Origin of the sequence: Paenibacillus sp. UNC451MF (assembly GCF_000686845.1) — a bacterium.
Classification (GTDB): Bacteria; Bacillota; Bacilli; order Paenibacillales; family NBRC-103111; genus Paenibacillus_S.
In genome coordinates, this window is sequence record NZ_JMLS01000013.1 from 1 (window position 1) to 57,671 (window position 57,671).

Here is a 57,671-nt window from a genome sequence, read left to right on the forward strand (position 1 = left end):
GCTTCGAAAAATCCCGTTTGGTGATGATGGCGGAAGGGAACCACGCGTACCCATACCGAACACGAACGTTAAGCCTTCCAGCGTCGATGGTACTTGGACCGCAGGGTCCTGGGAGAGTAGAACGTCGCCAAGCAAAAAGCAGTTGATCTTTTAATCAGATCAGCTGCTTTTTTTGTGCAATCACAACATCGTACATAACAGATATACATCAAGGCCGTTTCAGCAGGGAAATCTGCGGAAACGGCCTCTTGTTTTATCTTTTTATCAGTCGATAAATGTGACCTTCCAAAGCATTGAAAATAATACACTCATGATCTGTCTTATCGACATTGACATCCATATTATTGCCGGAAGCGAGTTCAACAACTGCTACCCTTTCCCCCGGCCATGGATTCATAATCCGGCACGATGCTGAACGGCGGGCTTCGACTTCAACTACCGTCACACCGGATGTGGTACGTGCAGCAGATATCCAAAAACCGCCACGAGCTTGGAACCTTCGGAATGAAACCTCTGCCCAATCGGGTACGGCCGGGAACAAATGAATGCGTCCGCTCCGGCTGTTGATGACCCGTTCAGGGTCCTCATTTATCGCTCTGCACAGGTCTTCGTAGGTTTCGATTATCCTTGAATGTGTACCATCAACGGATGGGAACGTGTTTTTGGACTCTCCGAGCAAAACATAAACCGGACGATTGTGACCAGCAGGTACTAGGCGAGCGGTGCGAAGCATGATCTCCTTTTCCTCCTGGCTGCTGTCCAGATGGATTTCATCCGCTAGCGTGGTAGGATAAACGCCGATATACCAAGGATGACAGCCTCTTAACCAACGCGGCTTGATACCAGGAACACCGGCATAAATGAGCCCTTCTTCCGTCTCAAATGTCGGATATGATGGGAGATTCTTGGCGGCATGCAGCCACTCCAATTTCAAATCCTGGTCTGTGTTCAAGTAATCTGCAAGCTCGGCTGCCCTGCTGAAGGTCCAACGGAACATGGAGATAGCGCTGATCGTATCTCGGCTGTATTCGAACCTCGGTTGGATTCCCCAGCTTTCCGCTTCGACTGTAGGGACGATGTGGAAGAGGCCGTCATCTTGCAGCTCGATATAGGATGCATAGAAAATAGCCAAATCGCGTAATGCCGGATAAAGCAGTCTGAGCAGCAAAGCTTCATCTGCAGCGTAATCCCACATATCCCAAAGCACTTTGAGCACTTGAGCTCCAGTATCTAAGCACAATTCAAGTGTTGAATTCGTATGAACATAACGATCCGGCTTGATAGGGGGCAAGTATCCATGTACTAGGATCATGCCCGGGAGGCCGTATACTTCGGAAGCATTCTTTCGCGCAGCCGGGAGCCAGTGCTCCACGAGCTGCCACCACATATCCAGAGAGTCTTCTCGGGAACGAACGACCGTAGAAGTGTAGAACAACTCATTATAGCAGGGCAGGCTATGCCATGGCTGGATGTCCGTTTCAATACCTGCGTAGGAAGCGCTGGCTTCGAACTTTCGCGCATCGGTTTGGCATCCACCACTATGCTTGCAAGCCCAGCTGTTGAATAAATGGGTTATTTCTTTTTCGTAATACGAATCTCCCGGATAAAGAACTCTTCCGCTTTCTCTCTTGTCATACAACGCCCCGTACCAATCTGTGTTTTCTTCAAGCAGGGCTTCAAAACCGTCAGCTTCGGCTTTCAACAGCTGCTGCCTTGCTTCTCCCATAATGTCTGCAGCATCATTGGAGGTGATGACAACGGTGTAGATCGTAGCCTGCCCGGAACCATTCGCCAGTAAGGTCGCCGTAGCGGCGGCCCCAGAAGCTTGACGAATGTGCTCGTAGTCTTTGTCATGAAACTTCCAGCTCTCATCGGAATAAGGGAGAGTTCCTAAGCCAAAGCTGTTCTCAACAGAATCCAGGTCTGCCTCGCTGTCGCTAACCAATCCCATTAGCACATATTCGAAGCCATTGGGGAATGTTTTCTCAGCCGGCAGCATTTGTTTAATCCAAAAAAATCTTCCTTCACTGCCGCTCGTAGGAGGCTCAATCGGCCCGTTCCACTTGGCCTCATCTTCATAGTTATAATACTCGATAGGTTGATCGCTATCTCTCGGCCGATACACAGGCTGACGCTCATGCATCGGCTTAAATTCAGTCCCTTCGGCATTCATATACATACGGTGAGCCTGATCCCTATGGCGGTATAAACGGAAGGAAAGAGGTTGAGATAATCCCGTAAACTTAGTCCGCATCGCTATGACGCTTCGCTTCATAGAGAGAAGAACATCCAGCTGGAGCGACGCATCCCCATGAGCGATGGTACTGCGGGTTAAGCCGTTACTGCATACCTGTATGGTTTCAGGCTGATCACTGCCTATGAGTTCGTAACATCGGATCAGGATTTGGCCGACGGGCTTTTGGCATGGAAACGGATAGGCACGAAATGCAGCATAAGGTTCTCTACGTCCGCCCCTAAGGTCAAGAGACCCATAACTGGGTCTCGTATTTCCTGTAGGTTGAATATCTAGAAGGCCTTCGTTTGCTTCGGAAAAGGCACCATCACGAATTTCCTGTATCGTCAAGATGGAAGGTTCAGCAATTCTCCGATCGAAAATATCCGATTTAATCATGCTTAAAGTAATTTGCTCCGGCGGGCCCCATAAAGCGGCCTTGATAGATGGATGATTCAAGTAAAGCTTCGAATCCATAGACCAGGCTGCTTGAGGCTGAGGACAGGTGGGGTGCAATCTTCTGCTGATTTGCACTTGCTTAGCCATTTCCTTAAGGGGAAGATGGCCTTGCCAAGGCAGTTGATTCATCCTATTTGTTACCTCCTTGGGCTTTTGCGTCAGTCAAAGCTTTGTTGATGGCTTCTTCTGCTTCCCGCAGCGCCGTGTTGATATCCATATTATTTTTAAGCATTTTATCAAATGTATTGCCTGGGACCCCGGCTACATCAGCGAACGTCAAGCTTGCATCACGGATGGGGGCAGGAGAAGCATAGCGATTATAGAAGACAGCCTGCAAATTTTTTCCTTTTAACGATTCGATATCTTGACCGAACACACCTTGGATCTTTTTATCTGCGAGAGGCGTGAGCAGCGCTTTTTTGGATAGTTGTGTTTGGACTTCATCCGATAACAGGTAAGCGATTACATCAAAAGCTTCGTCTTTATGCTTGGATTGCTTAGTCACATACATCGAGTAGAAGTTAGGCTGGAAACCGACCTTCGGGGCATCCTTGAACACAGGAGCTGCTGTAATATCCCAGTTGGTGGTTGGGTTTTTCTGAGACCATGTGATAAGCTTTTCTGTAACGTTCAAGTCCATAGCTTCAGTGCCGCCGGCAAACTCACCAGGTATCGTGATTTCATTGTTAGGAATATCATAGATTCTTTTGAAGTTAGCAAACAGATCCTTCCAAGCATCGGTATTGACCGCGGCTTTGTCTTCCTTCTCGTTCATAAAGCCTAGCGATCTTTGATTATACTTGAACACTAACGGGCTATTGTAGCGAAGACCCACGTAATTCACGCCATTATCTACGCGCGATACTTTGCGGGCAATATCATACACCTCATCCCAGGTGACGCCATCCTTAGGATAGGGAACGCCGAATTTATCGAAGATATCTTTGTTGTAGCCCAAGATCAAATTGCTTCCCATAAAAGGAAGACCGTAAAGCTTGCCGTCGCCCCAATTCTTCATCACTTGAACAACCGTCGGATCCAGTCGATTCAAATCGAAATTATGCTTTTTGATCAGCTCAGTCAGATCGTAATTGAGATCATTCGAAATAATTCTCGGCTTCACGTTAGTACTGCTCTCTAGAATGATATCCGGGATTGTGCCTGCAGCTATCAAATCCGGATAGTCCTGTCCTTTTCCTTTATGAATGTGCTCTACTTTAATATGGGGGAATTTCGCTGTAATAAAATCCCCGACCTCTTTAGAGAAATTCTCTTCATTAGCGTAGTTGCCGTTTTGAGCTGTATAAAATAATAAAGTAAACGGCGTGTTGCTTTTGGCGACTTCGGTTTTACCGGCATCACCAGTACTGCCTGCTGCGGAGTTTTCTTTCGTACTGCAACCAGACATCATGACGGATGTAACGAGCAACAAGGATGTAACCGCTTTTTTGTTTACCAAGATAAACCCTCCCCATGCTTATTTATGGATTTGAATTCATCTTATAGTAAACCGAATATCAGAATGTTATAGAAAAGTATCAAAATTCTATCACAGATGTGTTAGCGCTTACATAGGGCTGCTATTACTTTTCTCTTAACTGATGAATAAGCTTCTTAAACCCTTCTGCATATTGATGCGGGGTCATACCGAATTTTTTCTTAAAAGAATAGATAAGATACGAGGGAGAATGAAAGCCTGCTTCGATACTGATCTGCTTGATGGATAAGTCTTGTGAATGAAGCAGCGCTCGTGCTTCTTCCAATCTTTTTTCCATTGTATATTCGGTAATCGTTTTGCCGATTTGCTCTTTGAAAAGCTTGGACAAGTAATTAGGGGACAGATGCAAGTCCCGAGCGATGTCTTCCATTTTGAAGTGCGTTTTGTAATGATCGTTAATCCATCTCAAAATGTTGTTAATATGCTGCGTTGAACCTTGAGTGAACGGTTCGTTAGATAGCTCTTCCGCCGTATATAGCTTTCTTTGAAAATAGGAAAAGAAGTGATATGAAAACAAAAGCACTGCTTCCTTATGCATGATTTCCGGACTGGTGGATAGGATTTCATTCAATTCATCGAATCCACGATCAAGATGTGCCGCCTGCTCTTGAGTCAAGTAAAACAGCTGCCGACTCATTTTATTATCCATGATTTGGGTTAGGAACGAGGAAAGGTAAGGGAACAAGGAAGCGTACTGCTCGATGAACGACACCCTCATTTTGAGTACACTGCGGGTATAGTCCGGAGGCGTATCCATGCGCATGTAGTGTATCTGAAATGGTTTGATCAAAATCAATGTATGGGGGCGCACCTGAAATACACAGTCGTTAATGATGAATTTTCCTCTACCCTCGTGAATATACAATATCTCCAACCCGTCATGTGCATGAAAATGTTCGACAACTGCAGTATACGTATGTCTGTGGTTGAAAAGGTATAAGTTATCTATCCACCTTCTAAATTTCACGATTTGCATCCGCTGCACCTCCTTTTCTCAAGGGATCCCTGTTAAGTAAAAAAATAGGTCTTATTTATTTCCATAAATGTAGGCAAAAAACCTTTTGGTATGAGTAGTTTTTTGTAGTATTTTGTCAAAATATTTTTTGAAATAAAATTTCAGAAATATATTTACTTTAAGAAATTTTATTTTATAATAATATTGTAAATGTTCTTTTACAAATGGAAAAGAAACAAGCACAAAGGAGAAACCTGTATGTTAAACGGCGGACTGATAGGAATAAAGGAAGCGCTGCAAACATTAAAGCCGACAGAGCAGAAGGTCGCTCAATACATAGTGGATCACCCTGAGACGGTCGTCAATGCATCCGTGCAAAAAGTAGCGGAGCTGGCGGGAGTTAGTGAAGCCACTATTGTAAGGCTAGCCAGATCGCTTCATCTAAAAGGATTCCAAGAGCTAAAGCTCCGTATTGCAGCGGATCTCGCTAAGTCCGTTCATTCGGAAACTCATTCTTATCAAGAAATTCAAATAGACGGGTCGGTGCAGGATCTAATCCAGTCCATCTCGCATAATAACACTTTGTCCATTCAAGATACGCTGACAGTGCTTTCGTCCAAAGATGTAGAGAGGGCGATAGACTGCTTGAGCAGCGCAAGAAGAGTTTACTTTTTTGGAGTGGGAGCATCCGCAGTCATTGCCCAAGACTTTAAACAAAAGCTTTCCCGGATTAACCGATGGTGCGAGGCGGCCCCGGACTTTGATTCTCAAGCGACGTTGGCAGCGAATATGACCAAGGAGGATGTGGCCTTTGGGATTTCATATTCCGGTCAGACGGAAAATATTATTCAATCATTAAAAATTGCAAAAGAGTCTGGTGCGACCATCATTTCATTAACCAAGTTCGGAAGCAATCCAGTAGCGGAAATGGCAGACATTCGATTATTTACGAGCTCGTTGGAGCAAAGCATACGAAGCGGTGCCATGGCATCCAGGATTGCTCAATTGAACGTCATTGATATTCTTTATGTGGGCATAGCGAGCCGAACCTATGAGGAAAGCATTCAGTCACTGGAAAAAACGCGTAAAGCGGTTAGCGGGTCGAAGCGCAATGGATAACATTATACAACTAATTGAAGGTTGGGTGGCAGACGGGAAAATTCCCGGAGCGGTCGTTAATATTTCACTGCACGGCCAAACTATTTTGCAGCAGGCATTCGGAGGCTACAGCCTCTCGAGCTCCTCTGATAGGAAAGCGCTATCAAACGATTCGCTCTTTGATATCGCGTCGCTAACTAAAGTTACGGCAACACTGCCGGCTGTCATGCTGCTGGTATCCCGTGGACAGATGGAGCTCGAGGATCATGTGCAACGCTACTTTCCAGAGTTTCGCCATCCGCAGATTTCTATTAAGCATTTACTGCAGCACTCATCCGGTCTTCCTCCGGATCTGACGAAGGCGGATCGAAATGAGCCTCGGGATGTGATGCGGGAAGTATATGAACAGGATTTGATTTATGAGCCGGGGACCCAAGTGCAGTATAGTGATCTCGGATTTATTCTTCTAGGTGCTGCCGTTGAACGAGTAACGGGGGAAAGGCTGAATGACTTCGTCCAACGCGAAATTCATCGTCCGCTCGGGATGTTCAATACCATGTATTTGCCTGAGGCAGTTGAGAGGTATCGTATTGCTCCGACAGAGGAGTATAACGGGGCATTCATCCATGGAGAAGTGCATGACGAGAAGAGCTACCAGCTTGGCGGGGTGTCAGGAAGTGCAGGCCTGTTTGCGACTGCAGCCGACTTGGCGCTATATGGGAGAAGCTGGCTTCTAACGAACCCTAGTGTACTGCCGGCTAAGTGGCGCAGTGAGTGCACAGTCGAACCATTTCTGGGACGTGGACTCGGATGGGAAGTATGGCACGGACAGCCGTCTGCTCCAAGCTGCAGCAGTCATTGGCCTCATGGAACCTTTGGGCATACCGGGTTTACTGGAACGAGTCTTTGGATAGACCCGCAAAGTGAGCTTGTCGTCGTGTTCCTGACGAATGCGGTCCATTACGGAAGAGCAACCCCGATAAGGCAGCTGCGACCGCTTTTACACGAAAGTATTTATTCCTCGATTCATGGGGTTAAATAAAAAAAGAAGAACATTAAAGGGAGGAATAATCACAATGAAACATGTTTCTCTAGTTCTTGCAGCAGTATTAGCGGCGTCACTGGCCGGTTGCAGCTCTTCGAACACGCCGGCAGCCACAACAGCACCAAAGGATAACAAGGGGGATGCAACACCACAACCGCAAGCACAGAAAGTAAAGCTGACCATGGGCAGCTGGAGGACGGAAGATAAGGAAGCTTACGAGAAAATTATTAAAGAATACCAGAAGAAAAACCCGAACGTAGAGATCCAGTTCTCACCGACCAAAAGCACGGAGTACAATACGGTACTGAACACAGCGCTGCAAACCGGCAGCGGCCCGGATATTATTCAGCTTCGTCCTTATGCGGCGGGTATTGCTCTGGCCGATGCGGGATACTTGGAGCCGCTTGATTCAATTAAAGGCCTAAGTGTGATGTCGAAAGATACGCTGGCGGCAGCGACCGGCAAGGATGGCAAGGTATACGGCGTTCCGACGGTATTCAGCTCGACGCAAATTTTTTATAACAAAAAGATCTTTAAAAAGTTCAATATTGAAGAACCGAAAACATGGGAAGATTTGATCAAGGCGGCGGATACGCTGAAGCAAAACAAGGTGACTCCGTTTGCGTTCGGTTCCAAGGAAGGATGGATCCTTTCTTTGACGCATGGAGCGCTCGGTCCCGGCTTTTATGGCGGAACTGATTTTGTAAAGAAAATAACATCAGGCCAAACGAACTTTAAGGATAAAGCGTTCGTCGATTCGATCCAGATGATGCAGGGATTAACCAAGTATTTCCCAGATAATTATGTGGGGATTTCGATGGATGACATGCGCAATCTGTTCGTTACGGAGCAAGCCGCTATGATGGTCATGGGAGACTGGGAACTGGCTGTCATGAAGAAAATGAACCCTGCCCTGGAAATGGATGTTTTCCCTGTTCCGGCTCCTGCTGGAGGTAAAGCAACGGTAACTACATGGGTAGACGGGTCATTCTCCGTTAATAAAACTTCAAAGAACAAAGCGGAAGCGATGAAGTTCATTGAGTTTATGACAACGAAAGAATTCGGTCAGCTCGTAGCAAGTGAGTTGATGAAGCCAAGTACGATTCCTGGCGCGGAAGCGACGGATCCGACGGTAACGAAAATTTCGAAATTTGCAAACAGCATTTCTACTCCTTATATGTTTGTCGTACACTTCAGCTCAGGTACTCCGACCACCAAAGTAACGCTGGAAACGTCCTTACAGGGCTTGTACTTAAACAAACAAACACCTCAGCAGGTTGTTGACGAAGTGCAAAAAAGCGCGGACACCTGGTTTAAGCCGGCAGCAAAATAACTGAAAATACAGATGGAAAAGGCGGCGAGGCGCAATGAATGGAACCAATGTTCAACTGCAAGCACCAGAGCATAAGCCTAAATCATTCGACTGGAGAAAAGGATTTATTCATCTGTTTCCAATTCCGGCCCTCGCCGTCTTTACACTGTTCATCGTGTATCCGATTTTGGCTGCGTTCAGTTACAGCTTGTTCGATTGGCAGGGGTTAAAGAAGGGTGCTTTTCTCGGGATCGGAAATTTCGTAACGCTGTTTACCAAGGAACCGTTCAACACGTATTTCTGGAATTCGCTTGGGCATAACACTTACTACTTCGTGCTTGAGATGATTGTACAGAACGGCATAGCGTTTGTATTAGCTTACATCATCTTCTCCAAGGTGAAGGGTGCGGAGTTGTTCAAAATAGCGTACTTTTTGCCAAGGCTATTGTCCGTTATCGTCGTAGGTTTTTTGTGGAAGCTGCTGCTGAATCCGAATTTTGGTGCAGTTAACGTGTTTCTGAAACAAATTGGTCTTGAGTCGTGGGCGAGACCGTGGCTCGGGGAGCCTGTGACCGCTCTGACGGCAATCATATTGGCGAACTGCTGGTTCGGGATCGGATTCTCAGTATTGATTTTGCTGGCAGGACTGCACTCCATCTCGCAGGAGGTGCTTGAAGCCGCAAGATTGGATGGCGTAAAGGGCTTTAGGCTGATCCGTTCTATTATACTGCCCATGATGATGCAGTCGGTCGTTATAATTACAGTATTCACATTTGTGCAGGCTTTTGAAGCATTTGAGCTGGTGTATGCGATGCAAGGGTCGCAGGGAGAACCGGTTCATTCGACGGATACATTGGCCGTGTTCTTTTACCGTACGGCATTTGGCTCCTCCAGCGGTGACAGTACTGCCGTCGGCCTGGGTTCGGCCCTGGCGGTTACGTTATTCTTTATTATTGCATCGTTATCGGCGCTCTTTATGGCAGTCATGAAAAAAAGGGATATCGAGTAGGGGGGCTTTCGTTGAAACATTCAATAGGAGTGCGCATAGTCCAGTACGTTATAGCTTTCCTGTGTGCGGTAATAAGTCTCTACCCGATATGCCTCATGCTGCTGTCCTCGCTGAAGACGAATATTGAGATTTTCAAAAATCCGCTCGCTTTGCCCGATGTGTGGAGCTTAGCGGCATACCGGAAGCTGCTGGATCAGGTCCATTATTTCGACTACTTCTGGAACAGTGCTGCGGTCAGCATCATATCTGTCGCATTAATTCTAGTATTTGGTGCATTAGCATCGTTCTATATCGCACGGTTTCCGTTTAAATGGAATGGCGCACTGTTCTTCTACTTTTTGTTAGGCATGATGATACCAATCAAGCTGGGGATTGTGCCTTTGTTTATGCTGATGAAAAATTTGCAGCTGCTGAATACGCAAATGTCGCTGATTCTTGTGTATACGGCGATTGGACTCCCTTTATCGGTGCTTATCTTGACGGGCTTTTTCCGGACACTGCCTAAGGAGCTGGAGGAAGCGGGGAGAATCGACGGCTGCTCCAATATGAATATTTTACTGCGAATTATTGTACCTCTCATGAGGCCTGCACTGGGCACTGTGATGATCATGAATTTTATTACGGTATGGAACGATTTTTTCTTTCCATTGATTTTTATTCAGGAGGAAGCTAAGAAAACGATTCCTGTCGGAATGCTTACCTTGTTCAGCGAGTACTCTACTGATTGGAGCGTGCTGTTCGCGGGGCTGACGCTTTCTTCGCTACCTATGATTGTATTGTTCGCTGTGGCATCCAAACAGTTTATGGAGGGAATGACTGCAGGTGCTGTCAAATAGCATTGCAGCAATAACAAGCTGTGGCCGTGTTCCGGTAAGGGATCGCATGTCATGCTTCGGTGAAAGGGGGATTACGGCCTAGTGAATGTGGAGGAACAAGCTGCTGGTGAGTTAAGGAACCGAAGATATATCGGTATTGATGGTGGTGGAACGAAGACCGCTTGCATGATCGGTGACGGCTGCGGCCGTATATTGGCTATTTGCTATGGAGAATCGAGCAGCATCAAATCGCGTCCTTGGGATGAAGTGAAGCGTGTACTCACTGAGCTTATCAAGCAGGCGCTGGAACTCTCCCACAGTGAAGAAGCTCAGCTGGCAGGAGTATTTCTAGGATTGGCAGGGGCTGACCGTCCTGAGGAGAGGAAACGTATACACGCATTCATGCGTGAGCTGTTGGCAGACCATGTGACGGTTACAATTCATAACGATGCAATTACTGCATTGGCTGCAGGCACTTGGGGGGAAGCGGGCATAGTTCTAATCTCAGGTACTGGTTCCATTGCATATGGTTACTTACCTGTAACGGATACGTACGTTCGCGTAGGCGGATGGGGGTATTTGCTAGGTGATGAGGGCAGCGGTTATGACATCGGCAGACAGGCATTGATCGCGGTAATGAAGGAGCACGATGGTCGAGGGGCGAAGACACGCTTGACGGAGCAGCTATTAGAATATTGGTCTCTTCAGGACCCTAATCAGATCATCAGCTATGTGTATGGACAATCCAATGTGCGAACAGTGATAGCTGAAGCGGCCAAATTGACATTGATGACAGCAAAGCAAGGGGATGAGATAGCGAAAAGGATAGTACAGGCAGGTATCCATGATCTTGCCGAGCTTGTCATAACGGTAAAAAATAGTCTGGCCGCATTGCAGCCGGATGCGGATGTATCTCAATTGCCGCTTGTCCTGAGCGGCGGGTTGTTCTTGGACAATTGGTTTATGGAGCAACTGGCAGCCGACGAAGCTATCGCAGCTAGTGGATTGAGCTTAAGACGGTTGAACATTCCTCCGGCAGCCGGCTGTTATATACTCGCGTTGAAGCAGGCGGGAATTAGCATTACCGATACGATAAAGCAGCAGATTGCGGAGTGGGAGACAGGGAGGGAAGCGTAAGTTGGATAACAGCACAGCACAACCCGTAACCGAACAGCGGAATGCAAAATCAGGCCAGTTGGATCAACTAAGCATTCCAGAAATCATCCGATTAATGAATGAAGAAGACCAGACGGTTGCATTTTCCGTTCAGCAGTCGCTTCCACAGATCACCCTGGCTGTTGAAGCGATTGTGGAAGTGATGAAGCAGGGAGGCCGACTGTTCTATGTCGGGGCTGGAACAAGCGGAAGACTCGGAGTATTGGATGCATCCGAGTGTCCGCCGACATTTGGTGTCAATAGGGCGCTTGTAACAGGGCTGATAGCCGGTGGAGAAACTGCCATTACAACGGCGATTGAAAATGCCGAGGATGACGAGGAAGCTGGAGCCAAAGAAATTGAAGCGCAGATAACGGCTAGCGATGCTGTGGTTGGCATTGCGGCTAGCGGGAATACACCTTATGTCATTGGAGCTATCAGACGTGCCCGCGAGCTAGGGGCTTTGACCGCAGGCGTATCCTGCAATGCAGGTACAAAACTAAGCCAAGAAGCACAATATGCCATTGAAGTTCCGGTTGGACCGGAGGTCGTGACCGGCTCAACTCGCCTGAAGGCAGGAACGGCAACGAAGATGGTGTTGAACATGATAACGACGACTGCGATGATCCAGCTTGGCAAAGTCTACGGCAACCTAATGGTCAATGTGCAGGCGACGAATGAAAAGCTGCGCGACCGGGTGGTGCGGATCGTGCGCGAAGCTACTGGAGTGGAGCATGAATTGGCTGCGGCATTTGCGCAGCAAGCAGAAGGGGATGCTCGGGTAGCGATCCTAATGATCCGCTTCGGCGTGGGGAAAGAGAAAGCGCTGGAGGCGCTGTCGCAGAGTGGGCATCATTTTGGGGATTCGGTAACATGGTTGGAGAATAAAAAGAGCTTGGCCTAGACGCCAGGCTCCGAGTCGAGAAACCAATGAAGCTTCAGATGTGTACGTGGTACTCCAGTGGGGTATCCCCTTCCGGCCACTATTGTTATCGGGAAATTTTCAATTTATTCGCTCTATAGCGGTGATTTCCCGATAACAAAGGTGACGCTTTCGCTCCTCCAGGGGCTACCCCACCTCCCGTCATCAGCCATCTTCAGAATAATTGGGTTTCTCGACAGACTCAGCTTGGCCTAGAGCCAGGCTCTTTTTTAATGGATATAGTAAAGGGCGGTACACAATCGGCTCAACCGTTATCTTTTTCTGAGGTATCGACCACAGAACAGCTCCCCGGATGGCCGTCGTTTTGCATCATTTCCTCTAAATGTTCTCTCATCTCTTCATCTCCAGCCATATCAGCTACAAGCTTCGCTGGAGGCTGCCGAAATTCAACATGCCCCTTCGGTTTAGTGTCTGCCACTAAAATCACTCCTTCATTTTTTGCTGGAGAGAATTACTACGGATCTCCTGGGCAATAAATAAGCTGCCTCATCAATAAGAGCAGCCATAAGTTCACCTATAAAATTCCCAACTGGATTAGGTTTATGCATGTGTATCCAGCTAGGGAATCTTTCTTTTAAGAAAATGGAAAACGCCAAGCAATTGCGACTGCAGCTGCTTGGCGTTAGTGTATTTAAAATGATTCCTGTGCATTTGATCGGGGATGGAGTTTAGCGGATAACGCGTCCTTGAACCCAAACGCGTTCCAGCTCCAGCTGCTTGTTCAGCAGCAGCACATCAGCCTGTTTGCCCGGCTCCAGCGCGCCGGTCTCGGCATCGATACCCAGTCTGCGGGCAGGAGTACCGCTCGCCATGCGGCTTGCATGCTCCACACTGATGCCGACTTCGTTTACGGTATAACGGAAGGCTTCGATCATGGTCAGCGTGCTGCCTGCCAGGCTGTCGCCTTCTTTAAGCCGTGCTACGCCGCCGTTCACGATAACGTCGAGACCGCCAAGCTTGTACTCACCGTTGCCGAGTCCGGCAGCGGACATGGCATCGGTGATGAGCAGCAGGTTATCGGGGCCTTTCATCTGAGCCAGCAACCGAATGCAGGCAGGATGAACGTGATGTCCGTCAGCGATAACTTCCGCCATAATCGCTGGATTGGTCAGCACCGCGCCAACCGTGCCGGGTTCGCGATGATGCAGACGGGTCATCGCGTTGAACGTATGCACGGCGTGACTCAAGCCATGTTCGGCCGCAAGCTGCACTTGATCGAACGATGCATCCGTATGTCCCAATGCGGCTACGATACCTTGACGGGTCAAAGCTTCGATGTAGTCGATCGCGCCTTCGGATTCGGGCGCAAGCGTCTGCATCTTGATCAGACCAGGGAAACGCTGCGTCCAGTCCTCCAGCCAGGCTGGCTGTGGAGGGACGATAAACTGAGGATTCTGCGCTCCTGGCCATTTGGCACTGATGTATGGCCCTTCCAGGTGAACGCCTAGCAGCTGCGCGTAGGGCATTCCGGCTTCGCGATAGCTTTGAACCCGCGACAGTACTTGATCGATATCTGCCTTGGAGGCAGTTACCGTTGTTGCCAGCATTACGCTGGTACCGTTGTGTGCATGGAAGCGAGTAATCTCATCCAGCCCTTCTGCATCTGCATCCATGAAGTCATGGCCATAGCCGCCATGAACATGAACATCGATGAAGCCTGGCAGCATCCAGCCGCCCTGACCGTCAATAACTTCACAGTCACGTGCCAGCGTGCGGGCATGCTCGACGCTTCCGGTTTCTTTGCCAATGGCAGCGATATGTCCGTCGGAGAGGAGAATCCAGCCGTTTTTTATAGTTGTATCTGGGGTTACGATCCTTACGTTATAGATATAAGTATTTTTGCCTTCACTCATTTGAATAGCCTCCCAGCTTCGGAATCTAACAATACGACTAAGTGAGGATGTGTTTGCAGCAGCGATGCAGGGCAATCTGTTGTAATGGGTCCTGTTAAGGCACGATGGACGATCTCCGCTTTGTCGGCTCCTTTAACGACAAGCAAGATCATTTTCGCCTTCAGGATCGTTCCGACGCCCATCGTTAAAGCGTGAGTGGGCACTTGATCCATCGAATCGAAAAATCTCGCATTCGCCTTCCGGGTTTCTTCACGCAGCTCGACGACATGAGTTCCGCTAATCAAAGCGTGATCCGGCTCATTGAAGCCGATATGCCCGTTATGTCCGAGACCAAGCAGCTGCAGGTCAATTTGCTTGGCTTGCTCCAGCAGCTTGTCATAACGCTTGCACTCCGCCACAGGGTCTGCTGCGTTGCCATCAGGAATGTGCGCTTGGCTGCGCGGCAGGTCAATATAATTGAACAGATGAGTGTTCATGTAGTTCCGGTAGCTCTCCGCATGATCCTCCGGAAGTCCCACATATTCATCAAGGTTAAATGAAGTCGCGTCCTGAAAGCGAACCAGTCCGCGCTGATAGCTCTTTACGATTTCTTCATAGATGCCGACCGGCGTACCGCCTGTCGCAAGACCAAGCACAGCTCGGGGATTCGTTTGCACCAAGCCGGTAATGATGCCCGCCCCGGATTCGTGCAGCTTTTCATGAGAGTCGAAGGTTAGTAGATTCACAAGTATCTGCTCCTTAGGATTAACGGTATTTTTTAACCATTTGAAATGATGTTTCGAGGCGGGGAACCAAATCATCGAACCTGTCGCTGATTAGACTAACGAATAGAATATCGATAACGTGCAGCTGAGCGATCCTGGAAGCCATATCGCCGCGACGCATGCCTTCCTCCAGGGTGGAGGTAAACAAAGAGATCGAAGCTAGCGATGTCAGCGTATTCGTACCGAATTTGGTTAGAGAAATAGTAGTCGCGCCGTTCTCCGACGCACATTTCAGCGCAGCGATCGTCTCCTCCGTCTCCCCTGAATAGGAGATTCCAATCGCAACGTCCTCATTCGTAAGGTTGGAGGCCGAGGTAATCTGCATATGTGGATCCGAGAATGCAAAAGCCCGCTTGCCGATGCGAACCAGCTTTTGATAAAAATCCTGCGCAACGAGCCCTGATGTAGCAACCCCGTACAGATCGATTTGGCGAGCCGATTGCAGCGCGTCGATCGCTTTTTGCAGCTGCTTCATATCCAGCATCCGCGTTGTATCGGTGATGGAGCTTACGTGATTGGCTTCCATGGCGGCGACAATGCTCTGGAGTGGATTGCCTGCGATAATATCCTGATACGTTTGAATGGAAGGCTGCTGGGCCAGCTCGGCTGCAAGCTTCACTTTGAATTCCGTATATCCGGAGAAATGGAACAGTTTGCAGAAGCGGGAAATGGTAGCTGTGCTCCCTCCCGATTGCTGTGAAAGCTCGGTGATGCCCATTTGGACTATATTTTGCGGATGGGAGAGAACATAGGCAGCGATTTCCTTTTCCTTCGGGTTCATCGTTTCCATTTGTTCATGAATGGCGCTCAAGATTCCAGGCATACATATTCCTCTTTACAAGAAAATAATTTTCATGAAAATTAATTGTATAAGAAAAACTTTTACATCCCTAATATAACGAATTTTCCATCCAATAGCAATACGCGGTTTATCCCGTATTCACAAGGTTTAAGATAGCGGTTCCAAAATTGAGAAAACAATTCCATTCTTTATAAGAATTCCATCCGTGACGGGTGTAGAATGAAGCTTGCCAAACCTGCACAAATGCAGGCTGTAATGAACTTCTAAACTGAGGTGAGGAAATGAGTGCAAAACAAGTATCCATTTTACTGGTAGGGATCGGCGGTTATGGTAATACCCATGTTAACGAGCTGCTTCATGCTTATAGTGATGGCGACATACATCCGGTTATTGCGGGGGTTGTTGATGTCCATCCGGAAAAGAGCAACCATTATCAGGCGCTTCAGGATTTGAAAGTTCCTTTTTATACTACGATGGACCACTTTTATGCTGATAACAAGGCGGATCTGGCCGTCATAAGCACACCGATACAATTTCATTGCGAGCAGACGTGTCTTGCATTGGCTAACGGAAGTAATGTTTTGTGCGAAAAGCCTATCGCTGCGACGGTGCAAGAGGTGCGGCGGATGATGGATGCTCGCGACCGTTCAGGGAAGTTTGTTGCTATTGGCTTCGACTGGTCGTTCACACCGCAAATTCAGCAGCTGAAGCAAGACGTAATGTCAGGCGTGTTTGGTAGGCCGAAACGACTCAAAACGATTGTGCTGTGGAGACGCACCGACAGCTACTTTTCAAGCGGCTGGAAAGGGCGCAAAAAGAGCGATCAGGGCGAATGGATCTTGGACAGCGTTGCGCATAATGCAACATCGCATTACTTACACAATATGTTTTATATCCTCGGCTCGAAAACGGATGAAAGCTTGCGTCTGCAAAGCGTGGAGGCTGAGCTGTACAGAGCTAACCCCATCGAAAATTTCGATACCTGCGCCGTTCGTGTTCAGGGAGAAGGTGGGGTAGAGGCTCTGTTCTACGCTACGCATGCGGTTAGTCATAATTTCGGACCGTCCTTCTGCTATGAATTTGAAAAAGCCACAATTACCTATACATCCGGTCAGAACAGTAATCGTATCGATGCTGTGTTTGCAGATGGAACGGTTAAAGGCTATGATGCCCTCAAGTCCAGCAAGCTGAGGACATGCATAAAGGCTGTTGCTTCGGGTGATTCGAGTATTCCTTGCGGCTTGGAGGCTGCCTATGCTGAAGTATTATGTGCGAACGGGATGCTCGATTCTATGCCGGCCATCCGAACCTTCCCTGCTTCAATGATACTTAGGGATGAAGAGGTCAAATTCACTTGGGTAGAGGGTCTGAGAGAAGCGCTGCTGGATAGCTATCACAGGTGGGCGCTGCCATCCGAGGCTGGCTTTGATTGGGCTGCGAAAGGCAGTCAGACGGAGCTAGGTAATTATCGTGCTTATGTGGGATGAGTATTGATTTAGAGGATCATGTATAGAAAAGGGAATGGTTGTGGGGTGGAAAAGCGATAGTGTCCGCCTTTGAAGTCGTGTTCCAACCGCTGAATCAAGGAGCACGACTTCAGCAGCGGTCGGAATCCCACGACCAATTCCCTCGCCTAGCACAACGTACATCAGATTTGAAACTACCCCGGCCCAAGGCCGGGTTTTTCTTTTTCCCATGAGCTATCATTTTTCCAATAGACCTCAACATACGGTACAATATAAGAAGGATCAGCACTTGGTTGATAGCATGGGAGGGGATCATGTTGTACCGCAGAGATTACCTTATGAGGATGATTGAGCAATTTACAGTTTCAATGGGACAAGTCATGTTTCAAAGGAAAAACCGTCGTTTTGCAGAAGCCATGGAGCTGCTGACACAAGCGATGAAACAATTGTTAGGACTCAACTCCAAAATGGTTCGTGCTTTATCTGTGAAAGATGTTATTGCGCTGCTGTCGACAAGCGGATATTTTGATGTGGGGAAAGGGCTTCTCCTGAGTGATATGCTCGTTGCGGAGGGGGACGTGCTGAACGAGGCAGGAGAAGAGGATGAGGGCACGGGCTGCTTGTTAAAAGCGTTAGAGCTTCTGCTGAACATTAGACGCATGGAGGAAGCCGAGCATTTAATAACGGATGTAGACGAGCGTATTGACGCTGTGCTGCCCAAAGTACAAAGCATTCGGATGAATCCTTTTATGATGGAGGTACTTACGGAGTATTATGATGCCGCAGGGCAGTTATCCAAGGCGGAAGATATGCTGTTTTTCATGCTGGATGATGATCCGGGAAATACTACCGCAGTAGAGCAAGGAATCACTATGCTTGAGCGATGGCTGAATTTGTCCCCGGAAGATATGGCGAAGGGCAATTTAAGTGTTGAAGAAATTCGCGAAAGTTACGGCTTACTGTTAAAAATGAAGCAATCTACGAACTAACCGGTGCTAATGTACGGGAAATGGCATTTGAAATGCGAACTTTATCGGAAGTTATTTCACATAATGTTCGCCTTTTTTTGTTGACATCAGCCTTTCATCACTGGTAAACTAAAGGTGTTATCAGATCATGAATTTTAGCTGAAAATGTCACAGTTTCTCGTATAATGTCGGGGATATGGCCCGGAAGTATCTACCCAAAAACCATAAATTTTTGGACTACGAGTAAGCGTAATAAATGAAGGTCGGCGCCGAGGCGCTAGGCCTTAGCTTGCGCTTGAGGAATACTCGTCGTCCTGCCGATAGTTTGCATATGCATGCTGTCTGCCGGACGTTTTGTGTTTAAAGGGATTAAGTAGATTGCATTACAAGAAAAAGCGCATATCACGGAGGTTAGAAATGTCTGCTCTTGTTGGAGTGATAATGGGAAGCAAATCGGATTGGGAGACCATGAAGAATGCATGCGACATGTTGGAGGAGCTAGGGGTTTCTTATGAGAAGCAAGTCGTTTCGGCGCATCGTACCCCGGATTTGATGTTCGAGTATGCGGCATCTGCCGCAGAGCGCGGGTTAAAGGTTATTATCGCAGGAGCGGGTGGAGCCGCTCATTTGCCCGGCATGGTCGCCGCAAAAACGGAACTGCCGGTTATTGGTGTGCCTGTGAAAACTTCCACATTGAACGGAATGGACTCGCTGCTCTCCATCGTACAGATGCCTGGCGGAATTCCGGTAGCAACCGTGGCGATTGGTCATGCAGGTGCAACCAACGCGGGCTTGCTGGCTGCGCAAATTCTTGGAGCCTTTGATCCGGAGCTGCAGCAAAAAGTTCGTGAGCGTCGTGAGCGGATTCGCCAGTCGGTGATAGAAAGCAGTGTGCTGGAATGAGCCAAGCTGCTAACAGCCGCACCGATGCGTTGGTTATTCGTCCCGGAGGAACGATCGGCGTGCTGGGCGGAGGCCAACTAGGCCGAATGCTCGCATTGTCCGGACGGGCGATGGGATATCGTTTCGTTACGCTGGATCCGACTCCTGATGCTCCTTGCGGGCAAGTAGCCGATCAGCAAATCGTGGCGTCGTACGACGATGTAGAGGCAGCTAAAACGCTCGCAGTGCAGTCCGACGTTATCACCTACGAGTTCGAGAATGTGGATGCCGATGTGACTGAGCTCTTAATGGCTCAATCGTATGTGCCTCAAGGAAGCCGGCTGCTCTATACTACGCAGCACCGGTTGCGCGAGAAACGCGCTATCGAAGCGGCAGGCGTGCAGGTAGCGCCGTATGCGGAAATCACTAGCGCAGAGCAGCTTCGCACATCGGTCGAACGATTTGGTACGCCATGCGTGCTGAAGACAGCGACCGGAGGATATGACGGCAAAGGCCAATGGGTCATTCGATCCCTGGATGAAGTGGAGGAAGCTTACGCCGCACTAAGCCAAGCCAAAACAGAGCTAGTGCTGGAACAGTTTATCCATTTCGAAAAAGAAATATCCGTTATAGCGGCGAGAAGCCCCCGCGGCGAAGTAAAGGCTTTCCCTGCTGCGGAAAACATTCATATTAATAATATTTTGCATCTATCCATTGTGCCAGCCAGAACGAGTGAAAGCATTCAACAGGAAGCGGAGCGTCTGGCAATGCGCATTGCTGAATCCATGGATGTCATCGGTTTGATAGCCGTTGAAATGTTCCTGACCAAGGACGGACAGCTGTTCGTGAATGAGCTGGCTCCCCGCCCCCACAATTCGGGACATTACACCATGGAAGCTTGCGCAACGTCGCAATTCGAGCAGCATGTACGGGCGATTTGCAATTTGCCGCTCGGTTCGACGGAGCTATTGACACCAGTTGTAATGGGTAATGTACTTGGGCAGCATGTAGAGCCGCTTCTGGACTGGATCGTTCAGCCGGAATCAGAGCAGCTGGCCGGAGTTACTGCCAAGGTACATTTGTACGGCAAGCAAGAAGCCAAACATAATCGCAAGATGGGACATGTGAATGTACTGGCTGAATCGGTCGACGAGGCACTGCAGTGGATAGAGGCTTCAAACATATGGAAAACTAACAACTAACGAATAGATTAGCTGATAGAAGCGGAGTGGAATAGTTTGATCGATCGTTACACAAGACCGGAAATGGCTAGGATTTGGACGGAAGAAAATAAATTTAATGCATGGCTTGAGGTGGAGCTGCTCTCCTGCGAGGCTTGGGCAGAGCTTGGGGTCATACCTAAGGAAGATGTGAAAGAGCTTCGCAAAAACGCGGCTTTTGATATCGACCGTATTTATGAAATCGAGCAGGAAACCCGTCATGATGTGATCGCATTTACCCGTGCGGTTTCTGAAAAAGTAGGACCTGAGCGCAAGTGGGTTCACTACGGCTTGACTTCCACGGATGTAGTGGATACGGCATTAGGCTATCTTCTAAGACAAGCGAATGAAATTTTGGAAAAAGACATCATTAACTTTATTGAAATTTTGAGAAACAAAGCGATTGAGTATAAAGATACGCCGATGATGGGACGTACGCACGGCGTACATGCAGAGCCAACGACCTTCGGCTTGAAAATGGCTCTTTGGTACGAAGAAATGAAACGGAACCTGGAGCGCTTTCGCTTTGCGGCCGATGGCGTGCAGTACGGAAAAATCTCCGGTGCGGTCGGCACTTACGCTAACATCGATCCGTTCGTAGAAGCCTACGTATGCGATAAGCTCGGTACGAGCCCGGCTCCGATTTCGACACAAACGCTGCAGCGTGACCGTCATGCGGAATACATGGCTACACTGGCACTGATCGCCACATCGCTCGATAAGTTTGCAACGGAAATCCGTGCGCTGCAAAAAAGCGAATTCCGCGAGGTGGAAGAGCCTTTCGCTAAAGGGCAAAAGGGTTCCTCCGCAATGCCGCATAAACGTAATCCGATCGGTTGCGAGAGCATCTCCGGTTTGTCCCGCGTTATTCGTGGACATATGATTTCGGCTTACGAGAATGTAACACTGTGGCATGAACGCGATATTTCGCATTCTTCGGTAGAGCGGATTATTTTGCCGGATGCGACACAACTGCTGAACTACATGCTGAACCGTTTCGGCAACATTGTGAAAAACTTGACGGTGTTCCCTGAGAACATGAAGCGCAACATGCAAAGCACTTACGGCGTTCCGTTCTCCGGTCGCGTCATGACGAAGCTGATCGACAAAGGCTTCAGCCGCGAGCAAGCTTACGATACGGTACAGCCTAGAGCGATGCAAGCTTGGGAAGAACAGCGTTCATTCCGTGAGATTATCGAGAATACGCCTGCCATTCGCGAGCAGCTGAGCCTCGAGGATATCGAAGATTGCTTCAATCCTAGCTGGCATTTGAAGCATGTGGACACGATTTTCAAACGTTTAGGTTTAAATTAATATACTCTGGGGAGGACCAAGCTATCATGGTCTCAACAAAAGCAATTTCGAGTGCCGAGGAATATGTCAAAGCGCCTTTGCTCTATAAAGGTAAGGTTCGTGAGCTGTACGATTTGGGAGAGCATTTTTTGATCGCAGTAACCGATCGCATCTCCGCATTTGACTGGGTGCTTTCTCCGGCTGTTCCTGATAAGGGCAACGTACTGAACAGCTTGAGCAAGTTCTGGTTCGAGCAAACGAAGAACATCATGCCGAATCATGTAGTGCACGGCGATGTCGAGAAGCTGGGCGATATCGTGACAGACCGTGAAATTATGAAGGATCGCTTCATGGTCACCAAGAAAGCGGAACGTATCGATATTGAATGCGTCGTACGCGGCTACATCACTGGTGGCGGATGGCGTCAATATGAAAAAACAGGCGAGATTAACGGTCATAAGCTGCCGGCTGGCCTGCGTAAAAACGAACGTTTTCCAAAGCCTATCTTCACTCCTGCGGCTAAGAACGATGTCGGCCACGATGAGGACATCTCCATCGAACGGATGAAGGAGCTTGTCGGAGCGGAGCTGACAGAACAGCTGGAAGCAAAAAGTATTATGCTGTACGAATTTGCTCGTCAGTTCTGTGAAGAGCGCGGCATTATTTTGGCGGATACGAAATTTGAGTTTGGCCTTATAGACGGGGAAATCATTCTGATTGACGAAATTTTCACCCCGGATTCCTCACGTTTCTGGGCGAAAGAAAACTTCGCCTATGACATCGAAATCGATAGCATGGATAAAGAACCGGTACGGACCTATCTTTCCACTACCGATTGGGATAAAAACAGCGAGCCGGCTCCACTGCCTGCCGATGTAGTCGAGGAGACTTCACGCCGCTACAGAGCTATTTACGACCGATTGGTGAAGTAGTTTGTGGCCGTTACATTTTGCAGTGTTGAATATGAACCACACGAAGTGTTTATGGTTTAAATAGTTAGCAAGGCGAAGCTGAGTACATGCTTTCATCCGGTACTTATTCATTCTCGGAAAAGCTTGAGTTATTACAATAATCACTCCAGAGGAGGATTCACTCTAATGTTAAAAGCAACGGTTTATGTAACGATCAAACAAAGCGTACTCGATCCGCAAGGGGTTGCAGTACAAGGAGCTTTGCACTCGATGGGATTTGACGAAGTAGGTAAAGTGCGTGTAGGTAAATACTTGGAGCTGGAGCTTGGCACAAGCGACCGCGCAGTAGCTGAGGAACGTATTAAAGCGATGTGTGAAAAGCTGCTTGCTAACACGGTTATCGAAGACTATCGTTACGAATTGGTTTAATCAAGGACAGTAATTTTCCGGATAGGATTTACTAATAGACAGACATCGACCTAAAGTGAAGGAGGAGCACATGATGAATTTCGCTGTACTGGTGTTTCCTGGCTCCAATTGTGACATCGACTGCTACAAAGCGGTAGAAGAAACGATTGGCCAGCCTGTTAGCTACGTTTGGCATACCGAAACGGATTTATCTCAATATGACTGTATTATCGTTCCAGGAGGCTTCTCTTACGGGGATTACTTGCGCTGCGGCGCTATTGCACGATTTGCTCCTGTAATGAACGCATTGGTTCAGGCTGCTGAGCAAGGCAAATATATAATCGGCATTTGCAACGGGTTCCAAATTTTGCTCGAATCCGGTTTGCTTCCAGGTGCGATGCTGCGTAATCAATCGTTGAAATTCCGCTGTCACGCGGCTATGCTGCAGGTGGAAAACACAACGACTCCATTTACATCAGAGTACAAACAAGGCGAACTCATCAATATTCCTATCGCTCACGGCGAAGGCAATTACTATTGCGACGATGCGACGCTGGCTGATCTTAAAGCAAACAATCAAATCGTGTTCCGTTATGAAGCAGGTACGAATCCTAATGGTTCCGTGGATGATATCGCAGGTATTTGTAACAAAAACGGCAACGTGCTTGGCATGATGCCGCATCCGGAGCGCGCTGTGCATGAGCTTCTCGGTTCAGCTGACGGCAAACGGATGTTCACATCGATCTTGAGCACTTGGAGGGAAAAACATGGCGCAGCAACTATCGGCTAAGGAGCCAACTGCACAACAAGTCGCAGAGCAAAAAATTTACAAGCAGATGGGCGTTACCGATGCCGAGTTTGATAAAATCTGCGGGTTCTTGGGTCGTCAACCGAACTATGTAGAAATCGGCGTATTCAGCGTTATGTGGTCCGAGCACTGCTCTTATAAAAATTCCAAGCCCGTACTTCGCAAGTTCCCGGTTACTGGTCCTCGCGTATTGATGGGTCCGGGCGAAGGCGCGGGTATCGTAGATATCGGTGACAATCAAGCCGTTGTATTTAAAATTGAAAGCCATAACCATCCATCCGCTATTGAGCCTTTTCAAGGCGCAGCGACAGGTGTAGGCGGCATTATCCGCGACATTTTCTCTATGGGTGCGCGTCCGGTTGCCTTACTGAACAGCTTGCGCTTTGGCCGTCTTGAAAATGAGCGCGTCAAATATTTGTTCGAGCATGTTGTTTCCGGGATTGCAGGCTACGGTAACTGTATTGGTATTCCGACAGTCGGCGGCGAAGTTATGTTCGACGAAAGCTATGAAGGCAATCCGCTTGTCAACGCTATGTGCGTAGGGATCATCGACCATGATATGATTCAAAAAGGCGTTGCTAAAGGCGTAGGCAACCCAGTGTTCTACGTAGGTCCTGCAACGGGACGCGACGGTATCCACGGAGCAACATTTGCTTCCGAGGAATTAACTGCTGAATCCGAAGCGAAACGCCCGGCTGTACAAGTAGGCGATCCGTTCATGGAGAAGCTGGTTCTTGAAGCTTGTCTGGATTTGATCAACTCCGGTATCGTTCTTGGTATTCAAGACATGGGCGCCGCAGGCTTAACCTGCTCCAGCGCGGAGATGGCAAGTAAAGCAGGCAACGGTATGGAGCTGTACCTGGATGAAGTGCCTCAACGTGAAGATGGCATGACGCCATATGAAATGATGCTGTCCGAGTCCCAAGAGCGCATGCTGTTCGTAGTAGAGCCTAAGCATGAAGCTCAAGCCAAAGCAATCTTCGAGCGTTGGGGTCTGCACTGCGCGAAAGTTGGTAAAGTGTCCAATGACGGCCGCTTGAAGCTGTTCCACAAAGGTGAACTCGTAGGCGATATGCCGGTAACGGCGCTTGTTGATGAGTGCCCTGTTTATAACAAGCCTTCTCAAGTACCTGCTTATTATATTGAAAATGGTTCAATCGATACGAACGGCTATGCAGAAGTGACCGATTTGAACGATGCATTGTCTAAAGTACTTGCTTCCCCAACGGTTGCAAGCAAAGAGTGGGTTTACAATCAATACGATTACATGGTTCGTACCAGCACAGCGGTTCGTCCGGGTTCGGACGCAGCAGTAGTTACGATTCAAGGCTCCCGCAAAGCGCTATCGATGTCCACGGACTGCAACAGCCGTTATGTATATCTCGATCCTGAAGTGGGTGGGATGATCGCGGTTGCCGAAGGCGCTCGCAATAACGTATGCTCCGGTGCTGAGCCGTTGGCTATTACGGACAACCTGAACTTCGGAAGCCCTGAGAAGCCGGAAATTTTCTGGCAGCTGGAAAAAGCGGCTGACGGTATGGCGGAAGCTTGCCGCAAGCTCGAAACTCCAGTTATCGGCGGTAACGTAAGCTTATACAATGAAAATGCAAAAGGCGCGATCTACCCAACGCCGGTTGTCGGCATGGTCGGTCTTGTTCACGATACAGATCACATTACTACGCAAGCCTTCAAAAAAGAAGGCGACATCATCATCCTGCTCGGCGACACGAAAGCCGAATTGGGCGGTAGTGAGTTCCAATACGTGATTCACGGCGTAACGGAAGGACGCCCTCCGCAGCTTGATCTGGATGTTGAGAAAAAGCTTTTGAACACCGTATTGGGTGCTATTCAAAAAGGGCTTGTCGCTTCTGCGCATGACTTGTCCGATGGCGGTCTGGCTGTTGCATTGGCTGAAAGCTGCATTAGCGGACGTCTTGGTGCAAAAGTGAATTTCTCCACGGAATTGCGTAACGATATCGCGTTGTTCAGCGAAAGCCAATCCCGTATCTTGTTAAGCGCGTCGCCAGAGCAAGCTGAAGCCTTAAAACAGTGGATTGCCGAGCAAGGCGTTCCATATCAAGAGTTAGGCCAAGTTCAAGGACAAGAACTGCAAATCCAAGTGAATGCTAAACCAGTCATCCAATCACCGGTCGCACAACTAGAAAAGGTTTGGAAGGATGCGATTCCATGTCTGATGAAGTAATGCAGCCGCAGCAGCTATGGACAGGACGTTTCTATAATGATGGAATCAACAGCCATGACGGGCTGTTTGACAAGCTTCGCGAAGAATGTGGCGTATTCGGAGTGTATGGTCACTCCGAAGCCGCTAACCTCTCCTACTACGGTCTGCATGCTTTGCAGCACCGTGGTCAGGAAAGTGCCGGTATTTGCGTGGCTAATGGAACCGATTTTCATTACCATCGTGGTATGGGCTTGGTTAAGGAAGTTTTTAATAACGATAACCTAAGCACGATGATTGGTTCATCAGCTATTGCTCACGTTCGTTATTCGACGGCAGGTGAGAGCAAGCTGGCTAACGCTCAGCCATTAGTGTTCAAATACCGTGGAGGCGATCTTGCGATTGCTACCAACGGTAACCTGCACAATGCTGGGGATATTAAAGCGGAGCTCGAAAGCCAAGGCTCCATCTTCCAAACAACAAGCGATACAGAAGTTATCGCTCACTTGATCGCCCGTTCCAAGCATGATGATATTGTGCTGGCCGTGAAAGAAGCTCTTCTTCGAGTAGAGGGAGCCTATGCCTTCTTGTTCCAAACGAAGGATAAAGTCATTGCGGCTCGTGATCCGCACGGATTGCGCCCTTTTGTAATGGGACGTCTTGGCACAGCCTATTTGTTCGCTTCGGAAACCTGTGCATTTGATGCCGTTGGCGGAACGTATTATCGTGATGTTGAGCCAGGCGAGCTGCTCGTTCTGGACGGGAAAAACGGACTGATCGAGGACCGTTTCTCTCCGATTAAGCAGCGCGCTATCTGTGCGATGGAGTATATTTACTTCGCGCGTCCGGACAGCGACATCGATGCGATCAATATCCACTCCGCGCGTAAGCGGATGGGTCGCCAGCTTGCGCTGGAATCGTTCGTTGACGCCGATATCGTAACCGGTGTACCGGACTCCAGTATTTCAGCGGCGATCGGCTATGCCGAGCAAACCGGTATCCCTTATGAGCTTGGGCTCATCAAGAACCGGTACACCGGCCGGACGTTCATCCAGCCGAGCCAAGAGCTGCGTGAGCAGGGCGTGAAGATGAAGCTGAGCGCGGTGCGCAGCATTGTGGCCGGCAAGCGCGTCGTCATGATCGATGACTCTATCGTTCGCGGCACGACTTCCCTTCGCATTGTTAACTTGCTTCGTGAAGCAGGAGCGACCGAAGTGCATGTTCGTATCAGCTCTCCTCCTTTCAAAAACCCTTGCTTCTACGGCATCGATACGCCAGACCGCAAGGAATTGATCGCCGCTCAGAAGTCGATCGAAGAAATTCGCCAAGCTATCAACGCGGATTCGCTTCATTTCTTAAGCAAAGACGGCTTGCTGGCTTCTATCGGCCGTCCTAATGTCGAGCTGAACCGTGGTCATTGCACAGCCTGTTTTGACAACAGCTATCCAACTCGGATTACCGAGGAGTCTTCTATCGGCTGCGGGTGCGATTAATCTTTGTTAATCGACGATTAGGATTTAATCGTCGTAAAGGCGAGCTTGCGATGCCTTATTCTTTAAGGGTTTAAAGGTTTAGTGTTTAGGGTTTATGGGTTTAAGGTTTTAAGGATTAAGGTTTAAGGTAAGGCGGAGGAGGATAATGACGACTCCGCCATTATATAGTAAATAAACGCAGCCGAGTTTGGGATTGCGTTGGAAGCGAGCGCGGCTAGCGCCGAGGCGAAGGTCCATGTCTGCCGGTGAAGCAGCTTTTGAATGAGTGTTCAATTAGTATGGTGATCAAATAGCGAAGAGAGCGGAATCGTTCTGGAGAAGCGCAGCGTTCCCCTTTGTCCCCGAATTTCAACCGTTAAACACGGTATCTTATCAAGAAATTAGGGGACAACAGGGATTGGAGGAATGATCCGCTCGCGTAAGCTATTTGTTGTCACCTGACCTTCACACTCATTCAACAGCGACCGGAGGCAGCACATGGACAGCAGCCGAGGCACTCTGCTGAGGCCATCAAATGGGTTCTGCTTCCACTCAAACCAAACCTCGGCCCAATAGGGAGTGAAACCAAGTGTCGGATGCATATAAAAAGGCCGGTGTGGATATCGCGGCAGGCAACGAAGCGGTAGAACGAATGAAGAAACACGTGAAAACGACGTTCCGTCCAGAAGTTTTGACGGATTTGGGCGGTTTCGGCGCGTTGTTCGGCTTAAATAAAGATAAATACGAAGAACCGGTGCTTGTTTCCGGCACAGACGGCGTTGGTACTAAGCTGAAAATTGCTTTTGCCATGGATAAGCATGACACGATCGGAATCGATGCTGTTGCTATGTGCGTGAACGACATTGTGGTTCAAGGCGCAGAGCCGCTCTTTTTCCTGGACTACTTGGCATGTGATAAGGTCATTCCTGAGAAAATCGAAGCGATCGTTAAAGGGATCAGCGACGGCTGCGTGCAGTCCGGCTGCGCCTTGATCGGCGGAGAAACGGCAGAAATGCCGGGTATGTACTCCGAAGGGGAGTACGATATCGCAGGCTTTACCGTAGGGATCGTAGACAAAAAGAAAATTATCGATGGCTCCACCATCCGACCTGGTGATGTTGTGCTAGGCTTGGCCTCCAGCGGTGTTCACAGCAACGGCTTCTCCTTGGTGCGCAAGCTTTTGCTTGAAGAAAAAGGCTACAGCCTGCATGATCATATCGATGCACTGGGCGGTAAGCTGGGCGATGTCGTGCTTGAGCCTACAAAAATTTACGTTAAATCCGTATTGGCGGCGCTGGAAAAAGTGCAGCTTAAAGGCTTGGCTCACATTACAGGCGGCGGTTTCATCGAGAATATTCCACGTATGCTTCCAGCTGACGTAAATGTGGAGATCGATTATGGCTCATGGCCAATTTTGCCGATCTTCCAATTGATGCAGCAGGATGGCGGTATCAGCAACAACGATATGTTCCGCACCTTCAACATGGGTATCGGTATGGTGATTGTCGTGTCCGAAGCGCAAGCGGCGGAAGCGGCTGCTATTTTTGAACAGCACGGAGAAAAAGTATATACGCTCGGCAGAGTGACCGCAGGGGAACGCGTCGTAACGTTTACCGGAGCGGAAGTATGATTAAACCCATTCGCATAGCCGTATTCGCGTCCGGAAGCGGGTCGAATTTTCAGGCGATCGCGGATGCGGTTAGTGCAGGCAAGCTCGATGTTCGCATCGAGCTATTGGTTTGCGACCGGCCGCAGGCCCAGGTCGTTCAGCGTGCGCAGGAAGCCGGAGTGCCGGTGCATACGTTCCGGCCGAAGGAATACCTGTCTCGCGAAGCATATGAGCAGGAAATTATGGAGCTTCTGAGGAGCAAGCAAGTTGACCTTGTCGTGCTGGCCGGTTACATGCGTATTTTGACCCATGTGCTGGTCGATGCTTATTGGGGCCGCATGATAAACATTCATCCGTCGCTTTTGCCATCATTTCCCGGACTCAATGCCGTTCGACAGGCGCTTGAGCATGGAGTGAAGATTACTGGTATCACAGTGCATTTGGTAGATGGAGGCCTCGATAGCGGACCTATCCTAGCTCAGCGTGCACTCGACATTCGACCGAACGATACTGAGGAAACGCTCAGCGATCGGATTCATCCGATGGAGCATGAGCTGCTTCCACAGGTTATTCAACATATAGCTACAGGACATATTGATTTAGAACATATCACGAACCTTAAACCGAAGGATGGGATTAAATCATGAGCCAGACGACAAGCGGGACGAACGTGCTGGAATTGCGATACGGAATGAATCCGCATCAAAAACAAGCAAAACTGTACAGCAACGGAGAACTTCCGATCAAAGTTTTGAACGGAGATCCGGGCTTTATTAACCTGTTGGACGCTTTGAATAGCTTTCAGCTTGCACGTGAGCTGCGCCAAGCAACCGGCCTTCCGGCGGCTGCTTCCTTTAAGCATGTAAGTCCTGCAGGAGCGGCAGTTGCATCGCCTTTGACGGATGATTTGAAAAAAGCTTATTTCGTAGATGGCTTGGAGCTTTCCCCATTGGCAACGGCTTATGCACGTGCTCGCGGTGCCGATAGAATGTCTTCCTTCGGGGATGCGGCTGCACTTAGTGACATTGTGGATGCCTCTACAGCCCAATTGTTAAAGCGTGAAGTTTCTGACTTGGTCGTTGCCCCTGGTTATACGGATGAAGCTCTTGAGATCCTCAAAGCGAAGAAAAACGGCGGCTATTTGATTCTGCAAATTGATCCTAACTATGTACCAGATCCGGTGGAAACTCGTACTTTGTTCGGTTTGACGATGCAGCAAGAGCGTAATAACGGCGTTATTGACGCTTCGGCTTTGGATAAAATCGTGACTGAAAACAAAGACCTTCCTGACAATGCCAAAAGAGATCTTCTGATCGCATTAGTCACTTTGAAATATACGCAATCCAACTCCATCTGCTACACGCTGGACGGTCAAACGATCGGTATCGGTGCCGGGCAGCAATCCCGTATTCACTGTACCCGTCTTGCTGGAGACAAAGCTGACCGTTGGTTCCTTCGTCAGCACCCGCAAGCATTAACCATGAAATTCCGTCAAGGCCTCTCCCGTGCAGAGCAAAATAACGCCATCGACTTGTGGCTTGAAGAAGAGCTGACTCCTGTGGAGCAGGCAGCTTGGGAAGCTTGCTTCGATGAGGTTCCGGCTCGCTTGACTCGTGACGAGAAACGCGAATGGCTGAGCAAGCTACAAGGCGTATCCTATGGTTCTGATGCTTTCCTGCCTTTCCGCGACAATCTCGACCGCGCAAGCCGCAGCGGTGTGAAATACGTAGTTCAAGCCGGAAGCTCCATGCGTGATGAAGAAGTGGTGAAAGCCGCTAACGACTATGGCATGGTAATGTGCTATTCCGGCGTACGCCTGTTCCACCACTAAAATCGACGCAGTTCAGGGGAGGATTTTATCGTGACAACGACTAGAGCCGCTCAAGCGGATCAATATATTAATTCTTTAAGCAGCAACGCATACCCAGGACGCGGTATCGTTATCGGCGCAACGCCGGACGGTACCCGTCTGGTTCAGGTGTACTGGATTATGGGACGCAGCGAGAACAGCCGTAACCGTGTATTTATTCAAGAGGATAATGGATTTGTTCGTACGGAAGCTAAAGATCCTGCCAAATTAACCGATCCTTCGCTCATCATTTATTATCCGGTGAGACATGTGAACGGAGCTCACATCGTTACTAATGGTGACCAAACCGATACGATCTATGACGCACTGCAATCCGGCGGTTCCTTCGAATCCGCACTAGCAACTCGTACGTACGAGCCGGATGCTCCGAACTTCACGCCTCGTATCAGCGGTCTGATTGACTTGAAGGACGGACAATTTTCTTACAAGCTGTCTATCTTAAAATCCAACGGCAATGTGGAAGATCAAACGCTGCGCCACACCTATACGTACGAAAAAGCGATTCCTGGCTATGGGCATTGCATTCATACGTATCAAGGGGACGGCAATCCTCTTCCATCGTTCCAAGGAGAGCCTGCACTTGTTCCTCTTACGAATGATGTTCGTGAAATCGCTGACCTGTACTGGAAAGCGCTGAACGACGAGAACAAGATCTCCCTGCTTGTCAAAACGATCGATATCGCAAGCGGCCAGACTGAGCTGCTCGTAGTGAACAAGGATTAAGGGGGAGCGAAAACCGTGCGTGTATTAGTAGTTGGCGGCGGAGGCCGTGAGCATGCCATTTGCTGGGCGTTGAAGAAAAGCCCTAAGGTGCAGGAGCTGTACTGCGCACCAGGTAACGGGGGTATTGCAGGAGTAGCGGAATGCGTTCCACTTCAAGTGAACCAATTCGAGGAAATCGGCGAATTCGCTATCGATAATGCGATTGATCTCGTTGTAATTGGACCGGATGATCCTTTGTCTGAGGGCATTGTCGATCATTTGGAAGCCAAAAAAATTCCGGTTTTCGGCCCGCGTCAAAACGCAGCCATTCTGGAATCGAGCAAAGTGTTTTCTAAGGATCTATTCAAAAAATATAACATTCCGACAGCTGCCTATGAATCATTCGATGATTATGAAGCTGCTCTGAGCTATTTGCGCAAGCAAACCATTCCTACGGTTATTAAAGCGGACGGCTTAGCTGCCGGTAAAGGAGTTATTGTAGCGCAATCGATGGAAGAAGCAGAAAAAGCGCTTCACGACATCATGGTCACCAAAATTTTTGGCGATTCCGGTAATCAGGTTGTTATTGAGGAGTTCCTGACAGGACAGGAGATGTCCATTCTTTCATTCGTTGATGGTCATGTCGTACGCCCAATGGTGCCTGCACAAGATCATAAAGCTGTCTACGATAATGATAAAGGTCCGAATACGGGAGGCATGGGCACTTATACGCCGCTGCCGCATATTCCTCAATCGGTTATCGATGAAGCCATCGAAACGATTATTAAACCTACGGCGGCTGCGATGGTCAGCGAAGGACGCCCGTTCCGCGGCGTGCTGTTTGCCGGCCTTATGATCACCCCGCAGGGGCCTAAGACTATCGAGTTTAACGCACGTTTTGGCGATCCGGAGACTCAGGTTGTGCTGCCACGCTTGAAAACGGATTTGCTTGATATTTTCGTTGCTGCGGTGAACGGTCATTTGGAACAAATGGATATCCAATGGTCTGATGAGGCTGCTGTATGTGTTATTCTTGCTTCTGAGGGCTATCCAGGGTCTTACCCTAAAGGACTTCCTATCGAGGGCTTGGAAAACGTTCAGGATTCCTTCGTATTCCATGCAGGAACTGCATTGAAGGACGGACAGATCGTAACAAACGGTGGACGTGTGCTTGGAGTTACGGCGCTGGGCAAGGATATTGCCGAAGCACGTGCCAAAGCTTATGCGGATGCCGATCGTATCCGGTTCCAAGGCAAGCATTACCGTACCGATATTGCCAAGAAGGCGCTGGTTTAATTCACAAGCAACTTATGGAAACAATGTCTGAGAAGTATTTCGCAGACATTGTTTTTTTTATTGTGCCGTAATCAAGAAAAGAGCTTTCCTGACCCTAGGAAATTTTTCATTGCCATGTTCCATTAGTAATGTGTATAATTTTACCAATTTACTAACTCATAGCAAGGGAGATTGTGAAATGGTAAGCATAACGCAAACAATGGCTTACGAAACAATTGCTCATTTGAACCGACATGTTCATGATGTGCATGTTGAGCTGTATCCACTGCATTTTAAGCCTTATCAATATGAAGCCGTTCGGGATTTTTTCCAAAGCGTCATTGATAAACCCCAATTCATCTTTCTTCTATTGGAGGATGAGGGGCAGCCAATCGGCTACGCCTGGATAGAACTGAAGCAATATAAGGAAAGTGCGTTCATGAAATCTTATCGATCCGTGTTCATACATCAAATAAGTATTTCGAACGGTCATCGCAATAAAGGTTACGGCTCTATCATGATGGAGTATATTGAACATTTGGCTCAAAAGAATGAGATCGGCATTATGGAGTTAGATTACTGGGCTAATAATGTGTTTGCAGCAAAATTTTATGAAAAGAATGGGTTCACTGTATATCGTCAGTTCGTTTATAAAAATGTGGCTACTTCCTACCACTCCCCTTGATAATAATTTTGTCCCAATTTTTGTATACGATGAACACGGCGGTGATAATTCCGATAAGGAGAACAGCAGACAAAGCGTAATGGTGGAATAAATAAGAGAACACGTCCATAGCCATACCCTCCCGATGTTTTTTTCTTAAGATCCCCTAACTTGCCAGGAAGATTCCATTTTTAAAAAGTTCACGGCTCATTCATCATCTTTTACCCTAAAAACTGTTATACTAAAAGGATGGATCAAGGATTACAGGAAGCTGGGAGTGATGGCAATGATCGTAATTAAAACGAAAGAAGAAATAGAGTTCATGCATGAAGCAGGCAAAATACTCGCTGCTTGCCATAGGGAAATAGCCAAGATGATCAAGCCTGGTGTTTCCGGCATGGACATCGACCGGTTTGTGGAGAAGTTTCTGGCGGAGCACGGCGCTACTCCGGAGCAAAAAGGATACAGCGGATACCCGTTTGCTACCTGCGCTTCGGTCAACGATATTATTTGCCACGGATTTCCTAATGAAAATCCGTTCCAGGAAGGCGACATCGTCACGATCGATATGGTCGTGAATCTGAATGGTTGGCTGGCGGATTCGGCTTGGTCTTATCGGGTTGGGAATGTTTCTCCAGAAGCGGACAAGCTGTTAAAGGTGACGGAAGCTGCGCTGTATAAAGGAATTGAACAGGCGATTGACGGCAATCGTATCGGCGATATTTCCCACGCCATTCAGGTATACGCCGAATCCGAAGGCCTGTCAGTAGTTCGCCAGTTTGTAGGTCATGCTATCGGTCAAAAAATGCACGAGGAGCCTCAGGTGCCTCACTACGGACCTGCAGGTAAAGGGCCAAGATTGAAGGAAGGCATGGTTATTACCATTGAGCCTATGCTAAATATCGGCGGCTATAAAGCAAAGATCGATGCTGACGGATGGACAGCCAGAACGGTAGATGGCAGCTTATCGGCTCAATATGAGCATACGATTGCTATCACCGCTGAAGGACCGATTATTCTTACAAAGCAATAAGAAGCGTAACGGTCGACAAACTGAAAACAGCTCCGAAATCGCCATAAAGCGGCTTCGGAGCTGTTTTTGTGTGGAAACTAGGATATGGGTTATAAATGATGATTATTTGGATGCCGGAACGGCGTTTAAGTATTCTTCTAAAGTAATGCCTTTGGCTCCTATTTCTTTAGCCATCTGCGTTCCTACGTAGCGAATATGCCAAGGCTCGTATTGATAGCCGGTGATAGACTCTTTACCCTTCAAATAACGAATAATGAAGCCATATTCAGAAGAATGCTTAGCAAGCCATTCGGCTTCTTTCGTACCTCCGAAGCAATCCTGGGCCGCACATTTGCCGTCGCTTCCGGAGACGTCGATGGCCAGTCCCGTTTCGTGCTCGCTGTGACCTGGGACCGCGCTGTATGTTTTTGCTTTCTCTTCGCCGTCTGTTTTTACATAGTTGTTAAATATCGTTTTTTGTGTAGCATGAGATCGGTAGGCCGATACACCGGCCAGATAGATACCATCTTTTTTGGCGCCTGCAAAAAGCTTCTCAAGAGCAGCAGCAGCTTCTTTGCGCATTTTACGTTTTTCTATTTTATCCTTGAACGTAAACGGCACATCTGGATATACGAGATCGGTCGGCTCGTATTTATCCGGTAAGGCAAACTGCTTGTTCACCAGCACAGATATGCTTTCCGGTGCGGTAACCACTTGATTGGCGGCGCCTTTTCCTGTATCGGTTGGTTTGCCGGTAGTACTGCCCGTGCTGGGTGTTGAGGTTGGAGAAGGAGAAGGCGTGCCTGGTGTGCTAGGCGTACCTGTAGCGGTGCTGTTGGAGTTCCCATTAGGGGTCGCTGTAGAAACGTTATTTTGCGCTTGAGCAGCGTTTTCTGTGGGTTTGGCGGATGATTCGTTCTTGGAGCCCTCACAGCCTGTGAATAAAGCGAGGGATGAAGCGAGAAGTAAAGCGGTAAGAGATGCTTTGTTCATGATTCCAATTCCTCCGTTGGGTTTAACTAAGTGCGTTTTGCTTATATGATTCATTTAGCCCGTTAATTATAACTGTTTCATCATAGTATAGACAGATGTTTAGTAAAAAAAGTTACAAGTTTTTTGAAGAAAATGGACGAACTATTGACTTGCTCTCCTATTTGTTTAAATCTATTAGGAAGGAATTCGCACAGGAAGGAAGATTCAAATGACGATCCACTATGGAGTCCTGAAATGTAAAGTCATCGGGAGAAGGCAGGGGACTCGGGAAAATCCCCATTACCAGCTGCATGTGGAAGCGGGAGGAACCCATTACCGGATTGCTATCAATGTGAAGTCTCAGCTATCTCCTTCGGAGCTGCTTTACTATACGGATGAGCATTTTGAGCATGAGGTAACGGGGGATCTGCCGGGGCTGCCGGTTGGGTTTACCCATTTGGAGAGCAAGCCCGGCGGCATGGCTCTGGATTATATTCGAGGGAACTTGTTTGACCGTCGGAATATGGTTCCTCTGGCTTTTGAAGTCCCAGGACATGATAATGATTTGAACGGCAAGCTGGAAATGTACATGAAACGGGCGATGGAGTGCAGCGACGCAGTGCTTTACGCCTATGGTGATGTGTGGGGGCCGGAGCCTAAGCAGCCTGATAGCGTCTTCGGATTTATTCCGGGGAACGGTCTTCACGATATCCATATGAATCAAGGAAACGCAGGGTTGCGAATCAAGGATAACGGGGTCTATCAGGATGGGGGGCTGCTGCTGCATTTTCCGCCAAGTAATCGATGGATTGCTATATTTCTTGCTTTCCAGTCTCAATCCTGGCATACCGAGGATACGACAGGTAATCCTATACATCTGGACCACAAAGCAATTTCAGGAGCGGCTGGTTACGTGCAAGGCAAGGGACTGCTGCATACTGAGCATTCGATATATATTGTGGGAGCTGTGGTTAAGCCTGCGTTACCGACTGACTACGAAACCGTTACTCTATTGAATGTAACGGATCGTTCTCTGGATTTGACCAGATGGTCGATAGCGAATAAATTTAAGCGAAAATATCCTCTGACCGGCAAAATAGAGCCAGGACAGTATTTGACTGTAGCGCTGACATTGCCAGGGTATTCCGACTTCTTGCGGCAGCGTGGGGATATCATTACTCTGCTGGATGCCAGAGGCTTGAAGGTCCACGGGGTGTCGTATACAAGAAGCCAAGTCCGCAGCGGATGGACGATCCGGTTTTGATAGGAACCCATAAAGTTGTATAAAAATGGAAACTTTTTTAGGCGTCAAAGCATCTAACCAAATGAGGTGAAGACTGCAATGAAAAGGCTTTGTCTATTTGTTTGTCTAATGATGCTTGCTGCATGTTCCAGTGTGAACAAGGGCGATAAGGTTTTGGAGCCTTCTTCGGTCAAGACGGAGCTAACCAACCCACAGCATCTGGATCAATGGAAGCTAGCCCTGCTGCCAACGAATCACTCTCCGGAAATGCCCTGGCAGTATGCTATAGAAGTGCAGTATACCGGGGAGAAGCCGGTAAACAACGTCGTTGTAGTGTATCGGGTGGATACGAAGGAGAAGATGTCGAGCAGCACGATTAGACCCGATGCCAAAATGGTAGTCTCCAAGCTTGAGCCTAACGAAAAGATTACGATTCAGGATCTGAGCCTTCCGCTAAATACACCCATTCAAGTGGGAGTCACTTGGTTGAATGTCAATACGATCATTAACAGTTCCGGCACTTTTACTATTACGGAATTAAAAGATAGCAAGTGACCATAAACAAACATCGCCCTCATCTTCGGATGGGGGTATTTGTGTTATAGCTGGGGTATGGGTACACAACCGACATCCAACATGACAATTGTCATATGAAAAGAGTGACATTCATGAATACCGAGCAGTCTTCATTCCAAGTAAACTAAGTACATACCAAATACGACGAGGTGAGTGAAGTGAAGCCAGTCATTCAATTGGATCACGTAACCAAGCAATATAAAGAGAAGTTAGCGGTTGACGATCTCTCATTGACTATAGAAGAAGGCAGTGTTGTAGCGCTGTTGGGGCCGAACGGAGCAGGAAAAACGACCACGGTATCGATGACGCTTGGTCTACAGCAGCCTACCGCGGGTACGATCCGGTTGCTTGGCGGCAGCCCGGAAGACCGCAAAGTAAAAGATCGTTTAGGAGCAATGCTACAGGATGTGCATGCGATCGATGGACTTAAGGTTGGAGAAACAATCGAACTATTTCGCCACTATTATTCAAAGCCGCTGCCGCTAAATCATTTGCTGAAGGTGTCCGGCTTGGAAGAGGAAAGGCATAAAATGGCCACCGCGCTATCCGGTGGTCAGAAGCGAAGATTGAACTTTGCCTTGGCTTTGGCGGGAGATCCTTCGATTTTGTTTCTGGATGAGCCGACGGTGGGCATGGATGTGACCTCCCGGCAGCTATTTTGGGAAACGGTCCGCGCTATGGCGCAGCAAGGACGAACAGTGATTTTAACAACGCATTATCTTGAAGAGGCCGATGCTATCGCTGATCGAATCGTCGTCATTGACAAAGGCAAGCTGAGGGCGGATGGTACGCCGGCGGAGATTAAAGCTTCAACTAACGGCAGGACGCTATCTTTTACGGCTGGACCTCGGATAACCCAGGAAATAATCTGGACTCTGCCTGGTGTCACAGACGCGGTCTGGAACGGCCGAAGAGTCAAGTTGACGAGCGGGGATACAGATCAACTGATTTATGCCATAATCCAAAACGGCTTGGACGTCAAAGATATCGAGATTCAGAGCGGCGGGCTGGAAGCAGCGTTCCAGACTTTAGTTCAGCATGAAAGCAGCCATTCCTAAAAAAAGGGAGATGATAAAGATGAATGCAGCTTTAGCCCAATGTAAGGCGGAGCTTTTACGCACGTTAAGAAATAGAAAGTTTGTCGTTATGGCGTTGTTGATGCCGGTGATCTTCTACTTTATTTTTACGAGCACGATAGATGCAAACACGGAAATAGACGGAATCCAATGGAAGGCTTATTATTTGATGTCCATGACCGTATTCGGAGTCATTGGGGGCAGCCTTAATACGATCAGCATCCGGTTTGCCCAAGAACGGAAGCAAGGCTGGGTGCAGCTACTCAAAATAACGCCTTTGCCATCAGGAACATACGTATTTTCCAAAATAGCAGCGCAATCCATTCTGAATCTCGGTGTGATCGTGCTGATGTTTATCATCGGAAGTGTATTTAAAGGAGTTCAGTTGACCTCCATTCAGTGGATTTTGTGCGGACTTTGGATTTGGATCGGTGTGCTTCCTTTTCTAGCCCTTGGGACGCTTATTGGTACCATCCGCAGCGTGGAAATCGTACAGGTGGTCTCTCAGGTGTTATTTATGGGTATGTCGGCTCTTGGGGGCTTGTGGATGCCAATCCAAGCTATGCCTTCAGTTATGCAGCAGATCGCTCTATGGCTGCCTTCCTACCGGTACGGCCAAGGGGCATGGAACATTATTTCCGGAAGCTCTGTGGATTGGATCGGTATCATAGTGCTTGCTGCTTATGTTGTTGTCTTTATGATACTATCTACGTATATGATTAAAAGACAGGAAGCGGTATAGACAATGTTCAAAAGAGAAGGACGACCCTTGAACCGGGGCATGGGCATATTTCAAATGATTTGGCTCATTTACTTAGCCTCTCCGATTTATAACATTTTGCAATTGCCGGTTCACGAAATGTGGATCGGCCTTGCTGTATTGCTCGTGTTTGTTATTGCCACTGTATGCTGCTATCTCAGTGAAAGCAAGAGGCTGCTGCTTATCTTATTGATGATGGCGATCATAGTCTTTTTTTGCTTGAGATATGACCTCGGCTTTTGGTTCATGGGTTTTTATGCGGCTCCGGTTATAGGGCTTTTAAGGTCCAAGGTACAGTTTATAGCGGCATTAGGCATTATGGCTGTCCTATTTGTATTTGTTTTAGGGTTTCATTTGGAACAGTTCTCCGGTAATGAGCTGGCTGTTATACTGCCCTCCTCTGCACTCATGTTCGGGCTTCCATTCATTCTGCGGGCAGGGATGAGGTCGAGGGAATTGAGAGCCAGGCTGAATTCGGCTAACGAGGAAATAGAGAGGCTTGTCAAAAATGAAGAGAGACAGCGTATTTCCAGAGACCTTCACGATACGCTTGGACATACATTGTCGTTAATTACGTTGAAAAGCGAGCTGGCGGAAAAATTAATTCTCAGAAGTCCCGAACGGGCCGTGGCGGAAGTAAAGGATATTCAAATGACGGCTCGCGCTGCGCTGAAGCAGGTTAGGGAGCTTGTTTCGGGGATCAATACGGTATCGGTAAAAGATGAGATTCGTCATACGGAGCAGCTGTTAACCGCTGCGATGATTGAGCTGGAGACTGAGGGGGATTTTGGAGCTGTGCAGGCTTCACCGATCACACAAAATATTCTCGGAATGTGCTTGCGTGAAGCGATCAACAATGTGGTCAAGCATAGCAAGGCAACTAAGTGCAAGGTAGAGCTGATAGAAAATACCAGTCAAATATCGATTACGGTAAGCGACAACGGAGTCGGGGCTCAGTGCCCGTCACCGGGAACAGTATCTTCAGGGCGAGGTTTGCTCGGAATGAAAGAGCGGCTGGATTTGATCGATGGCAAGCTGGAATTTCAATCATCAAGTGAGAGCGGCACTCAGGTAACAATGACGGTGAATAAAATTGTAAAAAATCAACAAGCGGGAGGGGAAGCGTGATGAAGGTTATTATTGCAGAAGACCAGGTGATGCTGCGCGGCGCTTTGAGCGCATTGCTGGATTTGGAGGACGATGTTGACGTCATCGGTCAAGCGGGGGATGGCGAGGAAGCGCTGAAGCTCATAATGCAGCTGGAGCCGGACCTGTGCATTATGGATATTGAAATGCCCAAAATGACAGGCTTGGATGTAGCAGAGCGACTAAAGGAGCTCGGGCACCCGTGCCGGGTCGTGATTTTGACGACGTTCTCCCGTTCAGGTTATTTTCAAAGAGCGATGAAAGCTGGGGTACACGGTTTTCTGCTAAAGGATTCCCCGATAGATGAGCTGGGTGCAGCACTTCGCAAGGTTCATCAAGGCGGCAGGGCGATTAGCCCGGAGCTGTCGCTAACGTTCTGGGAAGCGGAAAATCCGCTGACGGAGCGGGAGCAGGAAGTACTAAAGCGAGTTGCTCAAGGCTTATCAGCTAACGATATTGCCAAGGAGCTTTTCTTGTCCAGCGGTACGGTGCGCAACTATGTTTCGGACATATTACAAAAGCTCGAGGCCAAAAACCGCATAGATGCGATTAGCATCGCGGAGAAAAACGGTTGGCTGAAATAAGTATGGTCACATAGTAAAGTCAGCGGGGAATGTTAGGAAAATACAGGGAAACATTTTATGAAAACCATAGATAGAGTGAGCATGAAGCAGTTATCTGGAGATCGTGCATTAAGTAAGCGTTAACATCATAGCCATTGCTGTAATTTCATCTCACAAGTCTCTCAAGTGTTCTTTACAGTTGAGAGTAACAGGCGTAATATACAATTCATGATTTGAAAAAACAAAGTTTCCAAATTCTGATCGCTTAATTTCCTTTAATGGAAAGCGGGGGAACCAATTCAGCGATATTCGTTCGGTGTGAGAGCCGGCCGCATATTGCTTGGGGTGAATCCAGAAGGTGCAAAGCTAGCTTGCACCTGCAGGTAGGGCGACTCTCACCGCCCGAATCCGACAGCTAACCTCGTCAGCGTGGAACAGACTACAACTTCCTACAAGAGAAGTTAAAGGTCTATGGAGAGAGGATGATGAAGCTTGTGATCGCTACTAACGACCACAGGGCTTAAGCCTCTGTGGTCTTCTTGCGTCTTCTTATGAAAAAAATGTTGTTTTTCCATGAAAAAATTTCAATATGACCTTGCAATGTATCGCTGAGTCCTTAGTGCAATAAGGAACGGGGGAACCAACGAGCCTATCGGCTCATGGGGTGAATCCTGAAGCTATGCTTTGGGTAGGGCGACTCTCACGCCCGAATCCGACAGCTAACCTCGTAAGCGTATCGAGAGAGGCAACGATGATCGTGTGCTCGCACAGCTGTTTGCTGTGCTGTAAGAAGCCGCGAGAAGAGTTCTCCTCTTTTCGCAGGCTTCTTTTTTTATGTCCCAACACTGATTATCGCTGCCTCCTCATGGGGAGAATTAGGAGGGAACGAGAAGATGAACGCCGCTCAAGAATTTATTCTTGTATCGGCGCCCAACAAAACCGGCGAAGGTTTTGTCCGGCTGCTGCTATCCAAAGGCATTCCATTCGCAGCTATTACGAATAGCCGGGCGGAGCAGGAGCGTCTAGAGAGATTGGGCGTGAAGCATATTATTTGGATCGACACGTCGGAATGTGAATCGTGGATATTGCCCGAGGTTCCGATAGGTAAAGTATTTTTATTCGAGAGCTCGCTCAACCTGTGCTGTCGTTTCATTCAAATATGCAGGACATGGACGTCCAAAGATATTTGCGTCGTAACGCACAATACGAATCCGCGGCTAGTCTACAAGGGCCTGGGAGCGGACCATGTCATTCATACTTCAAGTCATGAAGTATCTTTCTTAATCAATTGATGCGGACGGAGGCATTCCTATGCAGGATCTATACATGATAGGGCTATTGGTAGTGATCTACCTGCTATTTTACGGATTTTTGTCCTGGTGCGGCAGGGTCGTCAATGAAACGGGAGGCGAAAGATCATGATGGTTATCGTAATCTTTACCGTGCTTCTCTTCATTTATTTGGCTTATGCCTTGATTCACCCTGAAAAATTTTAAGCTTTGCAGTGCAAAGCTCAGCAGGTGCTTACGAAGTTAGCCTTGCTAACGCAAAGCTTAGCGGATGATGCTTACGAAGTTAGCTTTGCTAACGCAAAGCTCTTAGGAGGAAACAACCATGGGAATTTTGCAAATCGCCGTCGTGATTGTCATTTTAGTCCTGCTGGTCAAACCGTTGGGGACTTACTTATATCACGTCTTTTCCAACGAAGGCAATCGTACGGGTAAATGGTTTGCTCCAGTCGAAAAAGCGATCTATGCAGTAACAGGTCTCAAGACTCGTCAAGGCATGACCTGGAAAACGTATGCTTTAAGCTTTATTTTAACGAATATCGTCTTTGTGGCGATCGGATATATCATTCTTCGGATACAAAAGTTTTTACCGTTCAATCCGAACGGCATCGACAACATGGAGGAAACACTGTCGTTCAATACGATCATCAGCTTTATGACCAATACCAACCTGCAGCACTACAGCGGGGAGTCTGGCTTATCGTATTTCTCGCAAATGGCTGTCATTATGATGATGATGTTTACCTCTGCAGCGACAGGGCTTTGTGTAGCGATTGCTTTTATACGCGGAGTCACGAGCAAGGGCGAGACGATCGGCAACTTTTTCGAAGACTTTGTTAAAGCGCACATTCGGGTGTTTTTCCCACTCGCTATTATTGTCACGATGGCTCTAATAGCGCTTCATGTGCCGCAAACACTGCAGCCGACCTTAACGGTGAACACGCTGGAGGGAAGCGAACAGCAGATCGCTATCGGTCCTGTAGCATCATTGGAATCGATCAAGCATCTGGGGACGAACGGAGGCGGCTTCTTCGGGGTCAATTCGGCGCATCCTTTTGAAAACCCGAATGCCATTACGAATGTGATCGAAATTTTATCGATGTGGTCGTTGGCTGCTGCGCTGCCTTACACATATGGCAGGTTTGCACGAAACCGGAAGCAAGGCTGGGTTATTTTCTCAGCCATGATGATCCTGTTCCTTCTGTTCTTAACCTTGGTTTACACTTCGGAGTCTGCAGGTAACCCACTGATGAACAAGCTGGGTATCGATGCTTCGCAAGGTAGTATGGAAGGTAAAGAAGTTCGTTTCGGTATTGCGCAATCGACACTGTTTACGACGGTTACGACGGCGGCGACGACCGGTTCCGTTGATAATATGCATGATACGCTGACGCCGCTTGGCGGGATCACACCGCTTGCTCTAATGATGCTGAACTGCGTATTCGGCGGTAAGGGCGTCGGATTGGTCAACATGCTGATGTATGCCATCCTTGCGGTGTTCCTGGCCGGTTTAATGGTTGGACGCACACCGGAATTTCTCGGCAGAAAGATCGAACCACGCGAAATGAAGCTGATTGCGATTGCGATTCTGGCGCACCCGTTCATCATTCTTGTGCCAACGGCAGTAGCATTGGCTACAGAGCTTGGAAAGGTCGCTATCACGAATCCGGGGTATCACGGCATATCGCAAGTGCTGTATGAATACACGTCTTCAGCTGCCAATAACGGTTCAGGATTTGAAGGCTTGGGCGATAATACACCGTTCTGGAATATTTCCACCGGTATCGTCATGCTGTTCGGTCGTTATATTTCGATGATTGCCCTGCTCGGAGTCGCCGGTTCTCTGGTGCGCAAGCAGTGGGTGCCTGAAACGATAGGTACGTTCAGAACGGATAACCGTCTGTTCGTAGGGATTTTGGTAGGCACGGTATTAATTATCGGAGCGCTAACGTTCCTGCCGGTCATCGTGCTTGGGCCTATCGCGGAACATGTAACGATTCGTTAAATAGGAGAGGCGAAACCGTATGAATGAAAATAATGCAAAAAACCATCGTAAATCGATGTTAAATTCGACTATCGTCATGAATGCTATTAAGGAAAGTTTTGTGAAGCTGAATCCGATCACGATGATGAAAAATCCGGTCATGTTTGTTGTAGAGGTAGGCACTTTGGTCGTGCTGCTCATGACGGTTTTCCCTAGCTACTTTGGAACGGAGAACAGCGTAGGGTTTAATTTTACTGTATTCCTTATTTTATTATTCACCGTGTTGTTCGCTAATTTCGCAGAAGCATTGGCCGAAGGGAGAGGAAAGGCTCAAGCCGACTCTCTCAAAAAGACTAAGCAAGAAATTACGGCAAATAAAATGATCAATAACGGTACAGGGATCAAGGTGGTACCGTCGACGGAGCTGCGTAAGGGAGACCTCGTGGTTGTGTCCCAAGGGGAAATGATTCCGGGGGACGGTGAAGTGATTGAGGGGCTTGCTTCCGTCGACGAATCGGCAATTACAGGGGAGTCCGCTCCCGTGATTAAGGAAGCAGGCGGTGACTTCAGCTCCGTCACAGGCGGTACCCGTGTGGTGAGTGACAAAATCACGGTGCGGATTACAAGCGATCCCGGTGAATCATTCATTGACCGGATGATCTCGCTTGTCGAGGGCGCTAAACGGCAGAAAACGCCGAATGAGCTCGCTCTAAACACCTTGCTGACCAGCTTAACACTCATTTTCTTTATCGTTGTTGTTACCTTAGCTCCTATCGCTGGCTATTTGGAGATCAACTTGGAGATTCCGGTATTAATTGCTCTACTCGTCTGTCTTATTCCGACGACGATCGGCGGTTTGTTATCGGCTATCGGGATTGCCGGGATGGATCGGGTCACTCAATTCAATGTACTGGCGATGTCCGGTAAGGCGGTTGAAGCTGCCGGTGACATCAATACGATGATTCTGGATAAAACCGGGACGATTACTTACGGTAACCGGATGGCTAGCGACATTATCCCTATTGGCTCCGAAAGTGTCGGTGCTGTAGCCGGCTGGGCAGCGGTCAGTTCACTGAAGGATGAAACTCCGGAAGGACGTTCGGTGCTCGAATGGATGAAAAAGCAAGGAATGAGCTACGATGAAGCGTTGGGAGTAGGCGGGGAATTCATTGAATTCAAAGCAGAAACCCGGATGAGCGGTATCGATTTGGCGGATGGCCGTAAGGTACGTAAGGGAGCTGTCGATGCGGTGAAGCAGTGGGTCATCGCTCAAGGAGGCTCGATCCCGGCGGATTTGGAGACGAGAGGCAATGCGATTGCCTCCGAAGGCGGCACGCCGTTGGCGGTCGCAGTAAATGATCAGCTGTATGGACTGATCTATTTGAAAGACACGGTTAAACCTGGCATGAAGGAGCGGTTTGACCAGCTGCGCAAAATGGGGATTAAAACGATCATGTGTACCGGGGATAACCCGCTGACAGCTGCAACTATCGCCCGGGAAGCGGGAGTAGATGATTTCATCGCGGAGAGCAAGCCGGAGGACAAAATTGCTGTCATTCGCAAAGAGCAAGCCGAAGGTAAGCTGGTTGCCATGACAGGCGACGGTACGAATGATGCGCCGGCGCTTGCGCAGGCTGATGTGGGCCTTGCGATGAACAGCGGAACGATTGCCGCCAAGGAAGCGGCGAACATGGTTGATCTGGACTCCGACCCGTCCAAAATTATCGAAGTGGTTGCTATAGGTAAGCAGCTACTGATGACTCGCGGGGCATTGACCACATTCAGTATTGCGAATGACGTAGCCAAGTATTTCGCTATTATACCGGCTATGTTCACGATTGCGATTCCGCAAATGGAAGCTTTGAACATTATGCACCTTGGGTCGCCGATGTCCGCAATACTTTCGGCATTAATATTTAACGCTATTATTATTCCGCTGCTCATTCCTCTTGCAATGAAGGGCGTGGAATATAAGCCGATGAGCGCAACGAAGCTGTTGAGCAGAAATATCGTCGTGTATGGACTTGGCGGAGTTATCGTGCCGTTTATCGGAATCAAGCTGATCGACCTGATCGTTAATGTGTGGATATAGAGAAAAGTTGAGGGTTCCCGGCTTCCCGGGATCCCTCGAACGACAGAGAGGAATGAAAAAATATGAATAAGTCGGCCTCGCAAAGCGGTACCGGAACCTTTTCTTTTTTTACAGTACTCCGGATAGGCGTCGTATTTATCGTATTGTGCGGTATTGTGTACCCTTTGGTATGCACAGGCTTGGCTCAAGTATTGATGCCGGGCAACGCTAACGGAAGTTTGGTGAAAAATGCGTCAGGGGAAATCGTCGGCTCTGAGCTGATCGGGCAGAAGTTTGCTGACCCGAAATGGTTCCAAGGCCGTGTATCCAGTATTGACTATAAAGCGGAAGCGTCCGGCACAAACAATTATGCTCCGTCCAATCCTGAGCTAATCAAACGTACTCAAGCATCTATAGATGATTGGAAGGCGAATAACCCGGACGTACCGATCAGCAAGCTTCCTATCGATCTGATTACGAACTCGGCTTCGGGTCTTGATCCGCACATCAGTCCTGAGTCGGCTAAAGCGCAGGTTCCTCGCATCAGTAAGCTAACCGGAATCTCACTAGATCAGCTAAATAAACTGGTAGACGCTCATACGCAGGAACGCGACTGGGGACTGTTCGGTGAACCGAGAGTCAATGTGCTTAAGCTGAACATAGATTTGGAGACGTTGACTCGCAAATAACGATAAGTGAAGTCAGTTATGCAGCAGGAGGCTAAGATGGAAACCTTCAGAGGAAAAACGCCCGAGGAAATATTATTATCCATATCCAAGCTTCACCGCGGGCGTTTGAAGGTATTCATCGGCGCGGTTAGCGGCTCCGGTAAAACGTATCATATGCTGCGTGAAGGACACGCGCACAAGCAGCAAGGGCTCGATGTCGTCATCTGCGCCGTATCCACGATGCAAAGGCCGGAAACGATGGAGCAGATCGGCGACCTTGAACGAGTTCCTAGTATTCATTGGTTTAAGGATGGCGTCGAGAAAAAGGATTTGAATCTCGAACAACTGATTGAGCGTAATCCCGAGGTTGTCTTGGTCGACGGTCTGGCTCATCGAAACCGTAAGGATGCCCGATTTCCTACGCGACTTGAGGACATTAACTATTTGCTGAGCCATGGTATCAGCGTCATAACGACCATCAATGCTTATGAGTTGGAAGGGGTCACAGAGCTGGTCAAACGATGGACCGGTATGGAAGTAAGGGAAACGGTCCCCTCCGATACCCTAGAGCTGGCTGATGAGGTAGTCCTGATTGATGTCACACCCGAAACGATGCTAACCCGAGCCGCTGAAGGCAACATGCGATTCCAAGGTGATGTGGATGTATTCAAGCGCGGCAATCTTGCGGTGCTGCGAGAGCTGTCGCTTCGCCTTGTGGCGGAAGGGGTCAATGATTCACTCGAGAAATACCGTGAGGAGATGGGACTGCTCGGTCCGTCGGGTGCGGGGGAACGCATTCTGGTATCGGCGCAGTACCATTGGAACGGCTCGATCCATGTACGCCGGGGACAGCAAATTGCCAAACGGCTGAACGGGGATCTTAATGTCGTTACGTTTGTGAATGAGAAGCAGCAGCTAAGTAAGGAAGCGGCCGCCTTCAAACGATCCATTATGAAGCTGGTTGAGAAGGTCGGAGGCAGCTTCGAGGAGCTGCCGCTCTGTTCGCGCAGAGCTCTTCCTGGCGTATTGGTCCAATATGCGATAGAGCATAACGTAACTCGAATCGTCATGGGGCATTCCAAACGGACGCGCTGGCAGGAATTTTGGCAGGGCTCTATCGTACACGATATGCTGCAAAAAACAAGAAACATCGACGTCTTCATTGTTGCTGACAGATCAGAGTATGAGGGCGAACGAATTCTTCCCGCCAAGCGGAAGAAGCCTGCTGAAGATCCTTACAGGCGGCTCAGCACGCAGGAGGTGGAACGGAGGATTGAGCAGATCAAGCGCGGACGATTCAAGGTATATATTGGGGCTGCGCCTGGCGTAGGCAAGACGTATACGATGCTGCGTGAAGGCAATGATTTGCTCCGCAAAGGAGCGGAGGTGCGCATTGGTCTGCTTGAAACTCACGGGCGAAAGGAAACGTTGGCGCAAGTGGGCCAGTTGGAGACGATTCCCCGCAAAGTGATAGATTACCGCGGCACCAGGCTGGAGGAAATGGACACCGAGGAGATTATTCGTCTGGCTCCCGAAATCGTGCTTGTCGACGAGCTTGCTCATACGAATGTCCCAGGCAGCAGGAATAAAAAGCGCTACGAGGACGTTATCGAAATATTGGATGCAGGCATCTCCGTCATCTCGACGGTCAATGTGCAGCATCTGGAAAGCCTTAATGATGCCGTCATGCAGATTACGGGCGTTCGAGTCCGCGAAACGGTACCGGATCACATTCTGTGGCTGGCAGATGAGGTTCAGCTTATTGATGTGGCACCGGGGTCGCTTCAGCAGCGGATGAAGGAAGGCAACATTTATGCAATGGATAAAGTGAATCAAGCCTTGGGTAACTTTTTCAAGACGGGGAATCTAATCGCACTTCGGGAGCTGGCTCTTCGTGAAATCGCCGATGATGTGGATGAACGACTGGAGTCGTGGGAACGGAAGAGCTCTTTGAGGGGACCTTGGCGCAGGCAGGAGGTTATTTATGTATGCGTCAACAGCTCTCCGCATGCGGAGAGGCTGATTCGCAGAGGATTTCGTATCGCTCACAGGCTGAAGGCCGTGTGGATTGTGACGTATGTACAATTAGATGATGCACCGCTGACTCTGGAGCTGACGGGTAGGCTTGGAGCTATTAAGCAGCTGACCGAACGGCTCGGAGGGAGATTTGACATTCAAACGGCCAAAAGCCGAAATCACATTACGGATGTACTGGTAGCTAAAGCTAACGAGTACAAGACAACACAGATGATTATAGGGCAATCTAGACAAACGTTGTGGCAGGAATGGTGGCATGGATCTTTGGTGAAAAGGTTGCTTCGCTCCTCTCGCCATATGGATGTGCTTGTCGTTGCCGACTTTGACCCGAATTTTCAAGTTTAAGCCAGCAAGCAATTATAAAACAGCATATCAGCATGGGGAGAGGTAGCAATGGGGATTTTTATATTTGTATTTATTTGTTTATTTGTATCCGGATATTTATTTATTAATATGTTCGATAACAGACGCAAATCGTATAAGGAAGCCGTACGCAAGAGGATTATCGTATCCTTTTGCCAGGCCATTATCATTTCGGGCATCATTCAGCTGATTATTAATCAATAGTAAGCTTGCAGCGGAGGGGTCCTCGGTTAAAGTAGAGTTAGCCCCTTTCTGCATACTGAATCCATGTTCTATTCATTAATCTCATTGGTTCAAAAAGTTTTTCAGAGGTCCTATGACGAGATTCATTCCGTCCACCATGCCTTGAAGGTAGACGACCTTTTCTATATCATGAGGGTTTTTATCCGCCACTTCCGATAATTTTCTGCGAAAATTGAACTGGGTGGTTTCCAGGTTGGTGACTAGGCCAGTAAAGTCCTTGACCGCTTTTTGGCATTCTGTAAAATCATGCTCGGTAAAGAGGTCGTTGTTTTTGCTGATCAGCTCTTTAATAAAATGTTCCGTATGCTGAGACATGTTTTTCAACTCCTTAGAGTTTTGCGAAGCAAAACTTGCTTCGGAAGGATAGGCTTAGAGTTTTGCGAAGCAAAACTTGCTTCGGAAGGATAGGCTGAGTTTTGCGAAGCATAACTTATCGTTTGTTGTCGACGGTCATTCTATGCATGCATTAGCCCTTGACACAAAGAACTGTAATCGATATAATAACAGTAAGAAAAACGTCAATCGACGTCCTTTCTAAGATGTGCGACCGCGACTAGCGGAAGTTTTTATCTCCAATAAGAAAGTGTTTCACAACGATTAAGCTTTTAGTGAGCTTGAACTTTCCTATGTGGTAAGAAACAGCAGCAAGTTAGCCATCAGGTTTATGAGGAGGCATCCTGTGAATAGCGAGTTTACAATAGCGGTTCATAGTCTGGTACTGCTCGCTTATAGGCCCGATCATATGGCGACGAGTGATATGATCGCCCACAATGTATGCACCCATCCAGCCCGAGTGCGCAAAGTCATGGCGCTGCTTCGCAAGCATGGTTATGTGGCTGCCAAGGAAGGGACCGGTGGAGGATTTTTACTCCATTGCGACCCGGAACAGGTAACACTAGCCGAGATGTATCGTTTAACCTCTATGGGGTCCGTAAAACCGGGATGGTGTTCGGGCGATGTGGAGCAGGATTGTATGATTGCATGTAATATGGCTACGGTGATGGATGACATATTCGCTGGGGCGGAGAAGCAATTGATTGATTACTTCGGTCAAATGACGATCCGCGACGTATTGGAGCAGTTGCGTCAAGAGCAGGAGAGGAAACGATAGTGTTTCTTTTTCCATTAAACTGTTATTAATATGATCTCAGTTGTATGGAAATCGTCATTAGTGAGGCAAAACGTCAGCAAGCTGGGGAGTTTTCGTTTACTCGTCAAACTGTAATGTATTCAATTTCAGTTCAGTAAACTCAACGTGTGGAAGGAGAGTGGCAATTATGACGGCGATCCATCAAGATTGGATTAAGGTAAGTGATTGGGTTAGCGGAACATCAGCTGAGGATGAGAAATTTATAGGGTACGTTGAATCTATTGATGTCTATGGTACGGTGAAGGTTCGAGTCACCCAATGCGATCATGAAGAAGCAATTGGAGAAGTGGTGAGCAGCTCCTTAAACAAGCTAAGTAAATTGACGGATTATGTACCGGTTGAGGCTGGCTTGCGAAGCTTGCTTGATTTGGCCTTGATGACTCGAGATCAGTCGTGGTTTGACGATTTGTACGCCAACCTCCGTATTCTTCAATTTGATGCTGCAGGTGAAAGCAAGTCTTTCAAAGGATATGGTTCAGGACCAGCTGTTAGTCGGGTTCGAATCGACTAATGGTTTGGATTTATATATAACTAGTTTAATAATCATCTAAAAGGAGAGTGTGAACTATGTCTTTAATAAAAGTAGAAGATCAAAATTTTAAACAAACGATTGCACAAGAAGGTGTTGTGCTTGTTGATTTCTGGGCGCCATGGTGCGGACCTTGTAAAATGATCGCTCCGGTACTGGAAGAAATGAATCAACAGCTGGGCGACAAGCTGACGATTGCCAAAATGAATGTGGATGATAATCCGGAAACTCCTGGAGCTTACGGAATCATGAGCATTCCAACTATGAAGCTGTTCAAAAATGGCGTTGAAGTAGCAACTACTGTAGGTTTCAAACCGCTGCAGGATATGATGTCCTGGGTAGAGCCGCATCTGAATTAATAGGCTTCAGCGAAATGCATATAACCCTACGGGTACCTGGAAGATGGGGAACCGTAGGGTTTTTCGTATAGGATTCAAAAGTCTTTACGTTGAAACATGAACAAGCCTGCTCCTATTGTGATTAGCGTGTAGCACGCCGCATAGATCAGAAAGGAATTGGAAGGGACTTGTCCAATACCGAATGGACCGAGAGCACTATCCAAGCCGATAATCTCTTGCATTTCTGGGATAGAGAACATTTCGGAGAGCATTCGATGCTGTATAGACTCAGTTGGCATCACGAGAGACATGAGCCCCGCTATTGTCGTCAGCGGCTTTACTGCGTCACCCTCCAGCCTAGCGATGCTGCCGACCTTTTCAATCATCCCGCCCAGCCAGCCTGCTCCGTACAGCATTGTCATGAATACGCCGTTCCCCAGTGCGGAAAATATGCAGGAGCCCAGCATCGAGACAGATACTAGCATCGGAATGATGGAAGCGAACAGAAGGAACGATTTGATTAATGGGGTCGTGTCCGTTGGAACCCCGGAATGATAATCGGTAATTAATAAAATAGAGATGAATAGCAGGGTGGCATAGCCTATCCCCAAGCTGACGTAGCCGATCCAGCGACCCATATACCAATGCCAACGCGGCACTGGACGAGGCAGAAGCGCTTGCAGCACACCTTGCTCCGCCTCTCCCGAGATAACGGAAAAGGAGCTGAAGATGGATAAGAAAGCGATGACGAAGGCTCCAAAAAAGAAGCCGAGCGTTAAAGTAATGCTCCCCAACGTGAAGCTTTCAATGAGATAAGTAATGCTCGTCTTGTCCAGGTTATCGTGGAGCCGCTCCCCGATAGTTTGAGCCACAAACCAAAAGGCCAGCAAAAAAATAATCGTCATGAGCAATGTCAGCAGCATAACCCGTTTGCGCATAAGCTCTTTCCAAGTCATTGCAATGATGGCGATCATGCGCGTTCCCCCCTATGACTTAATCCGGACACGGCGCTCATGAACCATTCGTCCAGCCTTGTTTTCGATTTTTTGACTTCATACAGTGTCATGCCTTGCTCAATAATAAGGCTATTCAGCCAGCCGATTTGTTCGTCATCCTCCAGCTCCGCTTCCAGCCATACGGTATCACTGTCGGCAGGGGCAGGGAGCGTGGCTGTTGTAATGGGTAGTCCTGTCATGTCCACAAGCCATGTTAAAACAAACGGCGTGAACCCGCCGACACGCAGGTGCCAGCAGGTTTTTTCCTGCAATACGTCGGAGACGGCCCCGGTTTGCAGTATGTTTCCATTATTTAAGAGAGCGACGCGGTCGCACAGCAATTCAACGTCCTCAAGCAAATGCGAGTTTAAGAAAATGGTCTTTCCCTGCTCTCGAAGCGTAATCAGCAGCTCGCGAACCTCCATACGGCCAATAGGATCAAGCGCGGAGGAGGGCTCGTCCAGAAATACGAGCTTCGGATTATTAACGAGAGCACAGGCCAAGCCTAGTCGCTGCTGCATACCCTTGGAGTAGTTCTTGACGCGGTCGCGACCGCGAAGTCCGATACCTACTTGATCCAGCAGCTCGGGGATTCGCTTCGCAGCAATTGCGTTATCAATGCCGCACAGCTTGGCATGCAGCCTCACAACCTCCTCGCCGCTCAGCCACTCCTGATAGCGGTATAGCTCCGGCAAGTATCCGATATGCTGCCGTGCTTCCAAGGAACCTATCGGTTCGCCCATAATCATCGCCCGTCCTCCTGTAGGACGAATGAGTCCGACCAGCATCTTGACGAAGGTGCTCTTCCCTGCGCCGTTAGGGCCGAGGAAGCCAAAGGCTTCCCCTGCACCAACTTGGAGCGTAATACCGCGGCAACCGCGGCCATTTCCGTAATCCTTGCTTAAATCCTGGGCTTCAATTATGGCATGGCTCAAGATTTGATCAACTCCGTTACTTTAGCAATAAGGGCTGCACGGCTCGTTAATTCATTGCTGCCATCGACTCTGAACAGCTGTCCTTGCTTCACCCAGGTTGCAGAATAATAGGCATTCTTACCTTGATTGTAATTATTGGTGCTTACGATGACATCCAAGCCCTCGAGCTTTATTTTCTCGACTTGACCGTTTTCAATGATAGGCAGCGGTACCGATCCGCCCTGCAGTACACCTGCGGTCTGCAAGCTTTCCTTCAAATTGGCCGGCAATAGAGGGAATTGCAGAACCGCATCCAGCGCCTCGGCTACTGGTATGGAGGGATCGACCGTGATGGTGGGTACCGGCATTTGCGAGAACGAATAGCCTTTGGATTCACCTCTCTCTTCAGAAGCCTTGCTTACATAGAGGTGAACAGCTGCCCCCATATCCAAAGTTATTGGTTTGCCGTCTACTGATTCTGGCAGCAGCTTGGTTGCGCCTAGACGTTTCATCGCTTTATTGACCTCATCTACATTCATGTTAAAGGTGAGGCTGGTGGATGGGGAAACGTAAATTTTATTTTTCGCATCATAATCAGACGGGATGATAATCTTGTGTCCCACGAGCTTGGATGCTTCTGATGGATCGACTTCTCCGATCGATTTACCAGAGGTATGGCTAAATGTGCCAAACTTATTAATCGACTCGCGCTCCTTGCCATCCCCGAAAGCACTGTTAAGAATCGTTTGCAAATCATTCTCCTGAACGACGGTGAGCTGCTGCATGCGAAACTTATTCAAAATCGCTGCAAGTGCCTGATTTCCGGACGGTGTAGCGATAGTGACGGCGATAACGCCCACAGCTGCGGCACTGGCTACCCATTTCTTGTTTCTATGCAGCCAGCTTGCAAACGAGCTAGACGGTTTAGATTTAACGGTTTCGGTTTCAAGGCGTGGCGCCTTCGAACCAAGGTTTATTTTTGGACTTGCAGCTGGTACTTCCGCAGGTTCTCCTGCCATAGCAGCTGTCAACGGAGCAGCCGTAGCTTCCGCAGCCATTTGTTCTGACCAGCGGGACCATTGTGGCTGGGTAGGCTCTTGAGCAAGCTTTTCCTGAAGCTTGGCCCAAGCTGCGTCGGCTAGTTCCCGTTCATTCTTTTTCGTGGATTCGCTCATGGAATCTCCTCCTATTCAATCTGTGCATGTGCTTGTGTTTGCGCTTCGGCATGGCGTCTTAGCCGTTCTGTAGCCCGGTGCAGCAGTGTTCCTACCAAGGGGGGACGCACTTGCAGCTGCTCTGCTATTTCCGCGTAGCTGTATCCTGAATATCTTAGCAGGAGTGCTTTACGGTCTCTCTCAGGCAGTTCCTCCAACCATTCGCGCATTTCCTCCTGATCGAGCTGTCTCATCAGGATTTGCTCGTTGGATGGCTGATCCTCTTCGGTACTAAGAATATGAAGCGACTGTTTTTCATGCAGAGCACGCTCGCGTGCTTTTTTATTTAAGTAATCGTAGGCTATTCTTGTCAGCACCCTGTGCAGCCAAGCCCCCATAACAGACGGGTCATCAGGAGGGTTGCGGTAGAGACGTAGAAATACCTCCTGAGCCAAATCTTCTGCGGCCGCCTCATCACGGACAAGGCCAACTAACTTGCGGCGCACGGTAGGATAATGTATATAAAACACTTCACGAAAAAACTCAGATGTTTGTTGCGGTTCCAATCGATTGTCCTCCTTTCAGCTGCAGCTATATATAAGACGGACCCCGGTTTGATTTTGTATCATACCCAAAAAATATTGGAAAACGTTTTGTCCCATTTTATTATAACCCGATGCAGGAAGCCATTTTACAGTTATAATGGAGGGAAACAGGGAGTTTTTGCGGTTAGGTACAATAGAGCACCGAGACTAGGTAAAAGTAAAGAATAAAGGAGTCGTGGTCCGATGGTTCCAGCTTTATTTATTGCTCATGGCATGCCTACATTGGTATTGGAAACGACTCCTTATACCAAGCTTTTGCGGAACTTGGGTCTGCTTCTTCCGAAGCCTAAAGGTATTGCCGTCTTCAGCGCGCATTGGGAGCATCCTGTCCAGATGATATCGAGCGCCCCGAAATGGGAGACGATGCACGACTTTTTTGGCTTTCCGGATTCCCTTTACGAATTGCATTATCCGGCGAACGGAGACCTGGTTCTAAGTATGGAAATCGAGCAGCTGCTGACCATGGAGGGCATCCGGTGCGAGTTTAATCATCGAAGGGGACTCGACCATGGGGCATGGACGATTCTGAGACTTCTGTATCCTGCTGCGGATATTCCCATTGTTGCTCTTTCGGTGAATCCCAAGCTGGTGCCTGAGGAACAATATAGAATTGGAAAAGCGCTGCTTGCTTTAAGAGACAAAGGCATTATGGTCATCGGAAGCGGAGGGACGGTACATAACCTGTCTAAGCTGGAGTGGGAGACGTCGGGAGCGGAGAGTTGGGCTGTCGGATTTGATCAATGGATGTCGGACAAAATCAGCGTATGGGATCTCGAGGCTTTATTCGATTACGAGCGGAGGGCTCCGTCAGCGGCTGAAGCCGTACCTACCCGGGAGCATCTGGCTCCATTATTTATCAGCATGGGCTCTGCAGACCAACATCAATCGGCGAGACTACTGCATCAGCAGTATCAATATGGTACTTTAAGCTTGTCCGCTTGGATGTTTAAATAAGATAGCAAGCTCAGAGAGCACGGGATTATGCAATCGCATAAAAAAACAGAGCCCGCATCCAATGCGGACTCTGCCAACTCATTTAGTTCATCTTTATCCAGCTATCCCACTCATGGATGCTGATCCCCTTGAAGGAAGGGTGGATAATCAGTTTCTCTTGCAGTGCTGCCAATTCTTGCACCATGAGAGCTTCGCCTTTGCCATAGAAGGTGCCTGGCTCACCGCTGTCAACGGTATCCACAGCTACAAGCACTGGAACGCCGGCCTGATCTGCTGCGGCTAACTCAGTTTGGACGGATGCTGCGATGTCTTGGGCTTTGTTGAAATACGCCATCAACGTCACTTCGTCCATGCGTCGAATGAGCCAATCCGACAAAGTCGTTCTGCCGCCCTGACCGTCTCCCACTTGAAAAGAATCCAGCCATACCGGCATATCCATGCCGACGGTCAAAGTAGAGTCGCTCTTCACTTCTTCGACAAATCCACTTACCGTGTCTTTCCAAAGTCCGATCACCGTATCTGAATCCTTGCGCCACTCAGGCAATACATAAGGCTCCACATCCAAATGAATCCCGGCAAAACGTTCCTCGGGAAGAGCGCTCCTGTTGTAGCTCTTAACCCAGTCAATGAATTCGTATAATTTCTTGTTGTGCTCCGGAAGCACCCAATTCGGAGCGCCGCCCAGCGCCTGAACCTCAATGTGCTGAGCGTTCGCCTTGCGAATAAAGGCACTGTAGTAAGGAGCCGGATAACTTGAGTCTACGAACAGATAGACCCGGTTGATCCCTTTGTTGGTCAGCTGCTGCAGTGTGCTATCCGCCTCTTGGCCGATCACATACGGATTCCACATCCACGTACTTAGCACCCGTTGACCTTCAGCTTCAGCAGCTTGAGCGGAGGTCCCGCCTAACAAGGAAAACCCCATGAACACCTGTCCCGCCAGAAAGCAGTTTAGCAACAACCAGCATAACCTCCTTCTCGTTGTTGAAGTGTTGAATAGTTTTGTTTGCCGCAGATTCACTTTCCTGCTCCTTCCAATTCAATGTTAGCCTTAGAATATACCTGATCATTTGAACTTATTTTCATTTTAAAAAAATGAACTGCAACCACCGGTCAGTTGGTTGAGGCAGTAGGGGTCGCATCTTTGGGTGGCTGCTTGCCTTGCTTCTCGAATAGGCTTTGCAAAATCGAGTAGCTTTTCTTGAGCCTCTCATGGTAATCGACTTTATTCCAGTTATCCCATTTGTAGGCTAGGGACTCCTGCTTCTCTTTCCCTTCGGCTCCATGAACCCAATGCGGCTCAACGCGGACCGATTTCACATCATCGAATTTCAATGCTCCTGCTTCATAAGGATACTTCC

The 57,671-nt window shown here is 48.4% G+C and carries 55 protein-coding genes, 1 rRNA gene, 1 pseudogene and 3 riboswitches (1 of these 60 running past the window's edge); of the genes and pseudogenes, 42 read left to right on the plus strand and 15 right to left on the minus strand.

The window, feature by feature from the left end:
* The first annotated feature begins 16 nt into the window (after positions 1-16).
* Positions 17-133: ribosomal RNA gene (gene rrf / locus BP97_RS0115180) — 5S ribosomal RNA — on the plus strand.
* Positions 134-253: 120 nt separating this feature from the next.
* Here rrf and BP97_RS0115185 read toward each other — a convergent pair.
* The 3 genes from BP97_RS0115185 to BP97_RS0115195 form a co-directional block, all read right to left on the minus strand.
* Positions 254-2,821, minus strand: coding sequence for a glycosyl hydrolase family 95 catalytic domain-containing protein (locus tag BP97_RS0115185; RefSeq protein ID WP_028549865.1), 2,568 nt, complete (start codon positions 2,819-2,821; stop codon positions 254-256).
* A gap of 1 nt (position 2,822) precedes the next feature.
* On the minus strand, positions 2,823-4,151 hold the full coding sequence (locus tag BP97_RS0115190; protein WP_036745953.1) for an ABC transporter substrate-binding protein: 1,329 nt from the start codon (positions 4,149-4,151) through the stop codon (positions 2,823-2,825).
* A 124-nt stretch (positions 4,152-4,275) separates the two neighbouring features.
* A complete protein-coding gene (locus BP97_RS0115195; RefSeq protein WP_028549867.1) occupies positions 4,276-5,166 on the minus strand; it encodes an AraC family transcriptional regulator in 891 nt (296 codons plus the stop codon).
* A 237-nt stretch (positions 5,167-5,403) separates the two neighbouring features.
* Between BP97_RS0115195 and BP97_RS0115200 the strand changes: the two genes are divergently transcribed.
* The 7 genes from BP97_RS0115200 (at position 5,404) to murQ (ending at position 12,483) form a co-directional block, all read left to right on the plus strand.
* Positions 5,404-6,264, plus strand: a complete 861-nt coding sequence (locus BP97_RS0115200) for a MurR/RpiR family transcriptional regulator (protein ID WP_028549868.1) — start codon at positions 5,404-5,406, stop codon at positions 6,262-6,264.
* Complete coding sequence (locus BP97_RS0115205) at positions 6,257-7,285, plus strand: serine hydrolase domain-containing protein (RefSeq protein WP_028549869.1); 1,029 nt, start codon at positions 6,257-6,259, stop codon at positions 7,283-7,285. Before BP97_RS0115200 ends, BP97_RS0115205 begins: the two co-directional genes overlap by 8 nt.
* A 34-nt stretch (positions 7,286-7,319) precedes the next feature.
* Positions 7,320-8,621, plus strand: a complete 1,302-nt coding sequence (locus BP97_RS0115210; protein ID WP_028549870.1) for an ABC transporter substrate-binding protein — start codon at positions 7,320-7,322, stop codon at positions 8,619-8,621.
* A 34-nt stretch (positions 8,622-8,655) separates the two neighbouring features.
* Entirely contained in the window at positions 8,656-9,609 is a 954-nt protein-coding gene (locus BP97_RS0115215) for a carbohydrate ABC transporter permease (RefSeq protein ID WP_081824198.1), read from the plus strand.
* A gap of 11 nt (positions 9,610-9,620) precedes the next feature.
* Positions 9,621-10,445: a carbohydrate ABC transporter permease gene (locus BP97_RS0115220; RefSeq protein ID WP_028549872.1), complete on the plus strand. Its 825-nt coding sequence runs from the start codon at positions 9,621-9,623 to the stop codon at positions 10,443-10,445.
* Positions 10,446-10,526: 81 nt separating this feature from the next.
* Positions 10,527-11,561 (plus strand): N-acetylglucosamine kinase, encoded by a 1,035-nt coding sequence (locus BP97_RS36400; protein ID WP_051620616.1) that lies wholly within the window; start codon positions 10,527-10,529, stop codon positions 11,559-11,561.
* A gap of 1 nt (position 11,562) precedes the next feature.
* Positions 11,563-12,483 (plus strand): N-acetylmuramic acid 6-phosphate etherase, encoded by a 921-nt coding sequence (gene murQ, locus BP97_RS36405; RefSeq protein ID WP_036745956.1) that lies wholly within the window; start codon positions 11,563-11,565, stop codon positions 12,481-12,483.
* A gap of 283 nt (positions 12,484-12,766) precedes the next feature.
* Here murQ and BP97_RS40690 read toward each other — a convergent pair whose 3' ends face one another.
* The 4 genes from BP97_RS40690 to BP97_RS0115255 all read right to left on the minus strand — a co-directional run bounded on the left by BP97_RS40690 (position 12,767) and on the right by BP97_RS0115255 (position 15,962).
* Positions 12,767-12,940, minus strand: a complete 174-nt coding sequence (locus BP97_RS40690; protein WP_197035473.1) for a hypothetical protein — start codon at positions 12,938-12,940, stop codon at positions 12,767-12,769.
* 250 nt (positions 12,941-13,190) lie between these two features.
* Positions 13,191-14,375, minus strand: a complete 1,185-nt coding sequence (gene nagA, locus BP97_RS0115245) for an N-acetylglucosamine-6-phosphate deacetylase (RefSeq protein ID WP_028549873.1) — start codon at positions 14,373-14,375, stop codon at positions 13,191-13,193.
* Entirely contained in the window at positions 14,372-15,100 is a 729-nt protein-coding gene (gene nagB / locus BP97_RS0115250; RefSeq protein WP_028549874.1) for a glucosamine-6-phosphate deaminase, read from the minus strand. The genes nagA and nagB overlap by 4 nt, the downstream gene beginning before the upstream one ends.
* 19 nt (positions 15,101-15,119) lie before the next feature.
* Positions 15,120-15,962, minus strand: a complete 843-nt coding sequence (locus BP97_RS0115255) for a MurR/RpiR family transcriptional regulator (protein WP_028549875.1) — start codon at positions 15,960-15,962, stop codon at positions 15,120-15,122.
* Positions 15,963-16,222: 260 nt separating this feature from the next.
* Between BP97_RS0115255 and BP97_RS0115260 the strand changes: the two genes are divergently transcribed.
* The 17 genes from BP97_RS0115260 (at position 16,223) to map (ending at position 34,701) form a co-directional block, all read left to right on the plus strand.
* Complete coding sequence (locus BP97_RS0115260) at positions 16,223-17,428, plus strand: Gfo/Idh/MocA family protein (protein ID WP_028549876.1); 1,206 nt, start codon at positions 16,223-16,225, stop codon at positions 17,426-17,428.
* 293 nt (positions 17,429-17,721) lie between these two features.
* A complete protein-coding gene (locus BP97_RS0115265) occupies positions 17,722-18,396 on the plus strand; it encodes a DUF6483 family protein (RefSeq protein WP_051620617.1) in 675 nt (224 codons plus the stop codon).
* Positions 18,397-18,533: 137 nt separating this feature from the next.
* Positions 18,534-18,635, plus strand: a riboswitch (purine riboswitch).
* Between the two features lie 157 nt (positions 18,636-18,792).
* Positions 18,793-19,278, plus strand: a complete 486-nt coding sequence (gene purE, locus BP97_RS0115270) for a 5-(carboxyamino)imidazole ribonucleotide mutase (protein ID WP_028549878.1) — start codon at positions 18,793-18,795, stop codon at positions 19,276-19,278.
* Positions 19,275-20,459, plus strand: a complete 1,185-nt coding sequence (gene purK, locus BP97_RS0115275) for a 5-(carboxyamino)imidazole ribonucleotide synthase (protein ID WP_028549879.1) — start codon at positions 19,275-19,277, stop codon at positions 20,457-20,459. Before purE ends, purK begins: the two co-directional genes overlap by 4 nt.
* A 36-nt stretch (positions 20,460-20,495) precedes the next feature.
* Positions 20,496-21,791 carry an adenylosuccinate lyase gene (gene purB / locus BP97_RS0115280; RefSeq protein ID WP_028549880.1) on the plus strand — a complete coding sequence of 432 codons (1,296 nt, stop codon included), beginning with the start codon at positions 20,496-20,498 and terminating at the stop codon, positions 21,789-21,791.
* 26 nt (positions 21,792-21,817) lie between these two features.
* Complete coding sequence (locus tag BP97_RS0115285) at positions 21,818-22,702, plus strand: phosphoribosylaminoimidazolesuccinocarboxamide synthase (RefSeq protein ID WP_028549881.1); 885 nt, start codon at positions 21,818-21,820, stop codon at positions 22,700-22,702.
* 165 nt (positions 22,703-22,867) lie between these two features.
* A complete protein-coding gene (purS, locus tag BP97_RS0115290; protein ID WP_028549882.1) occupies positions 22,868-23,110 on the plus strand; it encodes a phosphoribosylformylglycinamidine synthase subunit PurS in 243 nt (80 codons plus the stop codon).
* A 73-nt stretch (positions 23,111-23,183) separates the two neighbouring features.
* Entirely contained in the window at positions 23,184-23,879 is a 696-nt protein-coding gene (gene purQ, locus BP97_RS0115295) for a phosphoribosylformylglycinamidine synthase subunit PurQ (RefSeq protein WP_028549883.1), read from the plus strand.
* Positions 23,857-26,100 carry a phosphoribosylformylglycinamidine synthase subunit PurL gene (gene purL / locus BP97_RS0115300; protein ID WP_028549884.1) on the plus strand — a complete coding sequence of 748 codons (2,244 nt, stop codon included), beginning with the start codon at positions 23,857-23,859 and terminating at the stop codon, positions 26,098-26,100. The genes purQ and purL overlap by 23 nt, the downstream gene beginning before the upstream one ends.
* On the plus strand, positions 26,085-27,569 hold the full coding sequence (purF, locus tag BP97_RS0115305) for an amidophosphoribosyltransferase (RefSeq protein ID WP_036745958.1): 1,485 nt from the start codon (positions 26,085-26,087) through the stop codon (positions 27,567-27,569). The genes purL and purF overlap by 16 nt, the downstream gene beginning before the upstream one ends.
* Before the next feature lie 568 nt (positions 27,570-28,137).
* Positions 28,138-29,178: a phosphoribosylformylglycinamidine cyclo-ligase gene (purM, locus tag BP97_RS0115310; protein WP_028549886.1), complete on the plus strand. Its 1,041-nt coding sequence runs from the start codon at positions 28,138-28,140 to the stop codon at positions 29,176-29,178.
* The gene (purN, locus tag BP97_RS0115315) at positions 29,175-29,804 is read left to right on the plus strand and encodes a phosphoribosylglycinamide formyltransferase (protein ID WP_028549887.1); all 630 of its coding nucleotides are present in this window, start codon (positions 29,175-29,177) and stop codon (positions 29,802-29,804) included. The genes purM and purN overlap by 4 nt, the downstream gene beginning before the upstream one ends.
* Positions 29,801-30,988, plus strand: a complete 1,188-nt coding sequence (locus BP97_RS0115320) for a phosphoribosylaminoimidazolecarboxamide formyltransferase (protein ID WP_028549888.1) — start codon at positions 29,801-29,803, stop codon at positions 30,986-30,988. The genes purN and BP97_RS0115320 overlap by 4 nt, the downstream gene beginning before the upstream one ends.
* Positions 30,989-31,018: 30 nt before the next feature.
* Entirely contained in the window at positions 31,019-31,750 is a 732-nt protein-coding gene (locus BP97_RS0115325) for an IMP cyclohydrolase (RefSeq protein WP_051620618.1), read from the plus strand.
* Positions 31,751-31,765: 15 nt separating this feature from the next.
* Positions 31,766-33,025 (plus strand): phosphoribosylamine--glycine ligase, encoded by a 1,260-nt coding sequence (purD, locus tag BP97_RS0115330; protein WP_028549890.1) that lies wholly within the window; start codon positions 31,766-31,768, stop codon positions 33,023-33,025.
* 178 nt (positions 33,026-33,203) lie between these two features.
* Positions 33,204-33,689: a GNAT family N-acetyltransferase gene (locus BP97_RS0115335; RefSeq protein ID WP_028549891.1), complete on the plus strand. Its 486-nt coding sequence runs from the start codon at positions 33,204-33,206 to the stop codon at positions 33,687-33,689.
* 265 nt (positions 33,690-33,954) lie between these two features.
* Entirely contained in the window at positions 33,955-34,701 is a 747-nt protein-coding gene (gene map / locus BP97_RS0115345) for a type I methionyl aminopeptidase (protein WP_028549892.1), read from the plus strand.
* Positions 34,702-34,803: 102 nt separating this feature from the next.
* On the opposite strand, the gene BP97_RS0115350 is transcribed toward map, so the two are convergent.
* The gene (locus tag BP97_RS0115350; protein WP_028549893.1) at positions 34,804-35,673 is read right to left on the minus strand and encodes a M15 family metallopeptidase; all 870 of its coding nucleotides are present in this window, start codon (positions 35,671-35,673) and stop codon (positions 34,804-34,806) included.
* A 208-nt stretch (positions 35,674-35,881) separates the two neighbouring features.
* On the opposite strand from BP97_RS0115350, the pseudogene BP97_RS41040 reads away from it, so the two are divergent.
* The 13 genes and pseudogenes from BP97_RS41040 to BP97_RS40220 all read left to right on the plus strand — a co-directional run.
* Positions 35,882-36,538: pseudogene (locus BP97_RS41040) on the plus strand (DUF2278 family protein); the annotation flags it as partial.
* A gap of 456 nt (positions 36,539-36,994) precedes the next feature.
* The gene (locus BP97_RS0115360; protein WP_028549895.1) at positions 36,995-37,450 is read left to right on the plus strand and encodes a hypothetical protein; all 456 of its coding nucleotides are present in this window, start codon (positions 36,995-36,997) and stop codon (positions 37,448-37,450) included.
* A 179-nt stretch (positions 37,451-37,629) separates the two neighbouring features.
* On the plus strand, positions 37,630-38,529 hold the full coding sequence (locus BP97_RS0115365; protein WP_028549896.1) for an ABC transporter ATP-binding protein: 900 nt from the start codon (positions 37,630-37,632) through the stop codon (positions 38,527-38,529).
* Between the two features lie 19 nt (positions 38,530-38,548).
* Complete coding sequence (locus tag BP97_RS0115370) at positions 38,549-39,289, plus strand: ABC transporter permease (RefSeq protein ID WP_028549897.1); 741 nt, start codon at positions 38,549-38,551, stop codon at positions 39,287-39,289.
* Between the two features lie 3 nt (positions 39,290-39,292).
* The gene (locus tag BP97_RS0115375) at positions 39,293-40,435 is read left to right on the plus strand and encodes a sensor histidine kinase (protein ID WP_028549898.1); all 1,143 of its coding nucleotides are present in this window, start codon (positions 39,293-39,295) and stop codon (positions 40,433-40,435) included.
* Positions 40,432-41,037, plus strand: coding sequence for a response regulator transcription factor (locus BP97_RS0115380; protein ID WP_028549899.1), 606 nt, complete (start codon positions 40,432-40,434; stop codon positions 41,035-41,037). Before BP97_RS0115375 ends, BP97_RS0115380 begins: the two co-directional genes overlap by 4 nt.
* Before the next feature lie 231 nt (positions 41,038-41,268).
* A riboswitch (cyclic di-AMP (ydaO/yuaA leader) is annotated at positions 41,269-41,461 on the plus strand.
* 151 nt (positions 41,462-41,612) lie between these two features.
* A riboswitch (cyclic di-AMP (ydaO/yuaA leader) is annotated at positions 41,613-41,766 on the plus strand.
* Positions 41,767-41,909: 143 nt separating this feature from the next.
* Complete coding sequence (locus BP97_RS0115385) at positions 41,910-42,308, plus strand: hypothetical protein (RefSeq protein WP_028549900.1); 399 nt, start codon at positions 41,910-41,912, stop codon at positions 42,306-42,308.
* Positions 42,309-42,437: 129 nt separating this feature from the next.
* Positions 42,438-42,512, plus strand: a complete 75-nt coding sequence (gene kdpF / locus BP97_RS41710) for a K(+)-transporting ATPase subunit F (protein WP_442952369.1) — start codon at positions 42,438-42,440, stop codon at positions 42,510-42,512.
* A gap of 118 nt (positions 42,513-42,630) precedes the next feature.
* Positions 42,631-44,310, plus strand: coding sequence for a potassium-transporting ATPase subunit KdpA (kdpA, locus tag BP97_RS0115390; protein ID WP_028549901.1), 1,680 nt, complete (start codon positions 42,631-42,633; stop codon positions 44,308-44,310).
* A gap of 19 nt (positions 44,311-44,329) precedes the next feature.
* Positions 44,330-46,381 carry a potassium-transporting ATPase subunit KdpB gene (kdpB, locus tag BP97_RS0115395; RefSeq protein ID WP_028549902.1) on the plus strand — a complete coding sequence of 684 codons (2,052 nt, stop codon included), beginning with the start codon at positions 44,330-44,332 and terminating at the stop codon, positions 46,379-46,381.
* Between the two features lie 62 nt (positions 46,382-46,443).
* The gene (gene kdpC / locus BP97_RS0115400) at positions 46,444-47,049 is read left to right on the plus strand and encodes a potassium-transporting ATPase subunit KdpC (protein WP_028549903.1); all 606 of its coding nucleotides are present in this window, start codon (positions 46,444-46,446) and stop codon (positions 47,047-47,049) included.
* Between the two features lie 36 nt (positions 47,050-47,085).
* Positions 47,086-49,410, plus strand: a complete 2,325-nt coding sequence (locus BP97_RS0115405; protein ID WP_028549904.1) for a histidine kinase — start codon at positions 47,086-47,088, stop codon at positions 49,408-49,410.
* A gap of 48 nt (positions 49,411-49,458) precedes the next feature.
* Entirely contained in the window at positions 49,459-49,632 is a 174-nt protein-coding gene (locus tag BP97_RS40220) for a hypothetical protein (RefSeq protein ID WP_156043227.1), read from the plus strand.
* 81 nt (positions 49,633-49,713) lie between these two features.
* On the opposite strand, the gene BP97_RS0115415 is transcribed toward BP97_RS40220, so the two are convergent.
* Entirely contained in the window at positions 49,714-49,986 is a 273-nt protein-coding gene (locus BP97_RS0115415; RefSeq protein WP_028549905.1) for a hypothetical protein, read from the minus strand.
* A gap of 364 nt (positions 49,987-50,350) precedes the next feature.
* Between BP97_RS0115415 and BP97_RS0115420 the strand changes: the two genes are divergently transcribed.
* From BP97_RS0115420 to trxA, 3 genes are all read left to right on the plus strand, one after another.
* Positions 50,351-50,782, plus strand: a complete 432-nt coding sequence (locus BP97_RS0115420; RefSeq protein WP_028549906.1) for an RrF2 family transcriptional regulator — start codon at positions 50,351-50,353, stop codon at positions 50,780-50,782.
* A gap of 166 nt (positions 50,783-50,948) precedes the next feature.
* Complete coding sequence (locus BP97_RS36410) at positions 50,949-51,332, plus strand: hypothetical protein (RefSeq protein ID WP_051620619.1); 384 nt, start codon at positions 50,949-50,951, stop codon at positions 51,330-51,332.
* 56 nt (positions 51,333-51,388) lie between these two features.
* A complete protein-coding gene (trxA, locus tag BP97_RS0115430; protein WP_028549907.1) occupies positions 51,389-51,709 on the plus strand; it encodes a thioredoxin in 321 nt (106 codons plus the stop codon).
* A gap of 74 nt (positions 51,710-51,783) precedes the next feature.
* Here the strand turns inward: trxA and BP97_RS0115435 are convergent, their stop codons facing one another.
* Genes BP97_RS0115435 through BP97_RS0115450 form a run of 4 tightly spaced genes read right to left on the minus strand, consistent with a single transcriptional unit; the run spans position 51,784 to position 55,317 of the window.
* A complete protein-coding gene (locus tag BP97_RS0115435) occupies positions 51,784-52,662 on the minus strand; it encodes an ABC transporter permease subunit (RefSeq protein ID WP_028549908.1) in 879 nt (292 codons plus the stop codon).
* Positions 52,659-53,618, minus strand: a complete 960-nt coding sequence (locus tag BP97_RS0115440) for an ABC transporter ATP-binding protein (RefSeq protein ID WP_028549909.1) — start codon at positions 53,616-53,618, stop codon at positions 52,659-52,661. Before BP97_RS0115440 ends, BP97_RS0115435 begins: the two co-directional genes overlap by 4 nt.
* Positions 53,615-54,772 (minus strand): hypothetical protein, encoded by a 1,158-nt coding sequence (locus tag BP97_RS0115445; RefSeq protein ID WP_036745960.1) that lies wholly within the window; start codon positions 54,770-54,772, stop codon positions 53,615-53,617. Before BP97_RS0115445 ends, BP97_RS0115440 begins: the two co-directional genes overlap by 4 nt.
* Before the next feature lie 11 nt (positions 54,773-54,783).
* Positions 54,784-55,317 (minus strand): sigma-70 family RNA polymerase sigma factor, encoded by a 534-nt coding sequence (locus tag BP97_RS0115450; protein ID WP_028549911.1) that lies wholly within the window; start codon positions 55,315-55,317, stop codon positions 54,784-54,786.
* A gap of 222 nt (positions 55,318-55,539) precedes the next feature.
* Between BP97_RS0115450 and BP97_RS0115455 the strand changes: the two genes are divergently transcribed.
* On the plus strand, positions 55,540-56,310 hold the full coding sequence (locus BP97_RS0115455; protein ID WP_028549912.1) for a DODA-type extradiol aromatic ring-opening family dioxygenase: 771 nt from the start codon (positions 55,540-55,542) through the stop codon (positions 56,308-56,310).
* Between the two features lie 82 nt (positions 56,311-56,392).
* On the opposite strand, the gene BP97_RS36415 is transcribed toward BP97_RS0115455, so the two are convergent.
* Positions 56,393-57,271, minus strand: coding sequence for a hypothetical protein (locus BP97_RS36415; RefSeq protein ID WP_051620620.1), 879 nt, complete (start codon positions 57,269-57,271; stop codon positions 56,393-56,395).
* 152 nt (positions 57,272-57,423) lie between these two features.
* Positions 57,424-57,671: the final stretch of a hypothetical protein gene (locus BP97_RS36420; RefSeq protein ID WP_051620621.1), read on the minus strand. Its footprint extends 2,020 nt past the window's final position; 248 of the gene's 2,268 nt are visible here — the last part of the coding sequence; its start codon lies beyond the right edge, outside the window — the gene reads right to left on this strand; it ends in the stop codon at positions 57,424-57,426.

Coding starts and splice junctions, on each gene's coding strand:
- purQ (WP_028549883.1), top strand. CDS start 23,184: ATGAATTTCGCTGTACTGGTGTTTCCTGGCTCCAATTGTGACATCGAC.
- BP97_RS0115255 (WP_028549875.1), bottom strand. CDS start 15,962: ATGCCTGGAATCTTGAGCGCCATTCATGAACAAATGGAAACGATGAAC.
- BP97_RS0115370 (WP_028549897.1), top strand. CDS start 38,549: ATGAATGCAGCTTTAGCCCAATGTAAGGCGGAGCTTTTACGCACGTTA.
- map (WP_028549892.1), top strand. CDS start 33,955: ATGATCGTAATTAAAACGAAAGAAGAAATAGAGTTCATGCATGAAGCA.
- BP97_RS0115455 (WP_028549912.1), top strand. CDS start 55,540: ATGGTTCCAGCTTTATTTATTGCTCATGGCATGCCTACATTGGTATTG.
- BP97_RS0115205 (WP_028549869.1), top strand. CDS start 6,257: ATGGATAACATTATACAACTAATTGAAGGTTGGGTGGCAGACGGGAAA.
- purN (WP_028549887.1), top strand. CDS start 29,175: ATGATTAAACCCATTCGCATAGCCGTATTCGCGTCCGGAAGCGGGTCG.
- purS (WP_028549882.1), top strand. CDS start 22,868: ATGTTAAAAGCAACGGTTTATGTAACGATCAAACAAAGCGTACTCGAT.
- BP97_RS0115435 (WP_028549908.1), bottom strand. CDS start 52,662: ATGATCGCCATCATTGCAATGACTTGGAAAGAGCTTATGCGCAAACGG.
- BP97_RS0115265 (WP_051620617.1), top strand. CDS start 17,722: ATGTTGTACCGCAGAGATTACCTTATGAGGATGATTGAGCAATTTACA.
- BP97_RS0115215 (WP_081824198.1), top strand. CDS start 8,656: ATGAATGGAACCAATGTTCAACTGCAAGCACCAGAGCATAAGCCTAAA.
- BP97_RS0115260 (WP_028549876.1), top strand. CDS start 16,223: ATGAGTGCAAAACAAGTATCCATTTTACTGGTAGGGATCGGCGGTTAT.
- BP97_RS0115360 (WP_028549895.1), top strand. CDS start 36,995: ATGAAAAGGCTTTGTCTATTTGTTTGTCTAATGATGCTTGCTGCATGT.
- kdpC (WP_028549903.1), top strand. CDS start 46,444: ATGAATAAGTCGGCCTCGCAAAGCGGTACCGGAACCTTTTCTTTTTTT.
- BP97_RS40220 (WP_156043227.1), top strand. CDS start 49,459: ATGGGGATTTTTATATTTGTATTTATTTGTTTATTTGTATCCGGATAT.
- purL (WP_028549884.1), top strand. CDS start 23,857: ATGGCGCAGCAACTATCGGCTAAGGAGCCAACTGCACAACAAGTCGCA.
- BP97_RS0115335 (WP_028549891.1), top strand. CDS start 33,204: ATGGTAAGCATAACGCAAACAATGGCTTACGAAACAATTGCTCATTTG.
- purF (WP_036745958.1), top strand. CDS start 26,085: ATGTCTGATGAAGTAATGCAGCCGCAGCAGCTATGGACAGGACGTTTC.
- BP97_RS0115285 (WP_028549881.1), top strand. CDS start 21,818: ATGGTCTCAACAAAAGCAATTTCGAGTGCCGAGGAATATGTCAAAGCG.
- purE (WP_028549878.1), top strand. CDS start 18,793: ATGTCTGCTCTTGTTGGAGTGATAATGGGAAGCAAATCGGATTGGGAG.
- kdpA (WP_028549901.1), top strand. CDS start 42,631: ATGGGAATTTTGCAAATCGCCGTCGTGATTGTCATTTTAGTCCTGCTG.
- purK (WP_028549879.1), top strand. CDS start 19,275: ATGAGCCAAGCTGCTAACAGCCGCACCGATGCGTTGGTTATTCGTCCC.
- nagA (WP_028549873.1), bottom strand. CDS start 14,375: ATGAGTGAAGGCAAAAATACTTATATCTATAACGTAAGGATCGTAACC.
- BP97_RS0115415 (WP_028549905.1), bottom strand. CDS start 49,986: ATGTCTCAGCATACGGAACATTTTATTAAAGAGCTGATCAGCAAAAAC.
- BP97_RS0115210 (WP_028549870.1), top strand. CDS start 7,320: ATGAAACATGTTTCTCTAGTTCTTGCAGCAGTATTAGCGGCGTCACTG.
- BP97_RS0115445 (WP_036745960.1), bottom strand. CDS start 54,772: ATGAGCGAATCCACGAAAAAGAATGAACGGGAACTAGCCGACGCAGCT.
- trxA (WP_028549907.1), top strand. CDS start 51,389: ATGTCTTTAATAAAAGTAGAAGATCAAAATTTTAAACAAACGATTGCA.
- BP97_RS0115385 (WP_028549900.1), top strand. CDS start 41,910: ATGAACGCCGCTCAAGAATTTATTCTTGTATCGGCGCCCAACAAAACC.
- BP97_RS0115405 (WP_028549904.1), top strand. CDS start 47,086: ATGGAAACCTTCAGAGGAAAAACGCCCGAGGAAATATTATTATCCATA.
- BP97_RS0115200 (WP_028549868.1), top strand. CDS start 5,404: ATGTTAAACGGCGGACTGATAGGAATAAAGGAAGCGCTGCAAACATTA.
- BP97_RS0115375 (WP_028549898.1), top strand. CDS start 39,293: ATGTTCAAAAGAGAAGGACGACCCTTGAACCGGGGCATGGGCATATTT.
- BP97_RS0115195 (WP_028549867.1), bottom strand. CDS start 5,166: ATGCAAATCGTGAAATTTAGAAGGTGGATAGATAACTTATACCTTTTC.
- kdpB (WP_028549902.1), top strand. CDS start 44,330: ATGAATGAAAATAATGCAAAAAACCATCGTAAATCGATGTTAAATTCG.
- BP97_RS0115350 (WP_028549893.1), bottom strand. CDS start 35,673: ATGAACAAAGCATCTCTTACCGCTTTACTTCTCGCTTCATCCCTCGCT.
- BP97_RS0115320 (WP_028549888.1), top strand. CDS start 29,801: ATGAGCCAGACGACAAGCGGGACGAACGTGCTGGAATTGCGATACGGA.
- BP97_RS36410 (WP_051620619.1), top strand. CDS start 50,949: ATGACGGCGATCCATCAAGATTGGATTAAGGTAAGTGATTGGGTTAGC.
- BP97_RS0115185 (WP_028549865.1), bottom strand. CDS start 2,821: ATGAATCAACTGCCTTGGCAAGGCCATCTTCCCCTTAAGGAAATGGCT.